Source organism: Ruegeria denitrificans (assembly GCF_001458295.1).
In the GTDB taxonomy this organism is placed as follows: Bacteria; Pseudomonadota; Alphaproteobacteria; order Rhodobacterales; family Rhodobacteraceae; genus Ruegeria; species Ruegeria denitrificans.
The window spans coordinates 224807-280274 of the sequence record NZ_CYUD01000004.1; the positions used below are offsets into that span (position 1 = coordinate 224807).

Here is a 55468-nt window from a genome sequence, read left to right on the forward strand (position 1 = left end):
ATAGCCCTGTGTCACGCGGGTTCGCCACATGACCGGACACCGCAAGGGCTGCAAAGTTGGGCAGATAATTTGACGGCATTGTCAAGCTTGCCGCAGGTCAATTGCAAACTCTCTGGCCTCGGAATGTTCGATCACAACTGGAGCGCTGACAGCGTCGCGCCCATCATTTCGACCTGCTTGTCTCAGTTTGGCGCCGATCGCTGCATGTTCGGATCGAATTTTCCGGTCGACAGCCTCACTTCAACTTACGGCGAGGTTGTTTCCCGGTACCAGGACCTGATCCCGAGCTCAAACCAAGATGGCGTGTTCCATGGCACATCAAAACGCTTCTATCGCATTTGACAGCGGAGAGGCACACAAGACAAAGAACTTTGGTTCTGTTTCAAATCAACTGCGTTGCAGTCGCAGCGAACTTCTGCTTTCCGCCCTTCAGAACCTCAATGAGGTTTCGGTAACTAATTAGAAGTTCACTCATCTCAAATGACTAAGACGCTTTCTTATGACACCGCGACCCGCTTTTTGTGCCGAACCTGCCTATTTTGCCGCTACATAACCCTTGTTTTTTTGGTATGCGGGCTTCTCTTTTGATGTCGAAAACGGTCTCGAAAACCGTTGTGGGTGCAAGCCCAACCAGGGTTCGAATCCCTGTCTCACCGCCACTAACCTTCCCCTAAAAAACCCTTTTTGCACGCAGAGCGCCCCAGCGCAGGGTTGCGACAAAACAGCATGCGTTTCCCAAACATGTCATACTATAATGTCTTTTCTGACGTTGATTGCGTCGACAATGCCAATAAATAGAAGCAAATCGCTCATTTTAAACGTCTGGATGTATGCCGCGCGCTTACCCATTCGCCAACCGGAAACGGGCCCTACTTCTGTCTTGGGTTCGCCAGGAAGCCAAGCACCGAACTCATGGGCAAGGCATTTTAATACGCAGCGGCGTGTTATTGCCACCCACCCTCGGCCGATAGGCATAGCATGGCTCAATCCACGGATTTGAAAAGAACTTCCGGGATTTCCCCTTTGATTCCCATTAGCGTTAACCCATCTCGGCGACACATTTTCCAAAGGAGAGAGACATGTCGCGTACTATCATATTGGCCGTGGTCATCGCTGCCGCAGGCGCCGGAATTTATTACTATACGACACAACCAGACCCCACACCCGCCGAACAATTGCAATCGGCTGCTGAAGACGCGTCTGACGCCGTCAATGAAGCCGCCGGCTCTGTGACAGAGCAAGCCAACGAGGCTGCATCGTCGATCGCAGAACAGGCATCGGAAGCTGCAGATCAGGCAAGCGAAACTGCCACCGATTTGGCCAATCAGGCTGGAGACCAAGTTGCCGCGCTGACAAACCAAGGACAGGATTTGCTGAATTCTTGGATTGAAGACGGTGCGCTGACCCTTGAGAATTTCGACTATGACACAATGATTGCTTCAATTCAGGAAAGCGACCTCGCGCAGGACCTGAAGACACAGGCCATTCAAATTATGGACGATATCAAAGCATCGCCAGAAACGCTCGCGACGAAGCTCCAAGAGCTACGCGACCTGCTGTCAGGACAGTGAACCAAACGGGCTGCCCATTTTTTGGGTGGCCCGCCCCTTTTGACGTGACCCTCGTTCTATCCACGTCATGCGATGCATCAATTGACGCGTTCTATTTCATTTGGTTGAATCAGATTCTCCGTGGCACAAGCCTAGTACAGCTACTGCTCTTCACAAGTAGCCGGTTGTGGCTGCGTTCCGCTGACAATTCTTGATCCGTTCGACCAGAAGGAACGACCATGACCACCCTGCCCCCAACCATGTTCGCAATCACTCTGGTGCAGGACGGATATTCCGGTGAGGCGACTGGCCCCTATATCGACAACGTTGGGGATTGGCTGGCCGAGGCAGAGCTACCCGTTCCTCAACCCGGGCCCGGGCAGGTTCTGATCAAACTGCGCGCGGCCTCGGTCAATCCGTCCGACCTCCATTTTATCAAAGGCGAATATGGGCAGCCGCGCGTCAAGGGTGCCGCAGCGGGTTTTGAAGGTTGCGGCGATGTCGTTGCAACGGGGACCGGTGCTGAAGCCTTGCAAGATCAGCGCGTTGCCTTTGTAACAGCGGGATCTGGTGCCTGGGCGGAATACGTTCTGGCTCCAGCCATTATGTGCATTCCGCTGCGCCCCGAAATCTCCGACGAAGATGGTGCAGGCCAGATCGTAAACCCGCTGACGGCCATGGCAATGGTCGACATTGCCCGCGCTGACGGGGATGCGTTTGTCGTTTCAGCCGCGACCAGCCAGTTGGGCAAGCTGATGTGTCGTCTCGGTCGTGATCTTGGTCTGAAACCCATCGCCTTGGTCCGACGTCCCGAAGCGCTGGATATGCTAAGGGATTCTGGCGCAGTCGAGGTGCTGTTGACCACCGACCCGAACGTGCTGCAATCCTTTGCAAAAGTCAGCCAAGAGCTGAAACCCCGCGTGTTTTTGGACGCTGTGGCCGACCAACTCTCCGAACAGATATTCTGTGCCATGCCCAACCGGGCGCGTTGGATTTCCTATGGCAAGCTCAGCAACGAGCTTCCAACCCTGACTCAGACAGGTCAGTTGATCTTTATGGGCAAGCAGATCGAAGGGTTCTGGCTGACCAATTGGTTAACAAGCACATCACCTGCAGATCAGGCGCGGGTTGTGGCCGAGGTTCAGGCTCGTTTCTCTGATGGGCGCTGGAAAACCGACATTTCAGAGAAGCTGTCCTTACGGGATGTGGTTGGAAATTTAACTGAAGCGCTGAAGAAGATAGACGGGAAAGTAATCATCACGCCTTAGGATAAGATCTCCTAAACCCAGTTTTCAAAAACAGCATCTTCTACAACAACTTAAGTTTCAATCTTCAACTTCAATGAACTAGGGAAGCCGCCTGTTTTTTCAGGTTGAACAGCTAGGCTCTGGCTCGGCTTGCGCTATCACAATAATGTTATAATTTCCCCGAATGACAACGGCTCGAATCGAAAACTTATTGAACCTGAAAAACTCTGAGGTGATTGCTCAGGGTAACCGACAATTTGTTTACCAGCATCCTCACGAACCGAATACGCTTCTGAAAATCCCTCAGCCACATACGACCGATGGCGGGTCCAACCTCAAGACGGACTCTTGGTTTGATCGGAACTTTCGGCGCTCCACGGTTTACAAAGGGTTTATGCGAGAGTTTCACGAGTCTTTTGACCTTATGGTTCGCTACCAAAACAGGAATGAACCCATCCCAGTTTGCGAGGTTCGCGGTGTGGTTCAAACCGATATCGGCATTGCCCTAGTCTATGAACGGATTTCCGAACCCGATGGGCAGCTGTCGCCATGTCTAAAAGAACTGGCCAAAAGTGGACACCTCACGCATCACCATTTGGCTTCGTTGAATAAGCACTTCGACATGTTGATCGAAGAACAGGTCCTCATCAGCAATAAAAACACTGGAAACATCGTTTATCAGACGTTTTCAGACGGGTCTGGCCGGTGGGTTTGGATCGACAGTTTTGGATGTAAGCAGATTATTCCCGTCCGCCGTTGGTTTCGTTTTTTGAACCGGCGCAAGATCAATCAGATCAGGAATAGGTTTATTAGTTTCGCCGAGAATGCCTTGCATCAAAAGGCTGAGCATTAGACATCGCGAAGTAACCTTCACGTTTGTTTTGGACCTAGGTCGATGGCCCAAAAGAAAACGGCCGCAATTTCTTGCGACCGTCTGAAATTCGTAGTCCGTAGCGATTAACGCTTCGAGAACTGGAACGAACGACGCGCTTTGCGCTTACCGTATTTCTTACGTTCCACAACGCGGCTGTCGCGGGTCAGGAAGCCAGCAGCTTTCAAAGCACCACGCAGCGACGGATCGTACAGTTGCAGCGCTTTCGAGATGCCGTGCTTGACCGCACCGGCCTGACCGGTCAGGCCACCGCCTTTGACGGTTGCGACAACATCGAATTCACCTTCTACGCCGGCAACCTGGAACGGCTGGCGCAGGATCAGCTGCAGTACGGGACGAGCGAAGTATTTGTCCTGGTCCTTGCCGTTCACGGTGACCTTGCCGGAGCCCGGCTTGATCCAAACGCGGGCAACAGCGTCTTTACGCTTGCCGGTGGCATAAGAACGACCCAATTCGTCACGTACGGGTTCACGCACGATGACTTCTTCGGCCACAACCTCAACGCCTGCAACGGCGCTCAGCTCTTCGAGAGTATTGATCTGATCAGCCATGGTCATTAGCTCCGGGTGTTTTTCTTGTTCATGGATGCAACATCCAGAACTTCGGGCGCTTGCGCCTCGTGGGGATGCTCGGCACCGGCATAAACGCGCAGGTTGGTCATAACCTGACGCGACAAGCGGTTGCCCGGCAGCATGCGCTTGACCGCTTGGGTCACGACGCGCTCGGGGTGCGCACCCTCGAGGATCTGCTGCTTGGTGCGCGATTTGATGCCGCCCGGATGGCCAGTGTGCCAGTAGAAGTTTTCTTCACGCTTCTTGCCGGTCATCTGGATTTTGTCAGCGTTGATCACGATGACATTGTCGCCCATGTCCATGTTCGGAGTGAACGACGCTTTGTGCTTGCCACGCAGGCGCATGGCGACGATCGAGGCAAGACGGCCAAGAACAACGCCCTCGGCGTCGATCAGGATCCATTTCTTGTCGATGTCTGCAGGTGTTGCAGAAAAGGTTTTCATGGCAGGATAGTCCTGTTTGATGTGAAAGACCGCCCAAAGACAGAGCGGCCCGAATTCGATGGAGCGTATTTAGAGGCCTCTGCAGCGCAGGTCAACAACAGTGAACGCTTTTAAATTACGTAATATCAATAGGTTAAAAAATAGGTATTATTTTACCCCATCATTTAGACCCTTTGCGCCTGCCACGCCCGGCCCGCTATATAAAATATGCAGATCTGACGGAAGGAGCACAGACAATATGGAGTGGCAACAAACCATCGCTGACTACGGCGCATCCTGGCAAGAGACCGACCCTGAGAAACGCCTTGTGCTTTTAACAAAGTGCTTCGCCGAAAACGGGCGCTATGTCGACCCAACCGCAGAGGTACATAGCCGCACGAACCTGTGCGATCATATTGGCAAGGTTCTGAAAAACTCTGGCGGGCGCATTGAGCTGACGAGCAATCCGTCCAACCATCACGATGTTGTCCATTTCACCTGGCACATGATCGGTCCGGATGGCGTTATCGTTGTTTCAGGCCACGACTTTGTTCGTTTGGATGGCGACGGAAAAATCTCCTATTTGGCCGGATTCTTCGGTGATCCAGCCCCGTTGACCTGAAGGATCAGACACTGATTTGCTCAGGAGGATTATCCAGCAGTCGCCGCAACCGCTGCATCGCATCCTCAAACCGTTCCAGTGACACATGTCCGTTCATGGCGATACGCACCGCATTCGGGGCTCGTCCGTCCCTCAGCGCGAACTCATCTGCAGAGCGGAGTTGTATCCCTTCGCGCTCGGCTGCACGGCTAAAGGCAGCGGCACGCCAGCCGGAAGGCAGGTTCAGCCAGACAAACGGCACATCCGGAGCCCAGTTCAAATCAAATCCGCCTAAAGCATTCACTGCAACCCGAACATATTCGCCCATACGATTCCGAACATCCTTGGCAATCTGCAGTGTACGTGGGTCAGACAGCAGCAAACGGGTCAGTTCGGCCAACGGTTGCGCCAAACCGAAATACCCGTATTCGGCCGAACGTCGCAGGTCCACGCTCCGCTCGCGCGGGGCAATGGCAAACCCTACACGCAGCGCAGGTGTCAGGGTTTTCGAGATCGAAGATACATGCCATCCCCGCTCAGGCGCCAAAGCCCGAAAACTGGGCTCGCGCGCGTCGCCCATGCGATAGCAATCGTCCTCGATGATTTGCAGGTCAAAGCGGCGAGCCACCTCGACGATCTCTTTCCGACGCTCTAGCGGAGTATGTGTGCCAGTTGGATTTTGAACTTCGGGCGAAACGCAGACGGCCTGCGCAGGTGTCTGGCGTAAAACGTGCTCCATTGCGGAGGGGTCAACGCCCCACTTGTCCATTTTCACGCCAATAACATCGGCGCGCATCAACTCTCCGGCTCGGCGGAACCCGGCATAGGAGAGGTCCTCGACCAAAACGACCGGCTTTGTCCCGCGCAGGATGGTTTGGAACACAAGGCACAACCCATTCTGACCCCCGTGTGTCAGTACAATGTCGTCATGCGTCAACGCGCCCAAAGGCAGGTCAGACAGCCAGTCCACCACGGCTTGCCGCATGGGTTGATAGGCATCCCTCGTCGGGTAATTCAAAAACAGACCCGGATCCGCCTGGGCCACTTTCTGCATACATTCCCGGATCAAGGTGACCTGTCCTACATCCGCCAATCGCGGGCTGAACAGGCTGACATTGGCGTTGTACTTGTCGTCTTGCAGATGCAACTGCCGTGCCCAGACATCGTCCAGGATTGGCGATTTTGGCGGAGCGACAAATGTACCACGCCCGACCTCGGCATGTAATAGGCCTTCATCAGTTAAAATAGTATAGGCCCGCGCAACGGTGCCGGGTGTGATTTGTAACCGATACGCCAGTTCCCGCACCGGAGGCAGCTTCGTACCGACCTCCAGCAAACTGTTATCAATTGCTTTTCTGATTGTATCAGCGACCAGAGTATATTTCGGTCCCTTGGATTTCGGCAGCGATTCAGGCCAAATTGTATCCATTACAATTCTTCCTTTGATTTTGACACAATCCAGAATGTATCAAACAGATATACCGAACACTTTAACTTTGTGTCAATACAATTTGAAAGGATACCCTGATGACACGCTCAATGCACAACCCCGCCCTCATGCTGCTAAACGACAGCCCCCGGCTGCCGCTGATCGCCGCGCTGGCCGTGCGGTTTGCGGCGACGGTCACGAAATGGGAGCGTCAACGCCGCAGTCGAGTCAATTTGTCCAAGCTGGATGACAGGCTTCTGAAGGATGTCGGCCTGACAAGGTATCAGGCGCGTCAGGAATTCACCCGCCCATTCTGGCAGGGCTGATATTTCCCCAGTCCCTTGACGGGACCTCTTCCTGGCCGGGCTTTGCCCGGCCTTTTTTATCCGAATGCTGCCGCTGCAGACCCTTCGGGCGGCAGTGAATACGTCATAGTGGCGCGTGCGGCGGGTTTGTCAGACCATTCGGAGTATATCAGCACATCCCCAACAGCCAGGCTGCGGCCCAGTTTCAATAACCGGCATTTGGCGATCATATCTTTGCCACCTTCGGGCTTTCGCAGAAAATCCAACGAACTATTGGTGGTGACGGCCAGAGATTGCCGCCCCTTACGCGCCAGGATCATCGCATAGACGCTGACATCCGCCAGCCCGAACATGGACGGCCCGGAAACTGTGCCTCCCGGACGCAAATGCCGGTCCTCGACAACCAGACGCATCACAATCGACTCTTCGTCCAATGCTTCCACAACGAAATCCCGATGCACCTGTGGGAAGATTTGCCTTAGGTATTCCATCAGGTCTTCCCGGCTCATAGCCAATGACATGCTTCCCCTCCTCGATTTGCCGACCTAGAGTTGGCCCAACATTGCAACGGAGGGCAAGATGGCAATTCTGGAACGTAACGACACAGGTGCAGTCGCCACGCTGAAATTGAATGCACCTGATCGTTTGAATGCTCTCAGTGATGAGATGCTGGCCGCCCTTCAATTAGAGTTTGATAGTCTGAGCGAGGACGGATCGATCCGGGCAGTGATCCTGCGAGGTGAAGGTAAGGCGTTTTGCGCAGGCCATGACCTGAAACAGATGACAGCCGGACGTCAGGCTGATGATGGTGGCAAGGCCTATTTCCAGGACCTTTTCGCCAGGTGCGCGCAAATGATGCTGTCGATCCGGTCCCTGCCCCAGCCGGTCATCGCACAGGTCCACGGGATTGCCACGGCGGCGGGCTGTCAGCTGGTTGCCACCTGCGATCTGGCCGTTGCGGCAGAAGGCACGCGGTTTGGCGTGAACGGAGTGAATATCGGTTTGTTCTGCTCGACACCGATGGTTGCCCTCAGCCGGAATATCCCCCGTAAACGTGCGTTCGAGATGCTGACAACCGGCGACTTTATCTCGGCTGAAACCGCGGCCGAACTGGGGCTGATCAATCGTGTCGTGCCCGAAATGCTATTGGAACATGAAACTGCGGCGCTTGCGGACCGGCTTGCGGACAAGCTGGGTTCGGCCGTGAAAATCGGCAAACAGGCCTTCTACAAACAGTTGGAAATGCCCATCGAACAGGCTTACGACTATACCGGAGACGTAATGGCACAGAATATGCTGCACCGGGATACCGAAGAAGGCATATCTGCATTTATCGAAAAAAGGCCGCCAAACTGGCACCAATAAGGCGATTATTGTCAACAATTTTTACGATTGTTCGTAATTTTGCACTTCCCAAAAGGGCGACACTGTGGCAAAGCTGGGACAGAGCTTAGGCTCTGGTTACACTTTTGGGTCGCCGTGGGCGGAAGGTCCCTCCAAGCTGGTTTCTCTCACCGGCGTCGACATTCCCGCAGCGGCGACCCCAAGATCCCCTTAGTTTCCTAATCCAAGCGGCCTGTGTTGCGTTGTGCGGTGCTCTGCCCTATGTGGCAGCGCATGACACAAAAACTGCATATCGTGGGCGGCGGCATGGCCGGGTCCGAGGCTGCCTGGCAGGCGGCGGAAATGGGCGTAGATGTGGTAATCCACGAAATGCGGCCCAAAGTGGGCACCTTTGCACATCAGACCGGCAATCTGGCCGAGATGGTGTGTTCGAACTCATTCCGATCGGACGATGATGAACAGAACGCTGTTGGTCTGCTGCACTGGGAAATGCGCGCCGCGAATGGTCTGATCATGACAACCGCTGACGCATACCGCTTGCCCGCTGGCGGTGCGTTGGCCGTGGACCGTGATCCATTTGCCGAGGCAGTCACCGCCAAGCTTCAGGCCCATCCGCGTGTTGAAGTTACCGGAGAAGAGATTACCGCCCTACCCGACGACGGCCATTGGATCTTTGCCACAGGACCTTTGACTTCTGCTGCTTTAGGCGAGTCCATCCGCACCGAAACCGGCGCCGAGTCGCTGGCCTTTTTCGATGCCATTGCGCCCATCGTCTATGCAGACAGCATCGACATGAGCAAAGCCTGGATGCAGTCACGTTACGACAAAGGCGAGACCGAGGAAGAGCGTACCGCATATCTGAACTGCCCGATGGACCGCGATCAGTACGAGGCCTTCATTGACGCCCTGCTGGCTGCCGACAAGACCGAGTTTCACGAAGGCGAAACGGCGGGATATTTCGACGGCTGCCTGCCGATCGAGGTGATGTCGGAACGCGGGCGCGAAACGCTGCGCCATGGCCCGATGAAACCGGTCGGTCTGACCAATCCTCACCAGCCAGACACTAAGCCGCATGCGGTGGTGCAATTGCGTCGCGACAATGCGCTTGGCACCCTGTTCAATATCGTCGGCTTCCAAACCAAGATGAAATACGGCGCGCAAACCGAAGTGTTCCGCATGATCCCCGGTCTGGAAAACGCCAGCTTTGCGCGATTGGGCGGTATCCACCGCAATACGTTCATCAATTCACCGACCTTGCTTGATGCACAGATGCGTTTGAAATCGAAACCGAATATCCGCTTCGCTGGACAGATCACCGGGGTTGAGGGCTACGTTGAAAGCGCCGCCATGGGTCTGTTAGCCGGTCGTTTGGCCGCGACCGAGATTTTGGGCCATACTCTGCCGGAGGTCCCACAGGACAGCGCCATGGGTGCTCTTATCCATCACATCACTGGTGGGGCCGAAGCCAAGACTTTCCAGCCTATGAACGTCAATTTCGGCCTGTTCCGGCCAGTCGACGGGCTCAAGGGTGGCCGGCGTGGCCGCAAGGATCGCTATAAGGCCTACACAGATCGCGCCAAGGCCAAGTGGACCAGCTGGCTGGCGCAGTGTTGACTGGACGCGTCTGGCTTATGCGGCGTATCATCTAGGTATGAGCGATAAGTACCTCAAAGACACCTATAATCTGGACACACCGCAAGACACGCACGCGCATTATCAAAAATGGGCGTCATCCTACGATGCCGAGGTTGGTGCACATGGCTATGCCACCCCCGGACGAGTAGCCGAAGCGTTGTGGTCAAAGCTGCCCGAGTCACAGACTCCAATCCTGGACTATGGCTGTGGAACCGGATTGTCCGGCATCGCCTTGCGTGCGGCGGGCTTTGAAGTGATTGACGGCGTCGATCCAACCTCGAAGATGTTGGAAGGCGCCCGGGCTAAGGGTATTTACAGAAAACTCTCAACCTTCGAGATCACTGACCCGAACCCGTTGGATCAAGGGGCCTATAAGGCGATCACAGCTATTGGTGTCATTGGAGTTGGTGCCGCGCCGCCAGAAGTCTTCGACATGTTGATGTACGCCCTTCCCAAAGGTGGTCTACTTGGCTTTTCCTTTAATGATCATGCGCTTGAAGACGTTTCCTACACTTCACGGCTAAATGAATGGCTGGATATGGGTGCCGCGCGATTGTTGTTTCGGGAGTATGGACCTCACCTGCCGGGTATGGATCTGAAGTCAGACGTATACATTGTTGAAAAAGCGTGATTTTTAGAACTCGATTTGCGCCATCTCCTACAGGACCGTTACATCTGGGGCATGCTTTTTCAGCGATGCTGGCACACGATCTTGCCACATCTGAACACGGTCAGTTCCTTCTGCGGATTGAAGATATCGACCAATCTCGATCCCGGCCACACTGGGAAGACCAGATCTATGATGATCTGCAATGGCTGGGATTAAATTGGCCTGAGCCAGTCATGCGTCAGTGTGAACGGATGGCAGTATATAACAAAGCTCTGGATGATCTGTGGGCGCGCGGTCTGCTCTACCCCTGCACCTGCAACCGCAAAGATATCGCCGCCGCAGCCAGCGCGCCACAGGAAGGAGCGCCACTGCACGGGCCGGACGGGATCATATATCCCGGCACCTGTCGTGATAAAAGACGAGGCACATTACGCCCAAAGGACATTCCTTTGAGATTGGATATGGCCGCTGCTGGCCGGTTTCTAACAGGCTCGGACCAGCCCAATGGAAAAGTTGGCGAGTTTTACGAAGCTGGCACAGGACCAAACGGTGAAACAGGCACTATCACGTTCTCTTTGAGTGAGTTAACGGACACGATTGGTGACGTCGTCTTATCGCGGCGCGATATGGGAACGTCCTATCACCTTTCCGTGGTGCTGGATGACGCCGAGCAAGGCATCACTCATGTCGTACGCGGTCAGGACTTGTTCGAAGCCACCCGCATTCATGTCGTGCTTCAAGTTCTGCTGGGTTTGCCGACACCGCAATACCTCCACCATCGTCTGATCCGGGACGATACAGGCAAACGTCTGGCTAAGCGTGACGACGCACGGGCGATTCTGAAGTACCGCGCCGAGGGAGCGTCACCAGCAGATATTCGGGCGACGGTCGGGCTGTGATCGTGTCACTCCATAGGTGACATCAGCTCAATTTCGTCACCATCGCGCACGGAAGTGTAGAAACATGTTCGGCGGTTTGTGTGGCACGCAGCACCGGTTTGACGCACCAGAACCAGCAAACAATCGCGGTCGCAATCGAACCGGAAATCCATCAGTTCCTGCACATGACCCGAGGTTTCACCCTTGATCCAAAACGATTGCCGTGACCGCGACCAATAGGTGACACGCCCGGTTTCTAGCGTCTTCTCAATAGCTTGCGTGTTCATCCAAGCCATCATCAACACCTCACCCGAGCTTGCATCCTGGGCGATGACAGGGATCAGTCCAGCCTCATTAAACTTCAGAGACGACGGATCAAACGCAACGGTGGCAGACATGAGAAAAACCTTTTGCATCCCGGTAGATGCTCACTATGTATGGGGAACAGACAACGAGGGAAAGCCATGTCCGGCGAGAACGACCTGATAAAGCTCTATTCCGGCCGAATTCTGGCGCTGGCTGCGGACATTCCGCATCTGGATCGGCTTGAGAATCCTGATGCCACGGTGAAAAAACGCTCACCCCTGTGCGGGTCGACGGTGACCGTGGATGTGAAAATGCAGGATGGCAAGATCTCGGATTTCGGGCAGGACGTCAAAGCCTGTGCGCTTGGTCAGGCTTCGGCCTCTGTCGTGGGCAGCGCCATCATCGGGGCGACACGAGCGCAAGTAGAAACCGCACGTGATCAATTGGCAGCGATGCTGAAAAAGGAAGGCCCGGCCCCGGATGCGCCGTTTGACGGGCTCGAGGTGTTGATCCCCGCGCGGGACTACAAGAATCGCCATGCGTCAATTCTGCTGGCGCTGGAAGCCACAGTTGAAGCGGTACGGCAGGCTGAACAGGCTAATTGCGCATAACATTGGTATTTTTGCGGGCAATCCGGTTTAATCACCCCGCATGATGTTGGGGGGATTGGATTGGAAAAATTGCTTGAACACTTTGTTACGCTCTGGGTCGTTATTGATCCGATTGGGACAATTCCTGTTTTCATAGCCGTCACTGCGGGCCTCACAGCAACGGCCCGTCGCAAAACCGCCCTGCTCGCCGCGCTGGTCAGTGCCGGGGTTCTTCTATTCTTCCTGGTTTTCGGTCAATTGCTGATCGAGGCTTTGGATATCGGGCTGAATTCGTTCCAGGTCGCGGGCGGCATCATTCTGTTCCTCTTTGCACTGACAATGATCTTTGGCGAAAGCAAACAGGTTGTCGAACAACACGAAGCCGAGGAAGAGTTGGAAATTTCCGCCAACAAGCCGAATCCGGCAATTTTCCCTCTGGCAGTGCCGTCCTTGGCGTCACCCGGTGCAATGCTAGCCATCGTGATTTTAACCGATAACAACCGGTACAGCGCGGCGGATCAGGGCATTACAGCGCTGGTGATGCTGTCCGTTATTCTGATTTCGTTTGTTTTGATGCTGTTGGCAGACCCGATAATCCGGGTTATCCGCTCTTCGGGTGCTGCGATTATCAGCCGGGTGATGGGCATGATCCTGGCCTCGGTCGCGGTGAATTCCGTTCTGTCGGCGCTTCTCGAGATTATGAAAACCGGCCAGCTCTAAAAAAAAACCGCCGCACCTTCCGGGCGGAAAGGGCGGCGGCAGGTTGTGCGTGTCTCGTGTGGGGTCCGGATAGCCGCACGGGGCCGAGGCTGGCCCCTCAAGGGAAATGGGACAGGCAGGTCACCCTTGACTGAAATGGGGATGACAGCACGGTATGATCGGCACGAGATCGCAGGCAGAAAGGCTTAGAACGCTCCGGGTAGGTGAAGGGCAACCATCAGCATGACCACCAAAGACACGGCCCCAACAGCATCCTGCAAAATCGTCGATTGCGAGCGGCTCAGGGCGGTCTTGATCTGGGTCAGCATGGTCTCACCTCCGGTCGAGATTTAATCCTTTGTTGACCTTTTGTTCTCATATTTTGACGAGTCGGTAAAGAACTTTTTGAGAACATTTGTGAACTAAAAGAGAAATAGGTGCCTAACCCACTGAAATCAAACGAATTGCCTGATCCTGTTTCATAAGCCACAGCAGAACACGCGCCGCCTGCCCCCGATCCGATCGCAGTTGAGGGTCAGCCGACAGCAATGCCCGCGCATCGGTCTGTGCTGTGGCCATCAACCCGGCCTGTCTTTCTAAGTCCGCAATACGGAATTTAGGCAACCCGGATTGCGCAGTCCCGATTAGATCGCCAGCTCCACGCATCTGCAGATCGGTTTCTGAGATTCGAAACCCGTCTTCGGTTTCACGCAGCACCTCAAGCCGTTTCCGTCCACCTTCGCTGAGCGGCGGCTGATACATCAGCAAGCAGGTGGAATCCGCCTCGCCCCGCCCAACGCGACCGCGCAACTGGTGCAGCTGTGCCAGTCCAAAGATTTCGGCCCGTTCAATGACCATGATCGAGGCATTCGGAACGTTCACCCCAACCTCGATTACAGTTGTGGCAACCAGGACCTTGGTCTGCCCATCCTGAAACGCCTTCATTGCAGCGTCTTTATCCGCTGGTGGCATCTGGCCATGCACCAACCCGACCGTCCCTTCACCCAAAATGGCGCGCAGGCGTTTGAACCTTTCCTCAGCCGCTGTCAGGTTCGAAACCTCGGATTCGTCAACCAGAGGACACACCCAATAGCACTGCCGCCCTTCGTCAATAGCCCGACGCAGGTGGGTCACGACCTCATCCATACGATCCGTGCTGATAACAGCAGTTTTGATCGGCTTCCTTCCTGGTGGTTTTTCATCCAGCACAGAAACGTCCATGTCTCCGTATTGCGCCAGTGCCAAGCTGCGTGGGATCGGAGTGGCGGTCATCACCAGAACATCTGCACCCTGCCCTTTTTCTGACAGTTCCATCCTTTGCCGAACACCAAACCGGTGCTGTTCGTCGACGATAGCCAACCGAAGTGCCTTGAATTCAACGTCGCTCTGGAACACGGCATGTGTACCGACCAGGATCTGAATATCACCGTTCTTAAGCGCCTCGAGTTTTGCGCGCCGTTCCGCCCCCTTGTCGCGGCCTGTAAGGATTTCAAGCACGACCCCAGCCTCTTCGGCCAGGGGGTGCAGCCCCTCCAGGTGTTGCCGAGCCAGAATTTCGGTTGGTGCCATCATGACACCCTGCCCACCCGCCTCAACTGCGATGAGCAAGGCCATGAACGCCACCAGTGTTTTACCTGCGCCCACATCGCCTTGCAGCAAACGGTTCATCCGCACGCCCGAAGCCATATCTTCGGAGATTTCATCTATTGCCTGCAGTTGCGCCCCTGTGGGTTTGTAAGGGAGGTTGGCAAGAACCTTTGCTTGCAAGGCACCTGTCCCAACGCTGACGACGCCCCGAGACTTGCGTTCCCTCTGCCTCGCCAATGCCAGCGTCAATTGATGCGCGAACAACTCGTCATAAGCCAGTCGCTCCCGAGCAGGCGCAAAAGCGGCCACGTCGTCGGCGCCTAGAGGGTTATGTGCTGCCGCCACAGAGTTTGCCCAATTGGCCCATTCCTGTTTCGACATCAGGGCCGGGTCAATCCACTCGGCCAACTCTGGGGCCCGCGACAACGCGCTGCGGGCCGCCTTGTAAGCCGTTTTTTGCGTGATACCCTGCGTCAGATGATACACTGGCTCAAAATCTGGTATGTTCTGCGCTTCTTCCAAAGGTAGCATGTGATCCGGGTGCACCATTTGCGCCATCCCGTCGAACAGTTCCAGTTTACCCGAGATCACCCGCCGCGAGCCTTCCGGCAAAGCGCGTTTCAGGTAATCACCGCGCGCGTGAAAAAATACCAGTTGGAAGTCCGCCTGACTGTCTTCAACATGCACCCGGTAAGCGCCACCCTTATTACGGGAAGGCCTGTGCGTGCCAACGGTGACTTCAACCGTCAGTGTCGTCGGTAGGTCAACGCCCTGTATTGTTTCGCGACGGCGGCGATCAATCACGGCGTAAGGCAGGTTGAACAATACGTCACGCGGTGAATCCGTTCCCGCCTGAACCAGCGCCTGAGCCGTCTTCGGGCCGACACCATCCAACGTTTCCAAGCCCGCAAACAGGGGGAACAGGCTTTCCGGGCGGCCGCTCATGCAGATCCGATCAGCTGCAGCCAGCCATCTTCGTCAAGTGTTTCAATACCTAGCTCAGCGGCCTTCTTGGCCTTGGAGCCGGCACCGGGGCCCGCCACCAGCAGATCGGTCTTTTTGCTGACGGAACCCGAGACCTTGGCCCCAAGTGCTTCGGCCCGTGCCTTGGCCTCGGCGCGTGTCATCTTTTCCAACGTGCCTGTGAAGACGACCGTTTTGCCAGCAACCGGGCTGCCAGCAGTATCGGGACGTTTCGCTTCTTGCACGTCCAACTGGGCGACCAGTGCATCAATACTAGCGCGCTCGGCCTCTTGCGCGAAGGCCGACACGAGCGCGCGCGCCATGATCTCTCCAACGCCATCGACGCCGATCAAATCCTCCCATTCAGGGCCTTCAAAACCCGCCGCCGTCGTAATAGCGCGTTCAAAGTCGGCCCAATTACCGTAGTGCGTTGCAATCAGGTTCGACGCGGCCTCACCCACATGCCGAATACCCAGCGCAAAAAGCAGCCGACCAAAGGGAATCTTGCGTTTCTCGTCGATAGCCACCCACAAATTGCCAGCACTTTGTGTGCCCCAGCCTTTGCGGTTGGCCAGTTTGTTCAGATTTGCGGCGTCTCGTGTTTGCAAAGTAAAGATATCAACCGGCGTCCTGACCGGTAGGTCCGGATCATCATAAAACATCTCGATCTGCTTTGCCCCCAACCCTTCGATGTCAAAGGCCTTGCGAGAGACGAAATGTTTCAGCTTTTCCACCGCTTGCGCCGGGCAAATAACACCGCCAGTACAGCGACGCACGGCGTCACCTTCTTCGCGCACGGCGTCACTGTTGCATTCGGGGCAAGTTTTTGGAAATTGGAACGGTTCCGCCTCTTCGGGCCGTTTTGAGATGTCGACATCCGCCAATTTCGGAATTACGTCACCAGCGCGATAGACTTGCACCCAGTCTCCGACCCGAATGTCCTTGCCATCACGGATTGTCTCGCCCTTGGCGTCACGGCCCCCAATGTAGTCTTCGTTGTGCAAGGTCGCGTTCGACACGACAACACCGCCGACAGTGACCGGATGCAGCCTGGCAACCGGGCTGAGCGCGCCGGTACGACCAACCTGAATGTCGATCGCTTCAAGCCGGGTCCAAGCCAGTTCTGCCGGAAACTTATGCGCAATCGCCCATCGGGGGGTTGTGGATCGAAAACCCAGACGCGCCTGCAAAGACAGATCATTTACTTTGTAGACGACGCCGTCGATATCATACCCGAGGGTGGACCGCTGAGCCTCAATGCCGCGGTAATGCGTCAGCATCTGATCCGTGGTTTCACATAGCTGGGTCAGAGGGTTGGTCACAAATCCAAACGCATGCAATCGATCAATTGCCTTCATTTGAGTTTCTGCCAGTGGATCGGACAGCTCTCCCCAAGCATAGGCAAAGAACCGCAGTGGGCGGGCCCGAGTGACAGACGCATCCAATTGCCGCAAAGACCCCGCTGCGGCATTCCGTGGGTTGGCGAAAGTTTTTTCACCTGCCGTCTCTTGCCGCGCGTTCAATTTTTCGAAGTCTTCATGAGACATGTAGACCTCTCCCCGCACCTCCAGAACATCCGGCGCATTTTCCAAGGTCTGGGGGATGTCAGAGATCGTTCGAGCATTCGCAGAGACGTTTTCGCCCACTTCTCCGTCCCCACGTGTGGCGGCCTGAACCAGCTTGCCTTTTTCATAGCGCAAGGAAAGCGACAGTCCGTCGATTTTTGGCTCAGCCGTATAAGACAAGGGTTTGGAGACCTCTAAACCCAGGTATTTCCGGATCGAGCGGTCAAAATCCCGTACGTCTTCATCGTCGAACGCATTGCCCAACGACATCATACGAACGGCATGGATGACTTTTGAAAATCCGTCAGCCGGACGGGCACCAACCTGATCCGAGGGGCTGTCAGCCCGCGTTAAATGCGGAAAACGGTTTTCGATTTTTGCATTTCTGCGCTTGAGCGCGTCGTATTCGGCATCTGAAATCTCGGGGGCGTCTTCGCTGTGATACAGCGTGTTTGCCCGTGCCAACTGTTCAGCCAATTGTGCCAGCTCAGCACGCGCGGCTTCTTCAGTCAGGTCAGATACCGGAATCAATTTGCTCATGGCCTCGCCCTGTCACATAGTCTTGGACCTCAGTGATAGGGCGAGGTCATGGTCAGGTCCAGACGTGCTGTTCAGTGAGTGAAGAAGGTCGCCCCGGACCACGGGCGACCATGTTCAAATCATGCCCCAACCGCCATCCGCGTTTCATCAACACTGTTGGCTTGCGGATCGCGCAGGACATAGCCTCGGCCCCAGACCGTTTCGATATAATTCTCACCGCCAGTGGCGTTGCTGAGCTTTTTGCGAAGTTTACAGATGAAAACGTCAATGATTTTCAACTCGGGCTCGTCCATGCCACCATACAGGTGGTTCAGGAACATTTCTTTGGTCAGCGTTGTTCCCTTGCGCAAGCTCAACAGCTCGAGCATCTGGTATTCCTTGCCAGTCAAGTGAACGGCCTTGCCTTCAACTTCGACCGTTTTGGCATCAAGGTTCACAGCCACCCGTCCTGTGTGGATGATGGATTGCGAATGCCCTTTTGACCGGCGAATGATGGCGTGAATTCTGGCCACCAGTTCTTCGCGATGGAAAGGTTTGGTCATGTAGTCATCAGCGCCGAAACCGAAGCCTTTGATCTTGCTTTCAGTATCATCAGCACCCGACAGGATCAGGATCGGCGTTTCCACCCGTGAAATGCGTAATTGTCGCAGAACTTCGTGACCGTTCATATCCGGCAGGTTCAGGTCCAGCAGGATCAGATCGTAGTCATATAATTTTGCTAAATCGATGCCTTCCTCGCCAAGGTCCGTCGCATAAACGTTAAGATTTGCGTGTGTCAGCATCAGTTCGATGCTTTTGGACGTGGTCGGATCATCCTCGACAAGAAGTATACGCATTTACTGCTCCAATTCGGGTCAATTTACCAATTCGGAATGAGCCTGCTCAAAAATGGTTAATCTGACGTTACCGTTGAATCATTTATTCCCTTTCATCTTTAGGTTGTCGATATTTTTTTAACGCGGTTACCTTCAACGCGTCTGTTCCGTGCTCGGCAACGGCCGAAACCCAAGCGTTGAATTCCTCATCGCTTAACCCGTATCTTTTTTTGGCGTCGGAAAGTGAGATTAGCCCATAAACCACCCCTCGCACGACGATCGCCTTGCGCGACGCGACCCAGCGTGTCGTCTCCTTTGGTGGCAGATCGGCGCGCGATAAAACCGTGCCATCCGGTAGGGTTACGGATCTTGGACCCTCAACTTTGTGCAAAAACATATTCTGACCCTCTTCGTTCTGCGACAAAGGTGACACCACCCTACTTAATGTCGGATGAAACCGCCCCTTGAGAGTGTGTAGAATTTTCCTATATTCTGCCGGTCTTTCTTAACCCGCACTGGAATCACCATGGCCCTCGCCGCCGAGACACAACTCAATTCGCTTGGCTTTGCCAAACCGCCCTCGGAAACGCGGGTAGTTGTTGCCATGTCAGGCGGTGTGGACAGTTCCGTTGTCGCAGCCTATCTGGCCGACCAAGGCTATGACGTGGTCGGTGTTACGCTGCAGCTGTACGATCACGGGGCGGCGTTGGCAAAGAAAGGTGCCTGCTGTGCGGGAATCGATATCCACGACGCGCGGCGTGTGGCCGAGGAACGCGGATTCCCGCACTATGTTCTGGACTACGAGAACATCTTTAAAGACGCGGTAATTGACGAATTCGCGGACAGCTATCTGGCAGGTGCTACTCCGGTGCCCTGCATTCGCTGTAACGAACGGGTTAAGTTCAAGGACTTGCTGGAAACAGCCAAGGACCTTGAGGCCGATTGCATGGCCACCGGACACTATATCCAACGCAAGATGGGGCCGAACGGGCCAGAGCTGCACAGCGCCGAAGATGCGAACCGGGATCAATCCTACTTTTTGTTCTCGACCACGCCAGAACAGCTGGACTTCCTGCGCTTCCCTCTGGGTCACCTGCCCTCAAAGGACGCAACACGCGAGATGGCGGCGCAGTACGGGTTGGCAGTGGCCGACAAGCCGGACAGTCAGGATATCTGTTTTGTGCCCAACGGCAACTATGCCAGCGTCATCGAAAAGCTGCGCCCCGGCGCGGCGGAACCCGGTGAGATCGTGCATGCCGACGGTCGCGTTCTGGCGCAACATAACGGCGTGATCCACTACACCATCGGTCAACGCCGTGGTCTGGGCATCGGTGGCCTGAGTGACCCTTTGTACGTCGTGAAACTGGACGTGGACACAAAACAGGTCGTTGTCGGTCCCAAGGAAATGCTGGCCACCCGCACCATTCCAGTGCGTGAGATCAATTGGCTGGGGAATGAGCCGTTCACATCACGGGACGAATGGCATGTTTTGGTCAAGGTACGCTCGACTCGCCCCCCGCGTGAGGCGATCATTCGCCCCCTGTCCGATACCACGGCCGAAGTTGAATTGCTGACACCGGAAGAAGGTGTCTCGCCGGGTCAGGCCTGTGTATTCTATGCGTCGGAAGGCAGTCGCATCTTTGGCGGCGGTTGGATTTGGCGTGGGTACTAAATAGCGTCCGTCCACGAGTTGCTGAGAATATAGAGCCCGGCGCAAATCATCACATAAGGGACCAATCGTTCCAGTCGCTGGGCCAGCGTACCGCTCATGAACGGTGCCTTTGCCCCCAACAGCGCCACGGTTGCCAGACCAAGTGCTGCCAGCACCGCCCCGATTACACCAGCTGTTCTGAACGCGGGAGCGGAGTCCGCCAGCAGAGGCGCAAGAACCGCAAAAGTATCCATCGATAGGCTGATAAACAGCAGCGTGACCATGATGACCGACGCCCCAGTATCCAGATTGGGGCGAGTCTCTGTGTCGGACCCTCGTTTTTGCCGGATCAACGCCAGAATCCCCAGGCTCAGCGGAATCAGGCCCAGATACCCGGCCCAGTGCGGCACCACGTCTTCGACCCCCAGCGCCAACAAAAGTGCCGCGCTGATCACGATCACCTGCGCAAGCAGGAAACCGACGACCGAGCGTTTGGCCCCTGACACCAGCGTCAGCGCCAGCAACGCTGCCAGATTGTCCAGATTGGTCAGAATCTGAGCCATAAAGGCCGATAGGCCAAAAAGAACGAAGTCCAGCATCACGCGTTCATCCGCGTGAGAACGGCCTTGGCCGCTCGTAAACCAGGTGCCTCGCCACCGCGCCCCAGACGTTCCATCGTGAGGGTCATAGCACCGCGCTGTGCATCGGGTGCTGCCGAGACTTGCCTCAACGCCGCCGCGATCTGTTCCGGCTGGCAGTCATCCAGCAAACATTCAGGAACCGTCAGGGTTTCGGCCACCAGATTGACAAGCGTTACAGTATCCAACTTAACCATCCGCTTCGCTATAAGAGTGGTCAGCCAGTTCAGGTTGTAGGCAATCACCATCGGAGTGGCTTGCGCGGCCAGTTCCAGCGAAACCGTACCCGACGCGGCCAGCGACAGTTCAGAAGCAGCAAACGCGGCCCGTTTCTGCGCCTGCGCCTGATCCGAAGGCATATCGCGCGGATCAACGACAACAGGATCTCCCGGCCAGCCCTCCACATGTCCAGCGACGGCATCCACCATATGCGCAACGGCAGGTACCACAATGCGCGCGTCCGGCCTGTCGTTCAGATAAAGGCGCAATGCCTCACCAAAGACCGGGGCCAGACGCTCAATCTCACCGCCGCGCGAACCCGGCAGGGCCAGAATGATCGGTGCGTCTCCAAGTTTGTAGGCCGCGCGAAAATTTTGGATATCCTTGTCCGATGCCACCGGTTCGCTGGCCACCGGATGGCCGACGAAATCGCATTCCATCCCGGCGCGTTCCATATAGGGCGGCTCGAATGGCAACAGCGCCAATACGTGGTCGATCACCTTGGCCATCTTATCGGCGCGGCCCGGTCGCCAGGCCCAGACACTGGGCGCGACATAGTGCACGGTTCGGATATCGCTTTGTGCTTTGACTTGCTTGGCGACACGTAGTGAAAAATCTGGACTGTCGATGGTGATCAATACGTCAGGCTGCGTATCCAGAACGGCCTGTGCAGTCTCGGCGATCCGGCGTTTCAGGTGGAAGAACTTGGGCAGGACCTCAATTAGGCCCATGACCGACAGTTCGGCCATTGGAAAACGGCTCTCCAAGCCCTGAGCCTGCATCAGCGGCCCGCCAACTCCGTCGAATTGAATATCGGGGATAAGACTGCGCAGACCTTCCATCAATGCGCCGCCCAAACGGTCGCCCGAAGGTTCACCGGCGACCAGGAAGACCCGCATCAGATGGCCCGCTCGCGCACATACAGAAACAGGCCCAGACGGTTGCATTCGTCGATGACACGATCCTGCTGCAACACGATTACTCCGCCTTTTTCGATGACAATACCTGCCAGCCCGGCAGCAACAGCGCCGGAAACAGTACCTGGACCGATGGTCGGCAAGTCAGCGCGGCGGTCTTGATCGGGTTTTGGCGCTTTGAACAGAACGCCTCCGCCCGCATCCGGTCGTTGCGTCAGGGATTGCAGCATCCAGTCCGTGCCATAGATGCTTTCGACCGCAAGTGCTTGGCCTTTCAGCACTGCACAGGCCTGACCGATATCTGCCGTGCCCATCGCCCGAAGAATACCGGCAGCCCTGTCTGCATCGGACAGATCTGCATCGGACGGTTGCGTCTCGGTCAGGCAACCGAGTTTCGGTAGCAATACCGGAGCAATCTCGTGCGCGGCGCGAACGGTTAGCCCGGCGTCTTGGAATATGCCGATCACAGCGCGCAAGGCCCCATCATCCCCGGACATCATTGCCTGCTGCAATACCGGAACCAGAGGCATCGTGGCCGTATCGATGCGCGATGGATCAATGGCAGGACGACGAACCGCGCCTGCCATGCAAATCTCGGTTACACCGCGCGTTTTCAGCTCTGCAAGGAAGCTCCCCAACCGTTCCAACGGAAAGACGATATCTACAGTCAGCGTGTCGGGTGTGAACCCTTCCATCGCGCAGATCAGTGGACGGTCGGAAAGTTGGTCAACCACTTCGCTTGGCAATGCGCCCGTTCCAGCAATCAATGCCAGCATCAGTTTATTTCCTCGGCGTCAGGAAAGAGCGATCCGATTGCCCGGTCACGAAATCCACGATCCGCTGCACGTATTCGCTTTCGTTGTCGGCACCCACCCGGTGCGCGCGCTCCATGAAGGTCCCATCGCCGGTCGACAACTCGCGAAATGCAGCGCGCAGCGCTGAAATATCTTCGCGCGAAACACCGCGCCGTTTGAGGCCAACAAGATTCAGCCCGTCCAATTCGCCCCGAGGCGCCTGAACTAGCCCGTAAGGTATCACATCATTGGCCACCATGGTCAGCGCCCCGATGATTGCACCACGGCCCACGCGCACCCACTGGTGCAGGCCGGAAATACCACCCACAATCACGTCATCCTCGATGACACAGTGACCTGCGGCACCGGCATGGTTCACCATAATTACCCGATTGCCGATCTGAACGTCATGCGCCACATGGACACCCGCCATCAACAGACAATCGTCGCCGATCCGGGTCACACCGCCACCGCCTTCGGTTCCGGTATTCACCGTAACATGCTCGCGAATGCGGTTTCGTTTGCCGATCTCCAGCCGAGTGTCCTCGCCTCCGAACTTAAGGTCCTGCGGAATTTCTCCAATCACCGAGAAATTGAAGATCACGGACTCATCACCGATCCGGGTATCGCCGGTCACGACGACATGCGATTTCAGTTCGACCCCGTCGCCCAGTTTGACCTGACTACCGACAAAACAGAACGGCCCGATGATGCAGCCTTCACCGATCTGCGCACCGTCTTCGATGATTGCGCTTGGGTGAATGCCACTCATGTTGTTTTTTCCATGTCCCAATCGACATAGGCCGAGAATTCAGCCTCGGCTGCCACTTCGCCATCAACTGTCGCACGGCCGCTGAACTTGAAGATTTTGCCGCCCTTCTTGCCGCGCACGGTTTCCACGTGCATCTCAAGCACATCGCCCGGGATAACTTTGCGGCGGAATTTGCACTTGTCGATGTTCATGAAATAGATCAGCAGTTCGCTGTCGATCACGTCCATGCCGACGCCCAACATCACACCCGCAGTCTGCGCCATCGCCTCGACAATCGTTACGCCGGGCATGATCGGAGTGCCCGGGAAATGGCCCTGAAAATGCGGCTCGTTCATGGTAACGTTCTTGATGCCAACGGCTGACTGATAGCCCGCGATATCCACCACCTTATCGACCAACAGAAACGGATAGCGGTGCGGCAAGATCCGTTGGATCAACTGAATATCGGCGCTTTGGGTTTCCGTGCTCATGGTGTCATTGTCCCGTTCTGGATTTCTGTTTGCGGCGTGGTTAGCAATACCGCGCAGTAAGGGCAAGCAAACCTATTCGTTGACCCCGTTTTCGACGGTACTGCCGTCGCCGATCACCGTATTGATCCGCGCAATGGCGGCATCGGTGATATCAGTGCGGTCCGAGCTCAGGAACACGCTGGACCGCTCAATAATGATCGAAGCCCCAGAGTCGCGGAGCAGATCAATCAACACCGGCTGTGCAAGTTCCAGGAACCTTTGCCGCGCTTCTTCACTGCGGCGCGACAGCACGTCCAGTTTCGCGCGCTGCCCTTCCCGATGCGACTGAACCTTTTCGTCAAAAGCATCAGCCAGAGGACGAAACTCTTCAGCTGTCATGGTTTCGCGTTGTTCCGTCAGAACCTTTTCCTCGCCGCTCAACTCGGCGACGATACGCTCGTTTTCTTCCCCCAGCAGTATGCCTTCTGCCTCGATTTCGCTAAGAACACGTTGACCGAAAGCCGATTCAGTAAACAAACGTTCGCTGGATAAAGTCACGACGCTGGTTTGCGGGACCCCTAGTTGTTGTGCCAGCGCAGAACCTGAGAATGCGAAGATCAGAAAAACGCACAGGGCCCGAAAAGGGCCCTGCAGTTTCATGAGTACCGCTTCAAACATCCAGGATCAGAACCGGGCCTGAACTGTCAGGTCAAAGTTCTGCTCTTTGTCAAAGTCTTCCTTTTTCAACGCCTTCGAGAAGTTAAAGCGCAGCGGACCAAACGGGGTTTCCCAAAGAACTGAAACGCCAATCACGTGACGGATAGATCCATCCTCGCCTACAATGTTGGCACCAGACGTGTTTACGTCGTTCAGATTGTAGAGATTACCGAAATCATAGAACACGCCACCACGCAGTCCAAATTCTTCGGGCAGACCCAGAGGAAAATCAGATTCCAGACGCGTCACCCAATAGTAGTTGCCACCGATCGCGTCATCCTGGCCGTTGGACAGGTCGCGTGGGCCAACACCAGCGGGCTCAAATCCGCGGAAGATGCTGGGACCCAGTACAAAACGGTCAAGGGTGCGGCTGAAATCGTCACCTCTCCAGTGCAGTGCTCCAACTTCGACAGTGGCCCTCAGAACAACCTCTTCGTTCCAGACGCGGGCTTGGGCGACACCACGGGCAGTCGACTTGAAGTATTCATTATCTCCGCCCAGTCCAGCCGCATCAATACCCGCTTCAAACAATACACCGGCGTTTGGATTCAATCCGCCAATCCGGCTGTCATAGACGTAAGAAATTCCCAGTGAGCTTGTCGTGCGCTCACCCTGAGCGATCTCTGAAGAAATGACCGCGCCGTTGATTTCATCGTCCTGCTGGGTCATTTCACTGTTTGACCAACCATAGCGCAGGCGCAACGTTGACAACTCGCCAATCGCGTAACTTAGCTGAGGACGGAAGAACAACGTCTCGGTGTCATAGCTGGCAAAGCTCGAGTTTGTCGTGGAAAGGCCAAGCCCCAAATCGAAACGCAGCTTGCGGCCCAACAGGAATGGTTCTGAAAAGTTCACTGTGTATTGTTCAGCGTCCTGCGCGGTCGACAGGCTGAGCCCGACTGTTTGCCCGCGCCCAAGGAAGTTGGATTCGCTCAGACCAATCGCAACACCAAAACCATCAGAGACCGAGTAACTGCCACCCAGGCTCAGTGAGCCGGTCGGTTGTTCTTCGACATCCACGTCCACAATCACCTGGCTGGGTGTCGACCCTTCGCGCGGCTCAACATCGGCCGTTGCAAAGAAACCTAGGGCCCGAATGCGCTCGGCCGCCTGACGGATTTCACGCGGATTGAACGGGTCACCCTCTACGGTATCGAATTGGCGACGGATCACCCGATCAAGTGTGGTTGTGTTACCCTCAATGTCGATCCGTTCGACGAAAATACGGGGACCTTTGGTCAGAACAAACTGAACATCCAAAGTCAGATCCCGTGCATTGCGCGTCACGCGTGGCTCAACGCGCAGAAAGTCCACGCCCTGCTTGATGCCTAGACGCTCCATCCGTGCAATCGAGTTTTCAACCAGCGAAGGCGTATAAGTCACACCCGGTCGGATTTTCAACGCGTCCTGATACGGTGCCGCGTCCACACCCGGGATTTCGCTAACGGTCGTGATCTGACCGAACGAGAATTTCTGACCTTCGGTGATGTTCATCACCAGGAAGAAAGCATCACGCTCGCGGGTAAATTCTACATTCGCGCTGTTGACCCGAAAATCCACATAGCCGCGGGACAGATAGAAATCCCGAATGACCTGTTTGTCGAACTCGATCCGGTCAGCGATGAACGTATCGCTACGAATGAATGTCCGCAGGATGTTCGCCTGTTTGGATTCCAGAACCCGACGCAGACGTCGATCTGAATAGGCGCGGTTACCAACAAAGCTGACACGTTCAACTTCAATCGTGGTCCCTTCGGCGACTTCGAAAACCAAGTCCACACGATTGTCGCTGCGGCGAATGATGCGTGGAATAACCGTAGCTGACACACGGCCCTGCGACGAATAAATCTCGGCGATCAGATCAGCGTCGGCCTCTGCGACCTGGGGTGTAAAAACACGTCGCGGTTCGGACGAAATAGCCTCAAGCAGAACATCGTCTTTGATACGGCTGTTTCCTTCGACACTGATCTGGTTGATCGTCGGATATTCTGCAACTTCGATTACCAACGTACTTCCACGTGGCGTCAGTTCGACTGTTTCAAAAACACCACTGTCAAGCAAACGCTGAAAGGCATCATTCAGTTCACCCGTGGATACCGACTGACCCAGTTCGATCCCAGTTCGCGCGATAATGGTTGATGTTTCTATCCGTCGGTTGCCTTCGACATCAAATGAATTGAAAACGAAATTCTGTGCCCACGCAGTATGCGGAAGCGGCAGAAAACCTATCAAAGTCAAAAGGAAAATACTTGTTAGTGACCGCCACAAAATCTTGTTTTCCCGCTTCCGCCCCCCGCAGGATGTGCCCGCGTCTCGCCTGTCAGTCATATTTTTCACTACCCAATATTTTTGGACTTTAATGCTGATTAGCGAGAATATTTGGCCTTGTCAAAAGACCAAAACAGAAAGCGGCCCGAAGGCCGCCATGTCTGTATTTCAATACCGGTCAGAAGAATCACATGGTGATCAAATAAGCCCAGCCACCCATTGCGACGGCGGTCGCACCGAAAAATAGCAGAGTGTCCCAATTCAATACAAACAGACACCCAAAGCTTTTGGCGGATTTACGCAGGGCTTTTGTCATAACTACCTCTGACACGGGGCACTTTCTGACAGAGAATTTACCCTGAGAATGGGGCGGAAATGCGGCATTTTCTTGAGATCAATGTCACAATCAGCAGAACAGGTCGTTCGTAACCGAAAAAACCATAAGTCCGAGAATCAGCGATACACCGACACCCATCAGAACCCGCAAAACTCCATCGCTAGGCGGTTTGCCTGCCACGGCCTCGTACGCATAGAAAACCAGATGGCCCCCATCCAGAGCGGGGATGGGAAACAGATTCAGCAAACCTACGGCGGTTGACAGAACGGCAATGAAGAAAATGAAATTCTGTGCGCCCTGGCTGGCCATAGCACCCGAGGTTTCCGCTATGCCGATAGGGCCGGACATATTGCAGGTACTGATCGCCCCCGTCACCATATGCCAGACGCCCGACAAAGAACTCTCGACAATGCGTATGGTCTGCTGAACACCACCAGATAGTGAAGACAAAAGACCCGCTGGTTCGGTTGCCGGCTCCAGCGCCATGCCCCCAACAATTCCAATTCGCCAATGAGTTACAAAGCCACCTTCAGGCTGTGGCTCATCTGTGCGGCGTGGGGCCAATGCAAATTCATGCTCGGCCCCATCGCGCCAGACGTTCAGCAACAGAACTTTTCCGTCCGATCCTTCAACATGCTCTTTAAGTTGCGCAAAAGCAAAGATCGGATCGCCGTTAATCGACGTGATTACGTCGCCGGCCTTCAGGTCAATATCCATCGCCGCGCTGCGTGGAACGACTTGCTGGATCAGCGCCGGGAATAACCACGGACCTGACACATCCATCGTTTGTCCATTTCGGATAACCGTGTAATCCAATTCCCGTTTAACCGGCAGATTCTCGGTAAAGTCGGACCAAGCCCCCTGCTGATCGAACTCAGGCACTGACAGCCCTGCAATAGCGACGATTTCGTCGCCGTCCTGCAATTCCTGAACCGTTCCAGGCAGCGAGCGTAGCTCACCAACGGTCAAAGGCTCACGCGTTACGCCCTGAGACATAAAAATCAGGCCGAATACCACAATGGACATCACGAAGTTGAATACCGGCCCTGCAGCAACAGTCGCTGCCCGTGCCCACAATGGTGCACCATGCATTGTTCGGCGCAATTCTTCGGGGCTTTGTTCGATGATCTCCTGCATCGCGCCTTCGTCTTTACCCGACGCGGCGTTCGCATCCCCCAGGAACTTGACGTAACCTCCAAAAGGCAGCGCCGCGATCTGCCAGCGCGTCCCGCGTTTGTCGATACGGCTCCACAGTACCGGGCCGAACCCGATCGAAAACACCTCAGCATGGATGCCGGACCAGCGACCAACAATATAGTGGCCGTATTCATGCACCGCGACGATGACGGACAGAGCGATCACAAAGGCAACGATGGTATAAAGAAGGTTGCCAAATTGAGGGATCAGAGAGAGTACGTCCAAATTTCTATCCTGCTTTCTGCATTACGGCTTCTTCTGCCCACTTACGTGCCAGATGGTCCGTTTGCAGTACGTTATCAAGGGTTAAAGAGGCATCAAGAAGGCCGTCTGACGACTCAAATCTGTCTAAAACACTTTCGACGATCCAGGCCATCTCGGGAAAGCTGATGCGGTGCGCGATGAACAGGTCTAGCGCCCGTTCCTTTGCGGCGTTGAACACGGCTCCGGACAGGCCGCCACGTTGCATCACGTTGCGGGCAAGGCGCAGTGCCGGAAAACGGGCTTCGTCTGGGTCCTGAAAGCGCAGCTGGCCCAGCTTTGTAAGGTTCAGACGGTCGACCGGTAGGTCCTGCCGATCCGGCCAGTGCAACGCATAGCCGATGGCATGACGCATGTCGGGCGCACCCATATGTGCCATAACCGCCCCGTCATTGAACCCGACCAGAGAATGCACGATGGATTCTGGGTGTATCACAACTTCAATTTGATCCGGCGAAACACCAAAGAACTCCCGTGTTTCAATCACTTCCAAGGCTTTGTTGAACATCGAAGCACTGTCGATAGTGATCCGCTGCCCCATGTTCCAGTTCGGATGGCTAGAGGCCTGTTCAACTGTAGCGCCGGCCAGCTCGCTCAGCGGCCAATCGCGAAATGCGCCACCGCTGGCGGTAATGATGATCCGCTCAACCGAGCGTATATCCTCGCCCACCAGCGCCTGAAACACGGCGGAATGTTCGCTGTCCACTGGCAATAGGCGGGCATTGTATTTCCGTGCCGTCTCCAACACCAACGGCCCGGCACAGACCAGCGTTTCCTTATTTGCCAGGGCCAGTGTTGCACCTTGCTTCAACGCCTCAAGCCCCGGCGGCAATCCGGCCGCGCCAACAATAGCAGACATGACCCAGTCTACCGGTCGTGCCGCAGCTTCAGTCAACGCCGCCTGCCCCGCTGCAGCCTCAACTCCGCTGCCGGACAGAGCAGTACGCAGATCTTCCAAGCGATTCTCATACGCGGTTACGGCCAGATCGGCCTTCAGGCGACGTGCGTCGTCAGCCAGTTTTTCAATATTCGACCCACCGGTCAGAGCCACTACCTCATAGGCCGCCGGGTTCCGGTCGATCAGATCGATGGTATTTTGCCCGACCGATCCAGTTGCACCGAAAATGGAAACTCTGCGCATTACATGCCCCCGGGGGAATAGATCAGGCCAGCGATCAGAACAAAAAGGGCCGCTCCCATCATCCCGTCAAACCGATCAAGAAACCCGCCATGTCCCGGAATCAGGTTCGAACTGTCCTTGACCCCGAATTTTCGTTTTGTCGCACTTTCGACGATATCTCCGGCCTGACTGGCCATCGAAGTCAAAACCGAAATCACAACAAACATGAACCCAAATCCCGCATATATTGCGAAAACAGCCCCCACAATAGCCGCTGCTGCCCAACCTCCAGCAGTACCCGACCAGGTTTTCTTGGGACTGACCTTGGGCCAGAATTTAGGGCCACCAATCGTTTTGCCAACAAAATAACCTGCCACATCCGTCACAACAACAACCGAGATCAGCCACACCATCCAGCCAAAACCCATCGTCTCGCGGATCGAGATAAAGCCAAGACCGGACGCAGCGATCCAGAGGGCGAACAGCGCGTAGATCGTTTTCGAATGACCAACCTGCCCTGCGCCTACCAAGGCCGGAGCCACCAGGATCGGCAGTTTGAACAAGGGTGGCACGTGATAGCTGAGCAGAACGGCCACCCCGGTCAGTATGCCAAGCTGAACACGCACGCCGACCTTGTCCGGGTCAATCATTCGCACCAGTTCCCAGGTCATCAGACCGCAAGCAATGGCAATGAAGGCTTCAAACCACAGGCCGCCCAGCCAAACTTCAACCGAACCAATTGCCACCAGCACGGCGGCAGACAGAACTCGGGCGCTCAGGTCAGACCATCGGCCGTCGCTCATACCGGAACGGCCCCGAAACGGCGCTCGCGCGATCCGAAATTACGGCACAGCCGTTCCATCTCGGCTGCAGTGAAATCGGGCCAAAGCGTGTCGATAAATTCGTATTCGGAATAGGCTGACTGCCACAAAAGAAAGTTCGAAATTCGCGCCTCGCCACTGGTGCGGATGACCAGATCTGGATCAGGAAGAACATGTGTATCCAGATATTTAGGCAGAGTTTCTTCATCCACATCCTCGGGGCGCAGTCGCCCTTCGGCCACATCCCGCGCAAGACGTTTAGTGGCACGGGCAACCTCATCCCGCCCGCCGTAGTTCAAGGCAACCGTCAGGTGGACCAGATCGTTTTCTTTGGTTTCTTCTTCCAGCGCATCCATTAAAGATATTAGCTTGGAGTCCAACCTGACCCGGTCGCCGATGAACCGCACCCGAATGCCATTTTCCTTCAACGTTCGGGTTTCTTTTATGATGTAGCGTCGGAACAGACTCATCAACCCTGCAACCTCGGCCTGGGTTCGTTTCCAGTTTTCGGTCGAAAAGGCGAAGACTGTCAGATACTTGACCCCGAGACCAGGACAAGCCTCGACCACCTCGCGCACGCGCTTCGCCCCAGCTTGGTGCCCGAACAGCCTTGGCCGACCGCGCGCCTGCGCCCAACGACCATTCCCGTCCATGATAATAGCGACATGACGCGGCCCATGTGTGGGCTCAGTATGAGGGGTGTTGAGCATTCGCAGTCTCAGACCTGCATGATCTCGGCCTGCTTGGTCTCAAGCGAGGCATCGACGGCTTTGATCATCTCATCGGTCAGGTCCTGAACTTCGGCTTCCCAGAATTTCTGATCATCCTCGGACATGCCGTCGGCCTTGGCTTTCTTGATCTGATCCATCCCATCGCGGCGCACATTCCGGATCGAGACACGGGCGTGTTCAGCATATTGCCCGGCAACTTTAGTCAATTCGCGGCGGCGCTCTTCGTTAAGTTCGGGGATCGGCAACATAATAATCGTGCCATTCAGCTGCGGGTTAATCCCCAACCCGCTTTCGCGGATTGCTTTTTCAACCTTACCGACCAGACCCTTGTCCCAGACATTGACCGTAACCATACGCGGTTCGGGCACATTGACTGTCCCGACCTGGTTAATCGGGGTCATCGAACCGTATGCATCGACCATCACCGGCTCCAACATCGACGCCGAAGCCCGCCCGGTCCGAAGCGAAGCAAATTCGGTTCTGAGGTTGGCCATGGCGCCTTCCATGCGCCGTTTCAGATCATCAGTATCCAGTTCGAAATCGTCAGACATGCTGCTCACTCCCCGTATTCAGGTGCTGTTTGCATGGCTTCTAAGCCATCGCAAATGGGATGTATAGCAATGATGATGTGGAAATGCGTCGATGACCAGAGGTGTTTGAGGCATTTTTTTGATTGCTTTCACACCATAGAAACCGGTTAGCATTAGGGCCAACCGGTCTAAAGGAAGCTTTTCCAATCAGGCGTTTACGTCTACAACCACACGCCCCTTAACCTGTCCTTTCAGAATATCCGCCCCCAGTTGGCGTAGATCGCCAAGGGTTGCCGGGTGAACCATGGCCTCTAACTTGTCCATTGGCAAATCGGTGGCGATGCGCTGCCACGCCCGGACGCGATTGTTGTAAGGCTGCATCACGCTGTCGATACCCAGCAGATTTACCCCGCGCAACAGAAACGGAATGACCGTTGCAGGCAAGGCGGCGCCGCCCGCCAGACCTACAGCCGCAACCGAAGCACCATATTTCATCTGGCCCAGCACACGCGCCAGCATCTCTCCGCCAACCGCATCAACGCACCCGACCCATGTTTCGCTTTCCAGCGGACGCTTTGTGGTTTCATTCAGCTCTGTTCGCGGAACGATCGTGCTGGCCCCCAAAGATTTCAAGTAATCCCCCGTCTCAGGACGTCCGGTCACAGCCGCTACTTCATAGCCGAGATTTGCCAGAATGGCCGTGGCTACCGATCCGACACCCCCTGCGGCTCCGGTCACCAGAACCGGTCCGTGTCCGGGCGTCATACCGTGGTCCTCCAACGCCATAACGGCCAGCATTGCGGTAAACCCGGCTGTCCCTACGGCCATCGCTTGTCGCGCGTCCAAGCCATCGGGCAATGGCACCAGCCAATCGGCTAGAGCGTTGGCTTTTTGTGAATACCCGCCCCAATGCGCCTCACCCACGCGCCAACCAGTCAAAACAACTTTGTCACCGGCCTTGTAACGGTCGTCTGTCGATGCCTCGACCGTCCCTGCGTAATCAATGCCAGGTACGTGCGGGTAGTTGCGCACTAGCCCGCCGCCCTTTGGTGACGTGCACAATCCATCTTTGTAGTTCACTGTTGAGTACTCAACGGCTACCGTCACCTCACCATGCGGGAGATCGTCCAGAGACAGCTGCTTTATCGAAGGGCTGGCCAGACCGCTTTCTTCGTCCTTTTCCATCACCAATGCATTGAACATCCGACATTCCTTTCGTTTTTCTAAAGCCAGCCTTCGCACTTCATCTGGCCATAAGTACTTCGGGCGAGTCGCTGCGACGGGGGCAGAGCCCCCAACCCACCTTTAAATCCAGAATTTGCCTTGCACCGTTGCACGACGCATACCATCTGACGTTTCCACCTCAATTTCAGTACCGGCGTCCCAGTGACTTAGCCGAAGCATCCCAATTGAGACGTTTGTCCCGAAATCCGGAGACCAGGCTGCCGAGGTCACCTGCCCCACCTGCCGGCCACCAGCGAATACCGGCCAAGGCCGGTCGCAGGGCGGTACTGCACCGCCCTCAATTTCAATCGGACGAATCTGCTGCACCGGCCCCTCCTTGGCCACACGCAGCAAAGCATCCCGACCAACACACCCAATCGCGGTATGGGTGTTACAGAACTTGCCCAAACCGCACTCATGCGGCGTGTTGTCGTCGGTCATGTCATTGCCATAGGACAGCAATCCGCCCTCAATCCGCTCAATCAGGTTGGGGCAGCCCGCTCGCACGTTCAGGTCCTCGCCTTCAGCAAACAAAGCGTTCCATAGAGGCATACCGATATTCGAGCCCTCGACGTAAATCTCGAACCCGCCCTGTTTCGAATAGCCCGAGCGGGCCACGGCCAGATCACGGCCTTCGAATTGAAACATGTCAAACTTGAAGAACCGGACATCCCGCACGCGATCTCCGAACAAGCGCGCCATCAGATCATCTGCTTTGGGGCCTTGGACCGCCAACGGCGAAACGTCGGGTTCATCTACCAGAACATCCAGCCGATATCCGTTGGCAACACCTTTGACCCACAATAGCAAGTCACTGTCGGCGATGGAAATCCACCACCGATCATCGGACAGCTTCACGGCCACCGGGTCATTCAGCATCCCGCCGGTTTCGTCGACGATGGGCACATAATAGCACTGTCCCGGCAGCATTCCCCGCAGATCGCGCGGAGTCAGCATCTGCATCAAACGACCCGCATCCGGTCCGCGCAACTCGACCTGCCGTTCGCAGGAAACATCCCAGACCTGAACGTGTGATTTCAAATGCCGGTAGTCAGCTTCCACGCTTTCAAAAACCGTCGGCAACAACATACGGTTATAAACCGTGTATGCTTTGACCCCCGCAGCCTCGACACCGTCTGAGAACGGTGTACGCCGCAACCGTCGGGATAAGGAAATCCGCGGCATTCAAACCTCCTTGGGCATAAACACAAGATCACTGACTGGCGCGGCTGACCCAACCTCGGTCAGCATTTGGTGCAATTGTCCGCGATGATGGGTCTGGTGGTTGAACATGTGGATGACACATTGTGCGTAAGGCAATGTAACATCGGTCTTTTTTGCGGCAGAGAACCACGAAAAATCGCCTGTTAGCAGATCCTTTCCGAGCGATTTAGCCCAACCGGTAATGCGCGCATCAATTGTCCTGCATATCGGCAGCCATTCGGCCAGATCGGCGCACAAGGACACGCTATCGGGGATGCCTCCCCCTGGTCCCGCACCCTTGTCAAAGCGTGAGATCCAAATCCAGTTGCCCCACAAAAGATGGTTCGCAGTTCCCATGATTGATCCAAAGAAAGCGCCACGGTCTTTGGTCAGTTCTTCAGGCGTCAGGTCTTGAAGGAACTCAGATAACTGACTGTTTTGCCATTGATTATACTGCGCCATCTCCTGCGCATAGGCACCGGTGATCATTTCGGACCATGCCAATCGATCGGGCAGATCTCGGCCGATTTCCCACCAAAATCCCAGACGCGGCCATAATCACGCACCTTGGACTTGGTTCCACGCGCCACGATGATATCCGGCCCCATCCAGTATTTCGAGTTCGACACCATCACCGGGTGTTCGGGGTCTTTCCCCGCCAACATCTCGATCTCACCCTGAATCTTTCGACCAATCACAATGCGGCGTTTGGTTCCGTCGCGCTCGATCTGAACCGGAGCACGCTCGGCTCCGATGATCTCGCTGACGAGCATGGTGAACAGACCGGTGGTGCCACCCGCCTGCCCGCTGAAAATCTGCAGCAGACCGTTATACGCTTTACCGCTGGCCCGCTCATCGACATAAGCGGCAACCTTCCATTGGCCCTCACCCATGCGACCGGGAATGTCGACCAACAGACCGACATTCAGACCCGACAGGTCCTCGCCCTCAAAATGGCCTTCGTCGATGATGACTCCCATCCACGCGTGACAATGCCCTTCGGTCGGAGGGTGCGCGCCCAACGACACGACGCAGGGGCAAAACACATCGCAGGAGCAGTTAAGGATCAACTCTCCTTTTATCGCCCAATTGGTCGGGCTCATCTCACGCCGCTTGGGGTTGGGCATACGGCTGTCGATGCGTTGGCTGATCGGCAACCTGTCCGCCTCAGGTTTTCTGTTCTTAGCCATATACTTATCCTCCGAAAATAAAGGGATAGATCAGCAGGAGAATTCCCCCTGCGACAAGAGCAAACCCCAGGGGCCGCGTCACCGCGTGGCCGATCTGAGGCAGTTTTTCCAGAACCATGAACAGCGTCGCAAGACCCATCCAAAGTAAGCTCATGACGCCACCGACAAAACCCAAAGCCATGAAGCCCCAACAACAGCCGACACAGAAGGCACCCAGACCCAGACCCATGCGCAGCCCGCCGGTGAATCCGGTTTTCCAATGGCCGATGAAGTAGGTCATGGGCGCGTGGCAAACGCCATGGCAAACCTCTTTCGCGCGTGTGAACTGAAAGGCACCGACTGCGATCATCAAACCGCCAGCAACAATCCCTGATTTGGTGATCCCCAGCATGTCGACGACGCCACCGAACAGCAAAATCAGTTGAACGCCGGTGATCAGCGCCGCGAACCCGACCCATACAATGAAATATCCAGCCAGTACGCCAAGCCAACCTAATCGAGTTCCGTTGGCGCTGTGGATCAAGTCATCATAACTGCGAAGGGTCGGCACAAGGGTCGGCAACATCATCGCGGCCATCATAACGGCCCACATCCAGAACAGTGGACCAAATTCGGCCATCGGCATGTACATGTCCATACGGGGGTCCATCGCGGCCATTGCCTGCCCCATCGGACCGGGGCGACCGATCCAATCCAGATCCATGCCGCGGCTCATGGTGAACATCATCCACCACGCCCACAGGATCAGGCCGTAAAAACCCAACCACAAACCGCTACGAAGAACTGCGCGACTCATGCGTCCCTCCCGACTCAGTCCTTGCATTTCAAATGTCAGACTTTTAAATGTCAGACAAATAAAATCTCACCAACGGTCTCCGGATTATGAAAATCGACCCTCGAAAACCCGCCGATTTGTCAGCGCAAATCGCGCAGGCTATTCGTGATGCCATCATCTCGGGCCAGTTGATCGTGGATGAGCGGTTGCCGTCCGAGGCCGAGCTCTCCGATCAGTTTCAGGTCTCACGCCCGACGGTACGCGAGGCGTTGAAACGTTTAGCGGCGCAATCCCTGATCCGAACGCAACGAGGTGCCAGCGGCGGTGCGTTTGTCAACCGGATCAGCTTTGAGGACGCGTATTCGCAGCAAATCACAACCTCAACACTGTTGTTGTCGATGAATGCAGTCAGCTTTGATACTGCCTGCGAGGCCCGCTTTGCGCTGGAGCGCGCCTGCGCGCCCTTGTCTGCACAACGTCGCACGTCGGACCAACTGGCCACAATGCGGGCCGAGATTTTCCGTCAGGCGCAACCGGGGCTTTCGGATGAGGCCTTTTGCGCATCAGACGTCGCGTTTCATCGGGCTCTGGTCGATGGTGCCGACAACCCGGTGCTATCCTATCAGCTGGCCGGCGCCGTCGAGGCCATGCAGCCCCTGATGAACATGATCACCTTCACCGCCCGATCACGCGAAGAAATCATCGCCCTGCATAACCAGATCGCTGACGCGCTGGAACAGCGGGACGCAGCTAAGGTGGATGCAACATTGGTTGAGCTTGAAGCTTACACGCGTAAGCTGGCGGAGGATGTGGCTCAGCAATTTCGCAAGCCTGCTTGATGAGGGAAAGATGACTACAGCGCTGAACGTAATTGCCGCCCTTCTGACCATAAGTTTCGGCCTGTTCGGCTTTCTGGCACCCGCATTCACGGCATCATCGCTGGATCTGGCACCAACCGACAGCAATATGGGGCTGAGTGAGATGCGGGCATCCGTGGGCGGGTTGTTTGTGGTAACCGGTGCGGCGGTGCTGTGGCTGAACAATCCGATGGCCTATGCCATGCTCGGTGTTGTCTACGCGGGAGCGGCACTTGGCCGGTTCGTATCGGTTGTTCTGGACAACCCACCCCTAGTCAAAGCTGTGACTTTCGGAGGAATCGAACTGGCGCTGGCGCTATGGCTGATCATGGCGAACATCAATAGAGCCACGTAAGCCTTTGTTAACAATACAAGCGAAGATGTGAATTCCCGGTTTGCATCCGTGCGCCTGCTCACCTATATAGGATATGTCCTTCGGGACTATGGACATAAACGCGCTCGTAATAAGCGGATCGGACCCGGGGGCGGTACCCGGCGGCTCCACCAACCATCCTTCGTTTGAGGATTTTGGGGCCGAAATAGGATCGACGAACGTCTAAAGGGGTTAGCTTTGTCTCGGCTGTCTGCCACCGTTACCGGCGAAAATAGTACAATTGCAAACGACAATCGTGCTCCGGTTGCAGTTGCTGCGTAAGCAGTAACTAGACCGAAACTTAAGCCCTTGCGCCTAGCCGCGTAAGGCGGGGTTCGCAGGTACCTGGCAACAGAAACCTGCATTTTCCTTCAAATGTCTGCGGTTTAACCCTGATCTTGTTCACGTTCAGAGTTTGTTCACTCTTTGGTCTGATGCTGACCCCGACAGAATAAAGGAGAGTCGGGATGTCCCATGCAGATGTCGTCAAAGGATGGTATTCCGAAGTTTGGGAAAACGGGAACCTGGATGCAATTGATCAGTATTTTGACGCTGACACGATGGCCGAGGGGCTGATCCCCGAAATGCAGGTAGGCGCAGATGATTTCCGCGATCTGGTCATGGCGTTTCGGCATGTTCTTGGGGATATCAAGGTCGAGATCCCCAAGATTGTCGAAGATGGGGACTGGGTGTCGGCCATTTTGCATGTCAGCACGACACGTGCCGACAATGGGGCTCCGCTAAAAGCCACAGGCAGCGTTTTCGCGCGCGTCAAGGATGGCCGGATGGTCGAAGCTTATAACCAGTTCGACTTTATCTCACTGTTCGAACAACTCGGGCAGTTTCCGCAGGACACGCTACCGGTGTGCATGACAGGCCAACGTCTCGATTGGGCGTGATCCGGCTTAGGCAATCTTGACCCTTTTGGCGCTTGCACGTAAGCAAAGGTCATGGGGTAAGATTGCGAACGCCCCGTGAGGCGTCAGCCCAAGTTTCGCATGTATCCGCTCAAACCAGGAGACATGCTATGCCTGCGCCCAACTCAATTACACCGAAACAGCTGATGCGACTGATCGGAACGCCACAAGCTCCGGTTTTAATAGACATATGTTTGGATGCGGATTTTGAGGCCGACCCTTATCTGATCCCGGGATCCATGCGCTACCCCGCCAAGGATATCAAGCGCATTGCCGATAAGGTTGGCAGCCGCGCCGTTGTCATCATCTGCCAAAAGGGAAAAAAACTTAGCCAGGGCGTCGTCTCGTGGCTGCGCAGCGAAGGTTGTGATGCTGAATATCTGGAAGGTGGTATGTTTGGCTGGCGGGATTTGCCCGCTGCGCCGCGCATTCCGGCCTCGGCTGTACCAAGAGGCGAAGATGGTCGATCTATCTGGGTCACGCGCCATCGGCCCAAGATCGACCGGATAGCCTGTCCCTGGCTGATCCGTCGCTTCGTGGACCCCGACGCGCAGTTTCTGTTCGTGGCCCCGCCTGAGGTCAAAGCCACCGCCGACGTCTTTGGCGCAACTCCGTTCGATATTGAGGATACGTTCTGGTCCCACAGACAAGATCGCTGTACCTTTGACACGATGCTGGACGAGTTTCAGTTGCACACGCCTACACTTGAGCGTCTTGCCACAGTCGTTCGGGCCGCCGACACCAACCGTCATGATATTGCCCCCGAAGCGGCTGGATTACTGGCGATCTCAGTTGGACTGTCACGACAATATCGCGATGATCACGAGAATCTTGCGGCAGGGCTGCACCTGTATGACGCGTTGTATCGCTGGGCGCGGGACGGGTTTGACGAGGGGCATGACTGGCCAACGGATCGCAAGTCATGACGCCAACAAATGCAGAACTTGTCCGGGTGTTTGGTCGCATCGGGTTGCTCTCATTTGGGGGCCCGGCGGCGCAAATCTCATTGATGCATCAGGAGCTGGTCGACCGGCGCCCGTGGTTGGACGAACAGGCTTATCTGCGGGCCTTGTCGCTGTGCATGCTGTTACCTGGGCCTGAGGCCATGCAGCTGGCCACCTATGCCGGTTGGCGTTTGCGCGGCGTCACCGGTGGGTTAATCGCAGGTTCCCTGTTCGTGTTGCCCGGCGCTTTTGTCATTGCCGTTCTAGTGGGGTTTTATGCTGCGTTTGGCAATCTTCCTCTGGTCCAGGCCGGATTTCTGGGAGTGAAAGCGACGGTGATTGTCATCGTACTTCAGGCTCTTAGAAACTTATCCCGCAAGGCGCTGACGGACACGCAACACCGGGCTATCGCGGGGCTGGGATTTTTTGCGATTTTCGCGCTGAATTTGACATTTCCCTTGATCATCTTAGCCGCGGCCATTTGGGGCTATGCTACCTTCACCGGCGAGGCTAAAACCGCAGATGTGCCCCCTGCCCCCAAGGTCAATGGGATGTTTCGAACCGCTGCAATCTGGTTGGTTTTGTGGCTGGGGCCGCTGCTGGCCTTGACCTTGTCGGGGCTAAAACTGCTAAGCGATTTGGGCTGGTTCTTTGCCCGCCTTGCCGTTGTCACGTTTGGCGGGGCCTATGCCGTGCTGGCCTATATGACTCAGACCGTAGTGGACAAATATCAATGGGTCAGCACAGATCAGATGATCGACGCGCTGGGGCTGGCCGAAACAACGCCGGGGCCGTTGATTCTGGTGACACAGTTTGTCGCCATGCTGACCGGTCAAATCAGCGGCGGTGCGCCACTTGCAATCGCCGCCGGAGCAGTCGCCCTTTGGGCCACTTTTGTTCCGTGTTTTCTTTGGATTTTCCTGGCCGCCCCCTACCTTGATCAGCTGGCGACCCGCCCAAGATTATCTGCTGCGTTGCATGGGATCACCGCCGCTGTGGTGGGTGTGATTCTTAACCTGTCGGTGTGGTTCAGCCTTAATGTTCTTTTTCATAATATCCCTCAACAATCATGGGGGCCGTTGAGCATTCCCTGGCCCGATCCGACCAGCCTGAACCCGACTGCTCTGATCCTGACATTGGTGGCTGCGGTATTGATTTTTAAATTAAAATTTGGAATGGCGACGACTCTGGCAATCATGGCCGTGATTGGAACAGGAATACATTTCCTTTAAACAATCCTAGCATTCCCGGTCTTTCGTTTCCGTCGAAATTCCCTATGCTGAGGGTAACCACTTTTGAGGATGACACATGTCGCAAGACATCGATTATGGGAACCTGATGCACACCGCCATGCGCGGGCTCATCAAGTCCGTTCTAAACAGCGTTGCCGATAATGGCCTGCCGGGCACGCATCATTTCTTTATCACTTTCGATACCCGTCAGGATGGCGTGGAATTGGCCGATTGGCTGCGCGAACGGTATCCCGAAGAGATGACAATCGTCATGCAGCATTGGTTTGAAAACCTTGAGGTCGGCGACGATGGGTTCGCCATCACGCTAAACTTTGGCGATGCGCCGGAACCGCTGTACATCCCTTATGCGGCAATCAAAACCTTCGTGGACCCTTCGGTTGAATTCGGTTTGCGGTTCGAAAGCCCCGAAGATGAGGAAGACGTCGAACCCATTGTCGAGGAATCGATTGAGGTCGAAGAAGAGCAAGACCATCAGGATGCCGAGGTTGTTTCGCTGGACAGTTTCCGCAAGTAGTCAACCTGAAAAATTACTGCTTTCTAAGGAATGTCTCGACCGAGCGGGACTTCTCGCCGCCGCGAAAGCGTGAAAATGACAGGTCCAGGCCACCCTCAGCCAGTGTACGATCATATTGCTGTAATTCGTAATCTCCGGTCTCGTCGATAAACAATGAAAATACAGTCAGGGTATCGCCTTCGATCCGACCCCAGACAAAGGGTTCGCCCTGCATCGGGTCAAGCGGAACCTCGTGGCCGAAGACGTTGCGCTTCATCGCCGCAGAAAAGACATCGGCCCGGTCGGACTGTTTAAAATCAATCGAGAATTTCTGTTCCTTGATACGGCCATCCGCCTTGTAGGTCGTAGTTGTCCAACTGATGTTAAAGCCGTTCCTCATTTCGTGAATCGACACGCTCATGTCGCGCGGGGTTTCGGTTCCGTCATCATCCACGACGTTTGCAGATCCGACATAATCGCCAACAAAGGGTGTAATATCCGCGGCTTGTGCCGGAACACTGTGCAACGCAGCCCAAAATAGGACACCCAGGGAAAAAACGATATATTTCAAGGGACAAGTCCGAACTAATGTGCCCACCGGAGCCTCCAATGTGGTGATCCTTTTATTGTAGCGGTCCCGCAAGCACGCACAATGCGATTCATAAGAAATTTCACCCACCCTAGCACCTATACCTCTGGCGCCCTTGAGTTTAAGGTGCGCGCAACTGGCCGATTGCTCTGCAACTTTGTTGCGGGTAAACGGCATGCGACTGTATACACGACGGAGTGACAGATGTCTCAGACCCGCACCGAATCCGACAGCTTTGGCCCGTTGGAGGTTCCTTCAGACAAGTATTGGGGTGCCCAGACGCAACGTTCGATCATGAATTTCCCCATCGGCTGGGAAAAGCAGCCTGTCGCCATCGTGCGAGCGTTGGGCGTGATCAAAAAAGCTTGTGCGATGGAAAACAAAGCCACCGGAAAGTTGGATGCAAAGATCGCAGACGCCGTCATTCAAGCCGCTGGTGAAGTGATCGAAGGCAAATTTGACGACAACTTCCCTCTGGTTGTTTGGCAGACCGGTTCAGGCACGCAATCGAACATGAACTCGAACGAGGTTATCGCCAACCGCGCAATTGAGATTCTGGGCGGTGTTATCGGTTCGAAAGAACCGGTTCATCCGAACGATCACTGCAATATGGGTCAGTCGTCGAACGACACCTTCCCCACTGCGATGCACATCGCCACTGCAATGAGCGTACGTGACGTGCTGTTACCGGGTCTTGAGAAATTCGCCTCGGCACTGGAAGCGAAAGCGAAGGAATTCGCAGGCATTATCAAAATCGGCCGAACGCATACTCAAGACGCGACGCCGCTGACACTCGAACAGGAATTTGGCGGTTATGCGCATCAAATTCGCCAGGGTATTGCCCGCGTTCATGTGTCAATGCCCGGTATTTATGAACTGGCGCAAGGTGGTACGGCTGTCGGCACCGGTCTAAACACTCATAATGGATGGGATGAGGCTGTCGCAAAGAACATGGCTGACATCACCGGCCTGCCTTTTATCACTGCGCCTAACAAGTTCGAGGCGCTGGCCGCCCACGACGCCATGGTGTTCCTGTCCGGCGCCTTGGCGACTATCGCAGGCTCTTGCTACAAAATCGCCAACGACATCCGCCTGTTGGGCTCGGGTCCACGCTCGGGTCTGGGTGAATTGATCTTGCCAGAAAATGAGCCCGGTTCTTCGATCATGCCGGGCAAGGTGAACCCAACGCAGGCCGAGGCGCTGACCCAGGTGGCTGCACATGTCATGGGCAACGACGCAGCAATGAAGTTTGCTGGCTCGCAAGGCCATTTCCAGTTGAATGTGTACAACCCGATGATGTCTTATAACCTACTGCAGTCGATCCAACTGCTGGGCGACGCCACCGATAGCTTTACCGAGCGGATGCTGCTGGGCATCAAGGCCAATGAGCCGCGCATCGACAAGCTGATGAAGGAATCTCTGATGCTGGTTACTGCTCTGGCACCAACCATCGGGTATGACAACGCCACTAAGGTCGCCAAAACCGCGCATAAAAACGGCACGACCCTCAAGGAAGAAGCCATCGCGCTGGGCTTTGTGGATGAAGAGACCTTTGACGCGGTTGTTCGCCCCGAACACATGATCGGCCCGAAAGACTGATGGGTAAGCCGGTCAATCTAAACCGGTACAGAAAAGATAAGGCTCGGGCCGAGAAAAAGGCCCGCGCCGACCAGAACGCTATCAAATTCGGTCGCAGCAAGGCCGAAAAGGTTGAGGTCAAATTCGATCAGGACAAACAACGCCGCGACGTGGATAATCACGAGCTGGATGAATGAGCGGTCGTCCTGTCAAACGCTCGCTAACCTTGAAAGGACATCGCACTTCGGTGTCGCTTGAAGATGAATTCTGGCAAGCATTTCGCGATATCGCCAAAGAAAAAGAACTGGCAATCAACGCGCTGGCAGCAGAAATTGACGTAGAACGCGATCCTGAGATTGGTCTGGCGTCGGCCATTCGGGTCTATGTTCTGAATTGGTATCGCATCCGGGATTGACGCTTGTCAGATCCTTTTGTTTACCTGTAACCTGACCGAGAACAAAAAGGGTACATCGCATGAGTAAAACTCTAGCCGGACCAGATGGACAACCGCGTTGCGCCTGGTGTCAGGCTGCCCCAGAATTCTTTGACTATCACGATCAGGAATGGGGGTATCCGGTCGCAGACGATCAGCGATTGTTCGAAAAACTGTGCCTGGAAAGCTTTCAATCCGGTCTCAGCTGGCGAACGATCCTCAACAAACGTGAGAATTTTCGCAAAGCCTTTAATCACTTTGACTTCAATGCAGTAGCTGCATTTACTGACGCAGATGTCGAACGCCTTCTACAGGACGAAGGCATCATACGTCACCGGGGTAAAATCGAAGCCGTCATCAACAACGCCCGCCGCGCACAGGAGCTTGTAGCAGCCGAAGGATCTTTGGCAGCTTATGTCTGGCAATACGAGGCAGGCAATCCACCCGCGCCGCAAACTGCGTCGACCTCGGCCGAGTCCATCGCCATGTCGAAGGACTTGAAAAAGCGGGGTTGGAAGTTTGTTGGGCCAACCACGGTGTTTGCTTTCATGCAGGCCATGGGATTGGTCAACGATCACGCAATCGGGTGTTCCAAGCGTGAAAAAGCGGCGCAGATGCGCCGCGAATTCACAAAACCGGAATAGCGTCTCTTAGACCGAGGCGCGGAAGATCTTGTCAATATTGCCGCCCAGTGCTGCGTTGAACTCGGCCTCCGACTGCTGCTTGGACAGACCTTCGGTCAGTGCGCGCGAAAAGGATGCGATCATCTTACCGTTCTGGTTCAGTAGATCACAGGCTTGTTCGGTCGAATAGCCACCCGACAGCGCCACGACGCGGACAACGCGCGGATGATCGGCCAGTTCGTCGAACAGGTTCGCTTTGTTTGGAATGGTTAGCTTCAGCATGATGTCCTGCCCCTCGTCCAATTGGTCGAGGTTTTTCAGGATTTCGGCTTTCAGAATATCCTCGGCCTCGGCTTTGGTGGAGGAGTTGATGTTCACTTCGGGTTCAACAATCGGAACCATACCCGCAGCAACCACCTCACGGGCAACGTCAAACTGCTGTGCAACCACAGCGGCGATACCTTCGGAGTTGGCCTCATGAATCACCGAGCGTTCTTTGGTGCCAAACACGCCATCCGCCTTGGCCAGCGTTTCCGCCAGGCCAGGGATCGGTTTCATCATCTGTACGCCGTTGGCCTGGTCTTCCAGACCCTTGTCGATCTTCAGGAAGGGCACGATACCTTTCTGCGACCACAGGTAATCGGCAACTTTGCGGCCGTCGATTTCCTCGCCCAGCGTGCGTTCGAACAGGATCGCACCTATCACTTTTGCCTTGGTAAAGTCGTCGGCCAGAATAATGCGCGCACGCATCTTCTGAATTTCGCCGAACATTTCCTCGTCCGAGCTATAGTCCGAGGCCTCGACCCCATAAAGAGCCAGCGCCTTGGGCGTCGAGCCGCCGCTTTGATCCAGGGCCGCAATGAAACCCGCACCGTTGGACATCTGCTCGCGCTGTTCTGCTTTGGACATAAGACTTTCCCGTTTAACAATGATTCCGCATTTTGCACCCGCATACAGCAAGGCGGCGGGTGATGGTAGCGTGTTAGCGCTCAACCACACGCAACCAGATTCCGTCTTTGGACCGAACCGTCAGATGCGCCACAGGCACTGGTGTTCGTCCTTCGACCAGTTCGAACCGGTAGTTTCGCAGCAGCATCGACAATAGTAAGGGCCCTTCGACCATGGCGAACCCGGCCCCTGGGCATACGCGGGGACCTGCGGAGAACGGGATAAAAGCATGACGCTGGCAGGTTTGTCCGTTTTCGGTGAACCATCGGGTTGGATCAAAGTCATCGGGGTTATCCCAAAGGCGCTCTTGACGATGCAGGTGCCAGGGGCTGATGACGATCTGCGCGCCCTTGGGCACGTCGCGCCCCCGGAACAGCTCCGGACACGTCGCCTCACGCACCATCATCGGCACCGGAGGATACAGGCGCAGCGCCTCGCGGAACACATTCCGGCTGAACCTCAGCTTGGACACGGTACCAAAATTTGGATCGTCCAAAATATCCGCCTCAGCGCTGAGTTTGTCCTGCCATTCGGGGTACAGCGCCATCAGGTACAACGTCCAGGCCAGTGCCGAAGCACTAGTTTCGTGACCGGCCAGGAAGAATATGGCCACCTGATCCACCATCTCCTGCGTGTCAAAACAGCGACCGGTTTCCGGATCGGCTGTGGTCATGATCTTGGTGGCCAAATCGTCAGGCGCCTGCCCCCTTGTGATCAGATCGGCACGCTCGGCCGTCAGGCGCGAGATCAACTCCCGGATTTCCCGCGCGTTTCTGCGTGTATTGCGAGCATGAAATCGGGGCACCCAGCGCGGCACCGGAACAAACGCCGCCAAGTTCAACAAAGGTTGTTGCCGCTGATAGGCCCGGAACTTTTCGAACACCTGTGCAGCCACTTCATGTTCAATCGGGACCGAGAACAGCGTTCTGAAAATCACATCCGCCGCCGCGTGGCTGGTAAGTTCCTCGCATTCGATCACCTGCCCCGCCTGCCCTTTCAACCGTGTAACGCAGGCTTGCGCGGCCTTGAGCATGGCCGGGAACGTGTCTTTCAATCGCCCCCCTTCAAACGCAGGATCGATGACGCGACGTTGCCGTTTCCAGGTTTCACCATTGGTCAAAAAGACCGAGTCGCCCAACAGCGGGCGCAACCCCTCGCTGATACGCCCGGATTTCGGAAAATCTTCGGGACGTTGCTTAAGGATTGTGTCCACAAGCTCGGGCTGGTTAATCATGTAGGACCGAAAGAATGGCGTTCGAAACTCGGCCATCCACGCACGGTACAGACGCTGCGGCTGAGCTGATAACAGATCCCTGCGGAAGAGTTTGAAATAGCGCCATAAAGACACTTTATCCGGTCTTGGTACTGGCTTGGGCGGCTTCATGGATGAACCGCAGTGTATTTGGAAACCGCTTGCTCGATGCGTGATTTGGATGGCTCGCGCCCTTCGAACCTTTGCGCAAGGGTCATTGGACCCGCTGTAATACGAAAATAGTCATAGTTTCCAGGACGATCAAACGCGCAGAGATATTGAAAATGAAGCCGAAAGAACCGCCAACGCAGCTCTTTCCAGCGTTCCTGTGACAAAGTCTGCGTGAAGGCCGCAGACAGCACCACCGGCCAGCGTTTTTGTTCTGTCGCAACACCACTGACGGCCACCGGATCACACAGCGCAAAGGCGCAACCATCACCCGGTGCGGACACGTCAATCCACGTAAGATCGCTCTGGGTGGACAAAAACTGCAGGTCGGCGCGCAAATCCGTGGCATCCGGCAGGAATGAGACCATGGGCACCACCTGCCCTAAGCTCAGAAAGGACAGGTTCGGGCCGTCACCGGGCACCTGTTGCGTCCGAACCAGATCTGCCAAAACAGTAACCCCCAAATGCACGCCTGAGGAATGGCCAACGACAAGAACTTCATCCACATCTGTTTCAAGCGCCCGCCGAATATGCTTGGTGAATTCGACCAGACGAGCTCCAAGCTCGGGTGGGACAGCGCCATTCATTGCGGCCGAATAGGAGTAATCGTGCATCAGGTAATACGCAAACAAGCGGTTGTCGATTTTGCGAAACCAATGCAACAACGCATAGGCGACCAAGATTGCCAGGACCAAAGCTGGCCATCCGACAAAGGGCCATAGCAGAACGGCTACAATCCACATCACGACTAGCGACAAGATTAGTTGCGCTATCAGCATTCCTACAGGATAAAGCGCTGCGATCACTGGTCCTTTGCGCAGACGCATCAGACGACCCAAAGCCCCCGACCCGATGTAAATCCAGGCCGTCCGCAAAAGCTGCAGATAGGTCGCGGGGATCGAATTCGACATACTGTCGCGCACGATATCCGACCAGACCAGAACCTCTATATCCGCCTCGACATCCGCGCCATCCTGCTGCGAACGGACATGCCAGCCGTAAGGTCCATCAGTCGACTTGGGCGACAAGGATATCTCATACCCTGAAATGTCCGCCTGCGCCCGGCTTTCCTTGCGATACAGCTCTCGGTACCGCCGGGGATGAATCGGATCATAGCCGGGAATATAAAACACCCGACGCCGTCTTACCCGAGGCTGATTTATCTGACTGCTCATGGCCTTACCTTCTGCGGCGCAGGTTAACGCAGCCTTGCCGTCAAGGTAAGTCAGATCATCCGAAATTTGCCAGTGCCGGAAAGGTCTCAAGCAGCCACCAGCTGAATTTTGTGAACAGCCCAGTGATCAGCATAATGCCAACGAACAGCAGCAGACCGCCCATGACCTTTTCAATAGTGCCCATATACGGCTTGATCCGGTTCATCACTGACATGGACCGGTTAAGGAACATCGCCGCCAGCAGGAACGGAATTCCCAGACCTGCCGCGTAAACCCCAAGCAACAATGTACCTCGTGCCACCGAGGCCTCAGACGCAGCCAGCGACAGGATCGCGCCAAGCTGAGGGCCGATGCACGGCGTCCAGCCAAACGCAAAGGCCAGCCCCAGAATATAGGCACCAAAGACCGATCCACCGGAATCTCCGGTTTCGATCCGTGCTTCACGATCCAGAAACGGAATACGAAAAATATTCAGGAAGTGCAGACCAAAGACAATGACCACCGCACCCGACAACTTGGCAAACAGAACCTGGTTCTGCAGCACAAACACTCCGAACGCAGAGGCCGTGAAACCCAGTAGCAGAAACACTGTGGATAGTCCCAGCACAAAGAACAGCGCTGACAATGTTGCCTTGCGGCGCGCCTTCGCCTCGTCCTGCATTTCGTTGATGGTCACACCGCTCATATACGCCAGATAAGGCGGCACGATAGGTAACACACAGGGCGACAGGAAACTGATCAGCCCGCCCAGCATTGCGATGAACATGGCGGGCAGCAGGCCCGCGTCTATGATGTCAATTCCAAACATAAATCAGCACATATGGTATCAACCCCGCCACGTCACGGGGCCATTCGGTCACATCCGCGTGCTTGAACGCTGGACACTGTGTCAAAGTGGAAATATCTGCACATTATGTCTATCTCCACTGAAACGCTCGATGCACTGGGGCTGTTGTGCCCTTTGCCCGTTCTGAAAGCCAGAAAACGCCTTAAATCTATGCCCTCTGGGGCGGTTTTGCGCGTGTTGGCCGATGATCCCGCCGCCATCATAGATGTTCCGCATTTTTGCGCCGAAAGCGGACACAAGCTGGTGTCGCAAGAAGATGCGGACGGGCATCAGATCTACCTAATTCAAAAAGCCGGCTGAGATGGAAACACCTTTGGCACAAGAAAAAGGCGGGTTGATAACCCGCCTTTCTTGATTATTGCCCGAGGGACCACCAACCGCGCCGTTTCGGCTTGGGCGGTTCGCTGGGTTGTTCTGGCTCTTCAGTCACAGTTTCCAACACGGGTTCAGGTGCTTCTGCAACAGGCTCTTCCGGTTTCACCTCGGCCGCGGCCTCTTGAACAGGATCTGCGACTTCTTCGATCACGGCTTCGGCGTCCGCAACTTCTGCCACGGTTGCCACATCAGCTGCTGGCGCTTCGGCTTCCTCCGCAACCGGCTCTGTCGTGTCCTGAGCCGTGTCAGGCTGTTCGTCGGCCGGTTCTGGAGAACGCTCAGCAGTGACGTCCACTGCCTGCTCAGCACCCGTTTCCTCGGTTTGTTCAGCAGGAGTATCGACGGTTTCAGAGGCGTTCTCCTCAGCCGCTTCAACCGGTTCCGCGTCCTTCTTACGACGGCGCGGCGCACGACGGCGCTTAGGTTTATCAGCCTTTTCTTCCGCAACAGGCTCTTCCGCCTCTGCTTCAGCCGGTGCTTCTTCTGTTGCCTCAGCAACGGCCTCACCGTCTTCTGTACCGGTTTCCGGCGTATCACCCGATCCGTTGCTCTTCTTGCGACGACGACGGCGACGTTTACGCTTGGGCTTGGTCTCTTCTTCCGACTGAACCGCTTCTTCTTCGGTGGCTTCTTCGTCCTCGTCCGCATCCACCAAGTCCATCAGCGTCGCATCCACTGACACGACCGGAGCGGTTGCCTCGGGAACTATGCGGCTGGCGGTCTTGAATTTCTCCATCGAGAAATCAGGGCTGACCAGATGCACATCGCCTTCGATCCGAACCGACAGGCCATAACGCGCTTCGATCTGCGCGATATGTTCCCGCTTTTGGTTCATCAGGAAGTTGGCAATGCTAACTGGGCAGCGCACCAAGACCTCGCGCGATCGGCGGCGTGTGCCTTCCTCTTCGATCTGACGCAGTATTGTCAGCGCCATATTGTCGTCCGAGCGGATCAGACCGGTGCCATGACAGGACGGGCACGGCTGTGTCGTCGCCTCCAGCATGCCGGGGCGTAGACGCTGTCGGCTCATCTCCATCAGGCCAAAACCGGAAATCCGGCCCACCTGAATGCGTGCACGGTCTGTCTTGAGCTTATCCTTCAGGCGCTTTTCAACAGCCGAGTTATTCTTACGCTCGTCCATATCGATAAAGTCGATGACGATTAGGCCGGCCAGATCCCGCAGGCGCAGTTGGCGCGCGACTTCTTCGGCAGCTTCAAGGTTGGTCTTGAGCGCAGTTTCCTCGATCGACCCCTCTTTGGTCGCCCGGCCCGAGTTTACGTCGATTGCCACCAGCGCTTCGGTCACGCCGATCACGATGTACCCACCGGACTTAAGCTGTACCGTCGGGTTGAACATCCCGGTCAGATAGCTTTCGACCTGATAGCGCGCGAACAGAGGCAGCGCGTCCTCATACCGTTTCACGTTCTTGGCGTGCGACGGCATGATCATTTTCATGAAGTCCTTGGCTATGCGGTATCCGCCCTCGCCCTCGACCAGAACCTCATCAATCTCACGGTTATAGAGATCGCGGATCGACCGTTTGATCAGATCGCCCTCTTCATAAATCTTGGCGGGCGCGATGGATTTTAGAGTCAGCTCGCGGATCTGCTCCCACATGCGTTGCAGATACTCATAATCGCGTTTGATCTCGGACTTGGTGCGCTTCGCGCCTGCGGTCCGGATGATCAGGCCTGCGCCGGAGGGCACGTCGATCTCAGCGGCGATTTCTTTCAGCTTCTTGCGATCCGGCGCATTGGTGATCTTGCGGCTAATGCCGCCGCCACGGGCCGTGTTGGGCATCAGGACGCAATACCGGCCTGCCAGTGAAAGGTATGTGGTCAACGCGGCCCCCTTATTGCCACGCTCTTCCTTGACGACCTGAACCAGCAGAACCTGGCGAACTTTAATCACTTCCTGAATCTTGTAGCGGCGCGGACGCGGCTTACGCGGCGGACGAATGTCTTCGCTGTCATCCTCGTCAGCAACCGATTCAATGCTGTCATCTTTGGCGGACGCGTCTGACCGAGGCTTTTCCTCTGCCTCATCTTCATCGTCAGCACCGCTTTTGGTTTCTTCTGTGGCTGGTTCTTCTTCTGCCTTTTCGTCGGCTGCGCTTTCGCCTTCCGCATCACCTTCGGCAGCGCCATCCTGCGCCTCAACGTCAGCAGCTTCTTCGACAGGCTCTGTGGGCGCATCTTCCGTAGCGGCTTCTTCCGCCTCAGCAGCAGGTTCTTCGGCTACTACAGGTTCTTCTGCCTCTGCGACAGACGCTTCAACCTCTTCCGAGGCCTCTGCATCATCACTGGGTTCTTCGACCGGCGTTTCAGCGACATGATCCATCGGAGAGGTGCCTTCGGGAACCGACAGGTCGGCCCCTTCTTCACCTTCATCCAGATCAATCGTTTCCATACCCGTTGGTTCAGACGATACCTCGATGGATTCAACGACATCGTCCGATTTCACGTCCGCAGCTTTGGTCCGCGACCGCGAACGGCGCTTTTTAGGCTTCGCTTCTTCTGCTTCGTCCCGCGCCTTCAATGCCTCAGCATAGGCGCGCTCTTCTTCCATCAAAGCTTCGCGGTCCGCGACCGGGATCTGATAGTAATCGGGATGAATCTCCGAGAACGCGAGGAACCCATGCCGGTTCCCGCCATAATCCACAAAGGCCGCCTGAAGGGACGGTTCGACCCGCGTAACTTTTGCTAGATAGATATTGCCAGCAAGCTGACGTTTGTTTTCGGACTCAAAATCGAACTCCTCGACCTTGTTTCCGTCAACCACCACAACCCGAGTTTCCTCGGTGTGGGTGGCATCGATAAGCATTTTCTTAGCCATGTGTCCTTGGTGCACCGCGCCAAACGCGTTGTCCTTACCCGTCCGGGGGGACAGGCGCTTTTGGGGTGGTGTCTTGTCAGGGCGATATTGGACGGCGCGCGGCAGGGTCTGGCGCTGTGGCCCCCTGCCCGTATACTCGTTCGTTGCGCGCGCGTCATCGCGGTTCTTCTCCGACAGGCGCGGAGTGCCGCGTCCTGCCCATTTTTTCCTTTCGCCCGCTCAGGCGGGCTCAGGCGTTCAACTGCCCCTTTCGGGGCATAATCGGTCTGCCTTGCCTCGTGGGGATCATCACCAACCGTGGCAGAGCAGCGAAACTCAAAGGTTGGGGCTTAAGGGCGAAAAAGGCCCGGCCCGTTCCGTCACCATAAAGGCAGTCCTGTGGAAAAGACAATGGGCAAACTGCACGGTTCACTCTGAACACGGGCTAGGATCGCTCCATCTGGCCAAAAATATCTCGGGGGCGTGAATTGACCCATAGGGTCAAGAGAGGGGGCAGCCCCCCTCTCTGATATTTACAGGTAATCCGAACGCTATTTACAGGTAATCCGAACGCTGCAGGCTGTATTTGGCCATTTTCTCGTTCAACGTCCGCCGCGGCAGGCATAGTTCTTCCATCACGGACGCAATCGAGCCCTTATGACGGCGCATCGTATTGTCGATCAACATCCGCTCGAACGCTTCGACATATTCCTTAAGCGGCTTCCCCTCAGTCGTCATCACCGGCTGCATTTCCTCGTGATCCGACATCAGCAAAGACGCAATCGTTCCCGAACCCCGGCGCGATTGCAGCACGGCCCGTTCGGCAATGTTGATCAGCTGACGCACGTTGCCCGGCCACGGAGCCTGCAACAGCTGCGCCGCTTCCTGCGCGCTGACCTGCGGCGCGTCACAACCATATTCCTCGGCAAATTGCTCACTCAGGCGCGTGAACAGTGTCAGAATATCTTCTCCGCGCTGGCGCAAGGGCGGCATAGTGATCCGCAGCGCGGCCAGGCGATAGAACAGGTCCGGTCGCAGGACGTCTTCGCTGGTCTTGCCAGCTTCTTGCAGATTCGAGATCGCCACGATCCGAGTCTCGGCCGGCGTGCCTTGATCGTTCATGACACTCAGCAAGCGGGCCTGCAGTGTGTCGCTGAGTGCCTCGACATCTTCCAGCACCAAGGTACCACCGCGCGCCTCTTCAATTGCGGGAAGTTGTGCATCCTCGGGCAACATCGGGCCGAACAGACGCTTCGACAGCGTCTCTTCTTCCAGCGCCGCGCAGGATACCAAAACGAATTTCTTGCCTGCCCGGCTGCCAACAGCATGCAGCGCGTGCGCCACCAGGGTTTTACCCGTGCCGGTCTCACCATCAATCAGCACGTGACCATCAGCTTGCCCAAGATCCAAAATATCTTCGCGCAAGCGTTCCATCACCGGGCTGGCCCCGATCAGTTTGTTCATAATCTGAGTGCCGCCGGACAGTTCACGTCGCAGGGCCCGGTTATCCAGCGTTAAACGGCGTGCATTGCTGGCACGCTTCGCCAGCTCCGACATGCGATCGGGGTTAAAGGGCTTTTCAAGAAAGTCGAACGCACCCACACGCATCGCTTCAACCGCCATCGGAACGTCCCCGTGACCGGTGATCATGATGACTGGCAACGTGCTGTCGGCCCCCATCAGCTTTTTCAGCAGTTGAATGCCATCCATTCCCGGCATCTTGATATCCGATATGACAATGCCCGGATATTCCGGCCCCAATACTTTCAGCGCATCCTCAGCGGAGGAGAAGGTTTCAGTGTCATAGCCCGACAGTGCCAGCCACTGGCTGATCGACTGGCGCATATCCTGTTCGTCATCCACGATGGCGATTTTCATGGCCTGTGCCATAGTCATTCCTCGTTATTCAGCGGCCTCAAGGCCGTCGCTTCCCAGTATCGGCAATTGCATCTCAAACACCGCGCCGCCAAGTTGGCCGTTGCGTGCAGTCAGCCGTCCCCCGTGGTCGTTCACGATACCCGACGAGATGGCAAGCCCCAACCCGACCCCATCGCCGGGCTGCTTGGTGGTATAAAACGGCTCGAACAGGTTCTCGATATCCTCGATCCCGTGCCCATTGTCACGTACAGTCAGCACCGCCGTGTCGCCCGCCGCCAGAATGATTTCCACATCCGGCTCTGATACAGATTTGGTGGCGTCCAGCGCATTGCGCAAGAGGTTCACCATCACCTGTTCGATCCGCATCCTGTCTCCCATCACTATAACAGGTTCTTCGGGTAGGATCTGAGTAATTTTCACATGCCGCTGCCGCAACTGTGGTTCCATCATAGACAAGCTGGATGCAAGCGCTTCGCTAAGATTTACAGGGGAAAACGCATCCGCACCCTTGCGTGCATAGGATTTAAGCTGCCGTGTAATCGCGCCCATCCGTTCGATCAAACCGTCGATGCGGCCAAAGCTGGCTAGCGCCTCTTCGGAACGATTCCTGCGCAGCAACAGACGCGCACCAGCCAGATAGGTTTTCATTGCAGCCAGTGGTTGATTCAACTCGTGGCTGACAGCGGCTGACATCTCACCCAATGCGGCCAGTTTCGAGCTTTGCGCCAGTGTCTGCTCGGCCACTTCCAGAGTCTTTTCAACCCGTTCCCGTTCAGCGATTTCCCGCTGTAGCCGTGCGTTCAATGCGCGAAGCTCTGCCGACTCGCGCTGAAACAACGCCATCCGCAATGTTGCCCTACGGCTCAGCGCATAGAAGGCCAGTGCCAGCAGAATCGCGAATCCCATAATCTCGAGCGCGAGGACGCTGTTCACCTTTTCGCGGATCGAGGCATAGGTGGTGAAGGATGTCATCTGCCATCCGCGGAAAGGAATGCGCGTCTCCATCCGCATCACCGCCTCACCCTGCAGATAGGCGTCGGGCGGCAAAGCGGTCCAATCGGTCGTAGCCCGGATCGCGCGTTGGATAGCCCCTTCTGGCGGTTGGCGCAGCATCGCTTCGCCTTCTTCCAGACCGCGCCATTGCGGTTCGGTCGACAGGATGATCGTGCCGGTACTGTCTGCCACCATCACCGCATCGGAAATTCCAGCCCAGGCAAGTTCGAACTTGTGCAGATCGACTTCAACCACAATCACCCCAAGGATTTCGGCATTAGCCTCCATCCGGCGCGAATAGACAAAGCTATAGCCACCGGATTCCTTTGGGATCACCGTAAAGATGGTGGCGTTCGATCGCACAGCATCAATAAAATAAGGGAAGCTTCTGTGCGCCTCGCCCAACCGGTTACGGTCGGTAGACGCGACCGAACGACCGTCTCCGTCCAACAGCATCAGCGAGGCGGCACCAATCTCTTCGACAAAGGAAATCAGGCGCTGGGTCGACAGTGAGTAATCACTGGATTGAAGCGCTGAAATCAGCGTCGGGTCGCGCGACAGCAGCTGCGGTACAATCGCATTTCTGCGCAATT

Annotated in this window: 60 protein-coding genes and 1 other RNA gene (2 of these 61 cut by a window edge); 25 read left to right on the forward strand and 36 right to left on the reverse strand. The window is 55.7% G+C overall.

What is annotated here, in order from left to right:
* From RUE5091_RS07750 to RUE5091_RS07765, 4 genes are all read left to right on the forward strand, one after another.
* On the forward strand, window positions 1-342 hold the 3' end of the coding sequence (locus RUE5091_RS07750; RefSeq protein WP_058281319.1) for an amidohydrolase family protein. Its footprint begins 528 nt before the window's first position; 342 of the gene's 870 nt are visible here — the last part of the coding sequence; its start codon lies beyond the left edge, outside the window; its stop codon occupies window positions 340-342.
* Between the two features lie 737 nt (window positions 343-1079).
* The gene (locus RUE5091_RS07755) at window positions 1080-1571 is read left to right on the forward strand and encodes a hypothetical protein (protein WP_058281320.1); all 492 of its coding nucleotides are present in this window, start codon (window positions 1080-1082) and stop codon (window positions 1569-1571) included.
* A 218-nt stretch (window positions 1572-1789) separates the two neighbouring features.
* The gene (locus RUE5091_RS07760; RefSeq protein ID WP_058281321.1) at window positions 1790-2818 is read left to right on the forward strand and encodes an alcohol dehydrogenase catalytic domain-containing protein; all 1029 of its coding nucleotides are present in this window, start codon (window positions 1790-1792) and stop codon (window positions 2816-2818) included.
* Window positions 2819-3008: 190 nt separating this feature from the next.
* Complete coding sequence (locus RUE5091_RS07765) at window positions 3009-3650, forward strand: YrbL family protein (RefSeq protein WP_165590760.1); 642 nt, start codon at window positions 3009-3011, stop codon at window positions 3648-3650.
* Between the two features lie 104 nt (window positions 3651-3754).
* On the opposite strand, the gene rpsI is transcribed toward RUE5091_RS07765, so the two are convergent.
* Window positions 3755-4240 (reverse strand): 30S ribosomal protein S9, encoded by a 486-nt coding sequence (rpsI, locus tag RUE5091_RS07770; RefSeq protein WP_058271904.1) that lies wholly within the window; start codon window positions 4238-4240, stop codon window positions 3755-3757.
* A 5-nt stretch (window positions 4241-4245) separates the two neighbouring features.
* The gene (gene rplM, locus RUE5091_RS07775; protein WP_058281323.1) at window positions 4246-4704 is read right to left on the reverse strand and encodes a 50S ribosomal protein L13; all 459 of its coding nucleotides are present in this window, start codon (window positions 4702-4704) and stop codon (window positions 4246-4248) included.
* Window positions 4705-4942: 238 nt separating this feature from the next.
* On the opposite strand from rplM, the gene RUE5091_RS07780 reads away from it, so the two are divergent.
* Window positions 4943-5305 carry a nuclear transport factor 2 family protein gene (locus RUE5091_RS07780; RefSeq protein WP_058281324.1) on the forward strand — a complete coding sequence of 121 codons (363 nt, stop codon included), beginning with the start codon at window positions 4943-4945 and terminating at the stop codon, window positions 5303-5305.
* Window positions 5306-5309: 4 nt separating this feature from the next.
* Here RUE5091_RS07780 and RUE5091_RS07785 read toward each other — a convergent pair whose 3' ends face one another.
* A complete protein-coding gene (locus tag RUE5091_RS07785) occupies window positions 5310-6713 on the reverse strand; it encodes an aminotransferase-like domain-containing protein (protein ID WP_058281325.1) in 1404 nt (467 codons plus the stop codon).
* Between the two features lie 98 nt (window positions 6714-6811).
* Here RUE5091_RS07785 and RUE5091_RS07790 point away from each other — a divergent pair, with 98 nt between their 5' ends.
* Window positions 6812-7039, forward strand: coding sequence for a DUF1127 domain-containing protein (locus tag RUE5091_RS07790; RefSeq protein WP_058281326.1), 228 nt, complete (start codon window positions 6812-6814; stop codon window positions 7037-7039).
* A gap of 56 nt (window positions 7040-7095) precedes the next feature.
* Here RUE5091_RS07790 and RUE5091_RS07795 read toward each other — a convergent pair whose 3' ends face one another.
* On the reverse strand, window positions 7096-7539 hold the full coding sequence (locus RUE5091_RS07795; protein WP_058281327.1) for a PaaI family thioesterase: 444 nt from the start codon (window positions 7537-7539) through the stop codon (window positions 7096-7098).
* 58 nt (window positions 7540-7597) lie between these two features.
* Between RUE5091_RS07795 and RUE5091_RS07800 the strand changes: the two genes are divergently transcribed.
* The 4 genes from RUE5091_RS07800 (at window position 7598) to gluQRS (ending at window position 11506) form a co-directional block, all read left to right on the forward strand.
* Window positions 7598-8383, forward strand: a complete 786-nt coding sequence (locus RUE5091_RS07800; RefSeq protein WP_058281328.1) for an enoyl-CoA hydratase — start codon at window positions 7598-7600, stop codon at window positions 8381-8383.
* A 252-nt stretch (window positions 8384-8635) separates the two neighbouring features.
* Window positions 8636-9976, forward strand: a complete 1341-nt coding sequence (trmFO, locus tag RUE5091_RS07805) for a methylenetetrahydrofolate--tRNA-(uracil(54)-C(5))-methyltransferase (FADH(2)-oxidizing) TrmFO (RefSeq protein ID WP_058281470.1) — start codon at window positions 8636-8638, stop codon at window positions 9974-9976.
* Window positions 9977-10013: 37 nt separating this feature from the next.
* Window positions 10014-10628 (forward strand): class I SAM-dependent DNA methyltransferase, encoded by a 615-nt coding sequence (locus RUE5091_RS07810; RefSeq protein ID WP_058281329.1) that lies wholly within the window; start codon window positions 10014-10016, stop codon window positions 10626-10628.
* Window positions 10625-11506 (forward strand): tRNA glutamyl-Q(34) synthetase GluQRS, encoded by an 882-nt coding sequence (gluQRS, locus tag RUE5091_RS07815; RefSeq protein ID WP_058281330.1) that lies wholly within the window; start codon window positions 10625-10627, stop codon window positions 11504-11506. The genes RUE5091_RS07810 and gluQRS overlap by 4 nt, the downstream gene beginning before the upstream one ends.
* A 5-nt stretch (window positions 11507-11511) precedes the next feature.
* On the opposite strand, the gene hisI is transcribed toward gluQRS, so the two are convergent.
* Window positions 11512-11901: a phosphoribosyl-AMP cyclohydrolase gene (gene hisI / locus RUE5091_RS07820; protein ID WP_058281331.1), complete on the reverse strand. Its 390-nt coding sequence runs from the start codon at window positions 11899-11901 to the stop codon at window positions 11512-11514.
* 48 nt (window positions 11902-11949) lie between these two features.
* Between hisI and RUE5091_RS07825 the strand changes: the two genes are divergently transcribed.
* Window positions 11950-12402: an iron-sulfur cluster assembly scaffold protein gene (locus RUE5091_RS07825; protein WP_058281332.1), complete on the forward strand. Its 453-nt coding sequence runs from the start codon at window positions 11950-11952 to the stop codon at window positions 12400-12402.
* A gap of 60 nt (window positions 12403-12462) precedes the next feature.
* A complete protein-coding gene (locus RUE5091_RS07830) occupies window positions 12463-13101 on the forward strand; it encodes a MarC family protein (RefSeq protein WP_058281333.1) in 639 nt (212 codons plus the stop codon).
* A 185-nt stretch (window positions 13102-13286) separates the two neighbouring features.
* Here the strand turns inward: RUE5091_RS07830 and RUE5091_RS23745 are convergent, their stop codons facing one another.
* The 5 genes from RUE5091_RS23745 to sciP form a co-directional block, all read right to left on the reverse strand.
* Window positions 13287-13409: a hypothetical protein gene (locus RUE5091_RS23745; protein WP_264187059.1), complete on the reverse strand. Its 123-nt coding sequence runs from the start codon at window positions 13407-13409 to the stop codon at window positions 13287-13289.
* A 112-nt stretch (window positions 13410-13521) separates the two neighbouring features.
* Window positions 13522-15612: an ATP-dependent DNA helicase RecG gene (recG, locus tag RUE5091_RS07835; RefSeq protein ID WP_058281334.1), complete on the reverse strand. Its 2091-nt coding sequence runs from the start codon at window positions 15610-15612 to the stop codon at window positions 13522-13524.
* Entirely contained in the window at window positions 15609-17735 is a 2127-nt protein-coding gene (ligA, locus tag RUE5091_RS07840; RefSeq protein ID WP_058281335.1) for an NAD-dependent DNA ligase LigA, read from the reverse strand. Before ligA ends, recG begins: the two co-directional genes overlap by 4 nt.
* Window positions 17736-17854: 119 nt before the next feature.
* Window positions 17855-18571 (reverse strand): response regulator transcription factor CtrA, encoded by a 717-nt coding sequence (gene ctrA / locus RUE5091_RS07845; RefSeq protein ID WP_058281336.1) that lies wholly within the window; start codon window positions 18569-18571, stop codon window positions 17855-17857.
* 82 nt (window positions 18572-18653) lie between these two features.
* A complete protein-coding gene (gene sciP / locus RUE5091_RS07850; protein WP_058281471.1) occupies window positions 18654-18947 on the reverse strand; it encodes a CtrA inhibitor SciP in 294 nt (97 codons plus the stop codon).
* A 129-nt stretch (window positions 18948-19076) separates the two neighbouring features.
* Between sciP and mnmA the strand changes: the two genes are divergently transcribed.
* Window positions 19077-20222, forward strand: a complete 1146-nt coding sequence (gene mnmA, locus RUE5091_RS07855; protein ID WP_058281337.1) for a tRNA 2-thiouridine(34) synthase MnmA — start codon at window positions 19077-19079, stop codon at window positions 20220-20222.
* Here mnmA and RUE5091_RS07860 read toward each other — a convergent pair.
* From RUE5091_RS07860 to RUE5091_RS07940, 18 genes are all read right to left on the reverse strand, one after another.
* Window positions 20219-20800 carry a cadmium resistance transporter gene (locus RUE5091_RS07860; RefSeq protein WP_058281338.1) on the reverse strand — a complete coding sequence of 194 codons (582 nt, stop codon included), beginning with the start codon at window positions 20798-20800 and terminating at the stop codon, window positions 20219-20221. The two genes, mnmA and RUE5091_RS07860, sit on opposite strands and share 4 nt — an antisense overlap.
* The gene (lpxB, locus tag RUE5091_RS07865; RefSeq protein ID WP_058281339.1) at window positions 20800-21957 is read right to left on the reverse strand and encodes a lipid-A-disaccharide synthase; all 1158 of its coding nucleotides are present in this window, start codon (window positions 21955-21957) and stop codon (window positions 20800-20802) included. Before lpxB ends, RUE5091_RS07860 begins: the two co-directional genes overlap by 1 nt.
* A complete protein-coding gene (locus tag RUE5091_RS07870; RefSeq protein ID WP_058281340.1) occupies window positions 21957-22751 on the reverse strand; it encodes an LpxI family protein in 795 nt (264 codons plus the stop codon). The genes lpxB and RUE5091_RS07870 overlap by 1 nt, the downstream gene beginning before the upstream one ends.
* Before the next feature lie 4 nt (window positions 22752-22755).
* Window positions 22756-23541, reverse strand: coding sequence for an acyl-ACP--UDP-N-acetylglucosamine O-acyltransferase (gene lpxA / locus RUE5091_RS07875; RefSeq protein WP_058281341.1), 786 nt, complete (start codon window positions 23539-23541; stop codon window positions 22756-22758).
* Window positions 23538-24011 carry a 3-hydroxyacyl-ACP dehydratase FabZ gene (gene fabZ, locus RUE5091_RS07880; protein WP_058281342.1) on the reverse strand — a complete coding sequence of 158 codons (474 nt, stop codon included), beginning with the start codon at window positions 24009-24011 and terminating at the stop codon, window positions 23538-23540. Before fabZ ends, lpxA begins: the two co-directional genes overlap by 4 nt.
* 72 nt (window positions 24012-24083) lie before the next feature.
* Window positions 24084-24650, reverse strand: a complete 567-nt coding sequence (locus RUE5091_RS07885) for an OmpH/Skp family outer membrane protein (protein ID WP_243470731.1) — start codon at window positions 24648-24650, stop codon at window positions 24084-24086.
* Window positions 24651-24674: 24 nt separating this feature from the next.
* Entirely contained in the window at window positions 24675-27035 is a 2361-nt protein-coding gene (gene bamA / locus RUE5091_RS07890; protein ID WP_058281344.1) for an outer membrane protein assembly factor BamA, read from the reverse strand.
* 127 nt (window positions 27036-27162) lie between these two features.
* Window positions 27163-27291, reverse strand: coding sequence for a hypothetical protein (locus tag RUE5091_RS23750; RefSeq protein ID WP_279385375.1), 129 nt, complete (start codon window positions 27289-27291; stop codon window positions 27163-27165).
* A gap of 90 nt (window positions 27292-27381) precedes the next feature.
* Complete coding sequence (gene rseP / locus RUE5091_RS07895; protein WP_058281345.1) at window positions 27382-28734, reverse strand: RIP metalloprotease RseP; 1353 nt, start codon at window positions 28732-28734, stop codon at window positions 27382-27384.
* A gap of 4 nt (window positions 28735-28738) precedes the next feature.
* Complete coding sequence (gene dxr, locus RUE5091_RS07900) at window positions 28739-29911, reverse strand: 1-deoxy-D-xylulose-5-phosphate reductoisomerase (protein ID WP_058281346.1); 1173 nt, start codon at window positions 29909-29911, stop codon at window positions 28739-28741.
* Window positions 29911-30693, reverse strand: a complete 783-nt coding sequence (locus RUE5091_RS07905) for a phosphatidate cytidylyltransferase (RefSeq protein ID WP_058281347.1) — start codon at window positions 30691-30693, stop codon at window positions 29911-29913. The genes dxr and RUE5091_RS07905 overlap by 1 nt, the downstream gene beginning before the upstream one ends.
* On the reverse strand, window positions 30690-31421 hold the full coding sequence (gene uppS / locus RUE5091_RS07910; RefSeq protein WP_058281348.1) for an undecaprenyl pyrophosphate synthase: 732 nt from the start codon (window positions 31419-31421) through the stop codon (window positions 30690-30692). Before uppS ends, RUE5091_RS07905 begins: the two co-directional genes overlap by 4 nt.
* A gap of 8 nt (window positions 31422-31429) precedes the next feature.
* Window positions 31430-31993, reverse strand: coding sequence for a ribosome recycling factor (frr, locus tag RUE5091_RS07915; protein WP_058281349.1), 564 nt, complete (start codon window positions 31991-31993; stop codon window positions 31430-31432).
* A gap of 186 nt (window positions 31994-32179) precedes the next feature.
* The gene (acuI, locus tag RUE5091_RS07920; protein ID WP_058281350.1) at window positions 32180-33175 is read right to left on the reverse strand and encodes an acryloyl-CoA reductase; all 996 of its coding nucleotides are present in this window, start codon (window positions 33173-33175) and stop codon (window positions 32180-32182) included.
* 102 nt (window positions 33176-33277) lie between these two features.
* Window positions 33278-34381 (reverse strand): dimethylsulfoniopropionate demethylase, encoded by a 1104-nt coding sequence (locus RUE5091_RS07925; protein WP_058281351.1) that lies wholly within the window; start codon window positions 34379-34381, stop codon window positions 33278-33280.
* The gene (locus RUE5091_RS07930) at window positions 34382-34888 is read right to left on the reverse strand and encodes a DinB family protein (RefSeq protein WP_058281352.1); all 507 of its coding nucleotides are present in this window, start codon (window positions 34886-34888) and stop codon (window positions 34382-34384) included.
* Window positions 34885-35589: a DUF1326 domain-containing protein gene (locus tag RUE5091_RS07935; RefSeq protein ID WP_058281353.1), complete on the reverse strand. Its 705-nt coding sequence runs from the start codon at window positions 35587-35589 to the stop codon at window positions 34885-34887. The genes RUE5091_RS07930 and RUE5091_RS07935 overlap by 4 nt, the downstream gene beginning before the upstream one ends.
* A gap of 4 nt (window positions 35590-35593) precedes the next feature.
* Window positions 35594-36385, reverse strand: coding sequence for a DUF2182 domain-containing protein (locus tag RUE5091_RS07940; RefSeq protein WP_058281354.1), 792 nt, complete (start codon window positions 36383-36385; stop codon window positions 35594-35596).
* Window positions 36386-36471: 86 nt separating this feature from the next.
* Between RUE5091_RS07940 and RUE5091_RS07945 the strand changes: the two genes are divergently transcribed.
* From RUE5091_RS07945 to RUE5091_RS07970, 7 genes are all read left to right on the forward strand, one after another.
* On the forward strand, window positions 36472-37203 hold the full coding sequence (locus RUE5091_RS07945) for a FadR/GntR family transcriptional regulator (RefSeq protein ID WP_058281355.1): 732 nt from the start codon (window positions 36472-36474) through the stop codon (window positions 37201-37203).
* Between the two features lie 10 nt (window positions 37204-37213).
* The gene (locus RUE5091_RS07950) at window positions 37214-37576 is read left to right on the forward strand and encodes a DUF4345 family protein (RefSeq protein WP_058281356.1); all 363 of its coding nucleotides are present in this window, start codon (window positions 37214-37216) and stop codon (window positions 37574-37576) included.
* Between the two features lie 36 nt (window positions 37577-37612).
* Window positions 37613-37960: a transfer-messenger RNA gene (gene ssrA, locus RUE5091_RS22585) on the forward strand.
* A gap of 101 nt (window positions 37961-38061) precedes the next feature.
* A complete protein-coding gene (locus RUE5091_RS07955) occupies window positions 38062-38493 on the forward strand; it encodes an ester cyclase (protein WP_058281357.1) in 432 nt (143 codons plus the stop codon).
* A 128-nt stretch (window positions 38494-38621) separates the two neighbouring features.
* A complete protein-coding gene (locus RUE5091_RS07960) occupies window positions 38622-39437 on the forward strand; it encodes a chromate resistance protein ChrB domain-containing protein (RefSeq protein WP_058281358.1) in 816 nt (271 codons plus the stop codon).
* Window positions 39434-40687, forward strand: a complete 1254-nt coding sequence (chrA, locus tag RUE5091_RS07965; RefSeq protein WP_058281359.1) for a chromate efflux transporter — start codon at window positions 39434-39436, stop codon at window positions 40685-40687. Before RUE5091_RS07960 ends, chrA begins: the two co-directional genes overlap by 4 nt.
* Window positions 40688-40763: 76 nt before the next feature.
* Window positions 40764-41222 carry an SspB family protein gene (locus RUE5091_RS07970; RefSeq protein WP_058281360.1) on the forward strand — a complete coding sequence of 153 codons (459 nt, stop codon included), beginning with the start codon at window positions 40764-40766 and terminating at the stop codon, window positions 41220-41222.
* Between the two features lie 13 nt (window positions 41223-41235).
* Here RUE5091_RS07970 and RUE5091_RS07975 read toward each other — a convergent pair whose 3' ends face one another.
* Complete coding sequence (locus RUE5091_RS07975; protein ID WP_243470736.1) at window positions 41236-41763, reverse strand: hypothetical protein; 528 nt, start codon at window positions 41761-41763, stop codon at window positions 41236-41238.
* Window positions 41764-41994: 231 nt separating this feature from the next.
* Here RUE5091_RS07975 and fumC point away from each other — a divergent pair, with 231 nt between their 5' ends.
* Genes fumC through RUE5091_RS07995 form a run of 4 tightly spaced genes read left to right on the forward strand, consistent with a single transcriptional unit; the run spans window position 41995 to window position 44445 of the window.
* The gene (gene fumC / locus RUE5091_RS07980; RefSeq protein ID WP_058281362.1) at window positions 41995-43389 is read left to right on the forward strand and encodes a class II fumarate hydratase; all 1395 of its coding nucleotides are present in this window, start codon (window positions 41995-41997) and stop codon (window positions 43387-43389) included.
* A complete protein-coding gene (locus RUE5091_RS07985; RefSeq protein ID WP_058281363.1) occupies window positions 43389-43565 on the forward strand; it encodes a DUF4169 family protein in 177 nt (58 codons plus the stop codon). The genes fumC and RUE5091_RS07985 overlap by 1 nt, the downstream gene beginning before the upstream one ends.
* Complete coding sequence (locus tag RUE5091_RS07990; protein WP_058281364.1) at window positions 43562-43783, forward strand: ribbon-helix-helix domain-containing protein; 222 nt, start codon at window positions 43562-43564, stop codon at window positions 43781-43783. Before RUE5091_RS07985 ends, RUE5091_RS07990 begins: the two co-directional genes overlap by 4 nt.
* A 59-nt stretch (window positions 43784-43842) precedes the next feature.
* Entirely contained in the window at window positions 43843-44445 is a 603-nt protein-coding gene (locus tag RUE5091_RS07995; protein ID WP_058281365.1) for a DNA-3-methyladenine glycosylase I, read from the forward strand.
* 6 nt (window positions 44446-44451) lie between these two features.
* Here RUE5091_RS07995 and RUE5091_RS08000 read toward each other — a convergent pair whose 3' ends face one another.
* The 4 genes from RUE5091_RS08000 to RUE5091_RS08015 form a co-directional block, all read right to left on the reverse strand.
* Complete coding sequence (locus RUE5091_RS08000) at window positions 44452-45333, reverse strand: fructose bisphosphate aldolase (RefSeq protein ID WP_058281366.1); 882 nt, start codon at window positions 45331-45333, stop codon at window positions 44452-44454.
* A 73-nt stretch (window positions 45334-45406) separates the two neighbouring features.
* A complete protein-coding gene (locus RUE5091_RS08005; protein WP_058281367.1) occupies window positions 45407-46756 on the reverse strand; it encodes a cytochrome P450 in 1350 nt (449 codons plus the stop codon).
* A complete protein-coding gene (locus tag RUE5091_RS08010; RefSeq protein ID WP_058281472.1) occupies window positions 46753-47967 on the reverse strand; it encodes a hypothetical protein in 1215 nt (404 codons plus the stop codon). Before RUE5091_RS08010 ends, RUE5091_RS08005 begins: the two co-directional genes overlap by 4 nt.
* Before the next feature lie 55 nt (window positions 47968-48022).
* The gene (locus RUE5091_RS08015) at window positions 48023-48775 is read right to left on the reverse strand and encodes a cytochrome c biogenesis CcdA family protein (protein ID WP_058281368.1); all 753 of its coding nucleotides are present in this window, start codon (window positions 48773-48775) and stop codon (window positions 48023-48025) included.
* A 105-nt stretch (window positions 48776-48880) separates the two neighbouring features.
* Here RUE5091_RS08015 and RUE5091_RS08020 point away from each other — a divergent pair, with 105 nt between their 5' ends.
* Window positions 48881-49114 carry a sulfurtransferase TusA family protein gene (locus tag RUE5091_RS08020; RefSeq protein WP_058281369.1) on the forward strand — a complete coding sequence of 78 codons (234 nt, stop codon included), beginning with the start codon at window positions 48881-48883 and terminating at the stop codon, window positions 49112-49114.
* 55 nt (window positions 49115-49169) lie between these two features.
* On the opposite strand, the gene RUE5091_RS08025 is transcribed toward RUE5091_RS08020, so the two are convergent.
* From RUE5091_RS08025 to RUE5091_RS08035, 3 genes are all read right to left on the reverse strand, one after another.
* On the reverse strand, window positions 49170-52025 hold the full coding sequence (locus RUE5091_RS08025) for an Rne/Rng family ribonuclease (RefSeq protein ID WP_058281370.1): 2856 nt from the start codon (window positions 52023-52025) through the stop codon (window positions 49170-49172).
* A 534-nt stretch (window positions 52026-52559) separates the two neighbouring features.
* The gene (locus RUE5091_RS08030) at window positions 52560-53894 is read right to left on the reverse strand and encodes a sigma-54-dependent transcriptional regulator (RefSeq protein ID WP_058281371.1); all 1335 of its coding nucleotides are present in this window, start codon (window positions 53892-53894) and stop codon (window positions 52560-52562) included.
* A 12-nt stretch (window positions 53895-53906) separates the two neighbouring features.
* Window positions 53907-55468, reverse strand: partial view of a sensor histidine kinase gene (locus RUE5091_RS08035; protein ID WP_058281372.1) — the 3' portion only. Its footprint extends 217 nt past the window's final position; 1562 of the gene's 1779 nt are visible here — the last part of the coding sequence; the start codon falls outside the window, past its right edge; it ends in the stop codon at window positions 53907-53909.

Bases quoted from the DNA above. Each gene is read 5' to 3' on its own strand.
- RUE5091_RS07755 (WP_058281320.1), top strand. From the start codon at position 1,080: ATGTCGCGTACTATCATATTGGCCGTGGTCATCGCTGCCGCAGGCGCC.
- RUE5091_RS07760 (WP_058281321.1), top strand. From the start codon at position 1,790: ATGACCACCCTGCCCCCAACCATGTTCGCAATCACTCTGGTGCAGGAC.
- rpsI (WP_058271904.1), bottom strand. From the start codon at position 4,240: ATGGCTGATCAGATCAATACTCTCGAAGAGCTGAGCGCCGTTGCAGGC.
- rplM (WP_058281323.1), bottom strand. From the start codon at position 4,704: ATGAAAACCTTTTCTGCAACACCTGCAGACATCGACAAGAAATGGATC.
- RUE5091_RS07780 (WP_058281324.1), top strand. From the start codon at position 4,943: ATGGAGTGGCAACAAACCATCGCTGACTACGGCGCATCCTGGCAAGAG.
- RUE5091_RS07785 (WP_058281325.1), bottom strand. From the start codon at position 6,713: ATGGATACAATTTGGCCTGAATCGCTGCCGAAATCCAAGGGACCGAAA.
- RUE5091_RS07790 (WP_058281326.1), top strand. From the start codon at position 6,812: ATGACACGCTCAATGCACAACCCCGCCCTCATGCTGCTAAACGACAGC.
- RUE5091_RS07795 (WP_058281327.1), bottom strand. From the start codon at position 7,539: ATGTCATTGGCTATGAGCCGGGAAGACCTGATGGAATACCTAAGGCAA.
- RUE5091_RS07800 (WP_058281328.1), top strand. From the start codon at position 7,598: ATGGCAATTCTGGAACGTAACGACACAGGTGCAGTCGCCACGCTGAAA.
- trmFO (WP_058281470.1), top strand. From the start codon at position 8,636: ATGACACAAAAACTGCATATCGTGGGCGGCGGCATGGCCGGGTCCGAG.
- RUE5091_RS07810 (WP_058281329.1), top strand. From the start codon at position 10,014: ATGAGCGATAAGTACCTCAAAGACACCTATAATCTGGACACACCGCAA.
- hisI (WP_058281331.1), bottom strand. From the start codon at position 11,901: ATGCAAAAGGTTTTTCTCATGTCTGCCACCGTTGCGTTTGATCCGTCG.
- RUE5091_RS07825 (WP_058281332.1), top strand. From the start codon at position 11,950: ATGTCCGGCGAGAACGACCTGATAAAGCTCTATTCCGGCCGAATTCTG.
- RUE5091_RS23745 (WP_264187059.1), bottom strand. From the start codon at position 13,409: ATGCTGACCCAGATCAAGACCGCCCTGAGCCGCTCGCAATCGACGATT.
- recG (WP_058281334.1), bottom strand. From the start codon at position 15,612: ATGAGCGGCCGCCCGGAAAGCCTGTTCCCCCTGTTTGCGGGCTTGGAA.
- ligA (WP_058281335.1), bottom strand. From the start codon at position 17,735: ATGAGCAAATTGATTCCGGTATCTGACCTGACTGAAGAAGCCGCGCGT.
- ctrA (WP_058281336.1), bottom strand. From the start codon at position 18,571: ATGCGTATACTTCTTGTCGAGGATGATCCGACCACGTCCAAAAGCATC.
- sciP (WP_058281471.1), bottom strand. From the start codon at position 18,947: ATGTTTTTGCACAAAGTTGAGGGTCCAAGATCCGTAACCCTACCGGAT.
- mnmA (WP_058281337.1), top strand. From the start codon at position 19,077: ATGGCCCTCGCCGCCGAGACACAACTCAATTCGCTTGGCTTTGCCAAA.
- RUE5091_RS07860 (WP_058281338.1), bottom strand. From the start codon at position 20,800: ATGCTGGACTTCGTTCTTTTTGGCCTATCGGCCTTTATGGCTCAGATT.
- lpxB (WP_058281339.1), bottom strand. From the start codon at position 21,957: ATGCGGGTCTTCCTGGTCGCCGGTGAACCTTCGGGCGACCGTTTGGGC.
- RUE5091_RS07870 (WP_058281340.1), bottom strand. From the start codon at position 22,751: ATGCTGGCATTGATTGCTGGAACGGGCGCATTGCCAAGCGAAGTGGTT.
- lpxA (WP_058281341.1), bottom strand. From the start codon at position 23,541: ATGAGTGGCATTCACCCAAGCGCAATCATCGAAGACGGTGCGCAGATC.
- fabZ (WP_058281342.1), bottom strand. From the start codon at position 24,011: ATGAGCACGGAAACCCAAAGCGCCGATATTCAGTTGATCCAACGGATC.
- RUE5091_RS07885 (WP_243470731.1), bottom strand. From the start codon at position 24,650: ATGAAACTGCAGGGCCCTTTTCGGGCCCTGTGCGTTTTTCTGATCTTC.
- bamA (WP_058281344.1), bottom strand. From the start codon at position 27,035: ATGACTGACAGGCGAGACGCGGGCACATCCTGCGGGGGGCGGAAGCGG.
- RUE5091_RS23750 (WP_279385375.1), bottom strand. From the start codon at position 27,291: ATGACAAAAGCCCTGCGTAAATCCGCCAAAAGCTTTGGGTGTCTGTTT.
- dxr (WP_058281346.1), bottom strand. From the start codon at position 29,911: ATGCGCAGAGTTTCCATTTTCGGTGCAACTGGATCGGTCGGGCAAAAT.
- RUE5091_RS07905 (WP_058281347.1), bottom strand. From the start codon at position 30,693: ATGAGCGACGGCCGATGGTCTGACCTGAGCGCCCGAGTTCTGTCTGCC.
- uppS (WP_058281348.1), bottom strand. From the start codon at position 31,421: ATGCTCAACACCCCTCATACTGAGCCCACACATGGGCCGCGTCATGTC.
- frr (WP_058281349.1), bottom strand. From the start codon at position 31,993: ATGTCTGACGATTTCGAACTGGATACTGATGATCTGAAACGGCGCATG.
- acuI (WP_058281350.1), bottom strand. From the start codon at position 33,175: ATGTTCAATGCATTGGTGATGGAAAAGGACGAAGAAAGCGGTCTGGCC.
- RUE5091_RS07925 (WP_058281351.1), bottom strand. From the start codon at position 34,381: ATGCCGCGGATTTCCTTATCCCGACGGTTGCGGCGTACACCGTTCTCA.
- RUE5091_RS07930 (WP_058281352.1), bottom strand. From the start codon at position 34,888: ATGATCACCGGTGCCTATGCGCAGGAGATGGCGCAGTATAATCAATGG.
- RUE5091_RS07935 (WP_058281353.1), bottom strand. From the start codon at position 35,589: ATGGCTAAGAACAGAAAACCTGAGGCGGACAGGTTGCCGATCAGCCAA.
- RUE5091_RS07940 (WP_058281354.1), bottom strand. From the start codon at position 36,385: ATGAGTCGCGCAGTTCTTCGTAGCGGTTTGTGGTTGGGTTTTTACGGC.
- RUE5091_RS07945 (WP_058281355.1), top strand. From the start codon at position 36,472: ATGAAAATCGACCCTCGAAAACCCGCCGATTTGTCAGCGCAAATCGCG.
- RUE5091_RS07950 (WP_058281356.1), top strand. From the start codon at position 37,214: ATGACTACAGCGCTGAACGTAATTGCCGCCCTTCTGACCATAAGTTTC.
- RUE5091_RS07955 (WP_058281357.1), top strand. From the start codon at position 38,062: ATGTCCCATGCAGATGTCGTCAAAGGATGGTATTCCGAAGTTTGGGAA.
- RUE5091_RS07960 (WP_058281358.1), top strand. From the start codon at position 38,622: ATGCCTGCGCCCAACTCAATTACACCGAAACAGCTGATGCGACTGATC.
- chrA (WP_058281359.1), top strand. From the start codon at position 39,434: ATGACGCCAACAAATGCAGAACTTGTCCGGGTGTTTGGTCGCATCGGG.
- RUE5091_RS07970 (WP_058281360.1), top strand. From the start codon at position 40,764: ATGTCGCAAGACATCGATTATGGGAACCTGATGCACACCGCCATGCGC.
- fumC (WP_058281362.1), top strand. From the start codon at position 41,995: ATGTCTCAGACCCGCACCGAATCCGACAGCTTTGGCCCGTTGGAGGTT.
- RUE5091_RS07985 (WP_058281363.1), top strand. From the start codon at position 43,389: ATGGGTAAGCCGGTCAATCTAAACCGGTACAGAAAAGATAAGGCTCGG.
- RUE5091_RS07990 (WP_058281364.1), top strand. From the start codon at position 43,562: ATGAGCGGTCGTCCTGTCAAACGCTCGCTAACCTTGAAAGGACATCGC.
- RUE5091_RS07995 (WP_058281365.1), top strand. From the start codon at position 43,843: ATGAGTAAAACTCTAGCCGGACCAGATGGACAACCGCGTTGCGCCTGG.
- RUE5091_RS08000 (WP_058281366.1), bottom strand. From the start codon at position 45,333: ATGTCCAAAGCAGAACAGCGCGAGCAGATGTCCAACGGTGCGGGTTTC.
- RUE5091_RS08005 (WP_058281367.1), bottom strand. From the start codon at position 46,756: ATGAAGCCGCCCAAGCCAGTACCAAGACCGGATAAAGTGTCTTTATGG.
- RUE5091_RS08010 (WP_058281472.1), bottom strand. From the start codon at position 47,967: ATGAGCAGTCAGATAAATCAGCCTCGGGTAAGACGGCGTCGGGTGTTT.
- RUE5091_RS08015 (WP_058281368.1), bottom strand. From the start codon at position 48,775: ATGTTTGGAATTGACATCATAGACGCGGGCCTGCTGCCCGCCATGTTC.
- RUE5091_RS08020 (WP_058281369.1), top strand. From the start codon at position 48,881: ATGTCTATCTCCACTGAAACGCTCGATGCACTGGGGCTGTTGTGCCCT.
- RUE5091_RS08025 (WP_058281370.1), bottom strand. From the start codon at position 52,025: ATGGCTAAGAAAATGCTTATCGATGCCACCCACACCGAGGAAACTCGG.
- RUE5091_RS08030 (WP_058281371.1), bottom strand. From the start codon at position 53,894: ATGGCACAGGCCATGAAAATCGCCATCGTGGATGACGAACAGGATATG.